The 57,671-nt window shown below is 74.0% G+C and carries 45 protein-coding genes and 1 riboswitch (1 of these 46 running past the window's edge); of the genes, 12 read left to right on the top strand and 33 right to left on the bottom strand.

All coding sequences use genetic code 11. The annotated features are described in order from the left end of the window. Positions 1–963, bottom strand: the 5' portion of a protein-coding gene (locus KLI87_RS36595) for a 3-isopropylmalate dehydrogenase (protein WP_214620693.1). 93 nt of this gene lie to the left of the window's left edge; the window shows 963 of its 1,056 coding nt (coding positions 1–963); it begins with the start codon at positions 961–963; its stop codon lies off the left edge, out of view. A 199-nt stretch (positions 964–1,162) separates the two neighbouring features. Further along, positions 1,163–1,336, top strand: a riboswitch (cobalamin riboswitch). Positions 1,337–1,366: 30 nt separating this feature from the next. On the opposite strand from KLI87_RS36595, the gene KLI87_RS36590 reads away from it, so the two are divergent. Continuing rightward, positions 1,367–1,606, top strand: a complete 240-nt coding sequence (locus tag KLI87_RS36590; RefSeq protein WP_156222736.1) for a CbtB domain-containing protein — start codon at positions 1,367–1,369, stop codon at positions 1,604–1,606. Positions 1,607–1,615: 9 nt separating this feature from the next. Beyond that, positions 1,616–2,356, top strand: coding sequence for a CbtA family protein (locus tag KLI87_RS36585; protein WP_214620692.1), 741 nt, complete (start codon positions 1,616–1,618; stop codon positions 2,354–2,356). A 21-nt stretch (positions 2,357–2,377) separates the two neighbouring features. Here the strand turns inward: KLI87_RS36585 and KLI87_RS36580 are convergent, their stop codons facing one another. From KLI87_RS36580 to KLI87_RS36550, 7 genes are all read right to left on the bottom strand, one after another. Next, positions 2,378–3,082 carry a (2Fe-2S)-binding protein gene (locus KLI87_RS36580; RefSeq protein ID WP_156222738.1) on the bottom strand — a complete coding sequence of 235 codons (705 nt, stop codon included), beginning with the start codon at positions 3,080–3,082 and terminating at the stop codon, positions 2,378–2,380. A gap of 827 nt (positions 3,083–3,909) precedes the next feature. Further along, a complete protein-coding gene (serA, locus tag KLI87_RS36575) occupies positions 3,910–5,496 on the bottom strand; it encodes a phosphoglycerate dehydrogenase (RefSeq protein ID WP_156222740.1) in 1,587 nt (528 codons plus the stop codon). A 323-nt stretch (positions 5,497–5,819) separates the two neighbouring features. After that, a complete protein-coding gene (locus KLI87_RS36570; RefSeq protein ID WP_308166475.1) occupies positions 5,820–6,497 on the bottom strand; it encodes a hypothetical protein in 678 nt (225 codons plus the stop codon). A gap of 389 nt (positions 6,498–6,886) precedes the next feature. Further along, complete coding sequence (locus KLI87_RS36565; RefSeq protein ID WP_156222742.1) at positions 6,887–8,470, bottom strand: DUF2079 domain-containing protein; 1,584 nt, start codon at positions 8,468–8,470, stop codon at positions 6,887–6,889. A 229-nt stretch (positions 8,471–8,699) separates the two neighbouring features. After that, positions 8,700–11,318: an ABC transporter permease gene (locus KLI87_RS36560; protein ID WP_214620691.1), complete on the bottom strand. Its 2,619-nt coding sequence runs from the start codon at positions 11,316–11,318 to the stop codon at positions 8,700–8,702. Continuing rightward, entirely contained in the window at positions 11,315–12,031 is a 717-nt protein-coding gene (locus tag KLI87_RS36555) for an ABC transporter ATP-binding protein (protein WP_214620690.1), read from the bottom strand. The genes KLI87_RS36560 and KLI87_RS36555 overlap by 4 nt, the downstream gene beginning before the upstream one ends. Then, positions 12,028–12,627 (bottom strand): PadR family transcriptional regulator, encoded by a 600-nt coding sequence (locus tag KLI87_RS36550; RefSeq protein ID WP_156222748.1) that lies wholly within the window; start codon positions 12,625–12,627, stop codon positions 12,028–12,030. The genes KLI87_RS36555 and KLI87_RS36550 overlap by 4 nt, the downstream gene beginning before the upstream one ends. Positions 12,628–12,765: 138 nt before the next feature. Between KLI87_RS36550 and KLI87_RS36545 the strand changes: the two genes are divergently transcribed. Beyond that, on the top strand, positions 12,766–13,563 hold the full coding sequence (locus tag KLI87_RS36545) for a hypothetical protein (RefSeq protein ID WP_214620689.1): 798 nt from the start codon (positions 12,766–12,768) through the stop codon (positions 13,561–13,563). 65 nt (positions 13,564–13,628) lie between these two features. On the opposite strand, the gene ilvC is transcribed toward KLI87_RS36545, so the two are convergent. The 4 genes from ilvC to KLI87_RS36525 form a co-directional block, all read right to left on the bottom strand. After that, positions 13,629–14,612 carry a ketol-acid reductoisomerase gene (ilvC, locus tag KLI87_RS36540; RefSeq protein ID WP_214620688.1) on the bottom strand — a complete coding sequence of 328 codons (984 nt, stop codon included), beginning with the start codon at positions 14,610–14,612 and terminating at the stop codon, positions 13,629–13,631. A gap of 79 nt (positions 14,613–14,691) precedes the next feature. Next, entirely contained in the window at positions 14,692–15,216 is a 525-nt protein-coding gene (ilvN, locus tag KLI87_RS36535) for an acetolactate synthase small subunit (protein ID WP_156222752.1), read from the bottom strand. A gap of 5 nt (positions 15,217–15,221) precedes the next feature. Beyond that, entirely contained in the window at positions 15,222–17,093 is a 1,872-nt protein-coding gene (locus tag KLI87_RS36530; protein ID WP_281378267.1) for an acetolactate synthase large subunit, read from the bottom strand. 171 nt (positions 17,094–17,264) lie between these two features. Then, complete coding sequence (locus tag KLI87_RS36525) at positions 17,265–20,129, bottom strand: bifunctional diguanylate cyclase/phosphodiesterase (protein ID WP_156222756.1); 2,865 nt, start codon at positions 20,127–20,129, stop codon at positions 17,265–17,267. 482 nt (positions 20,130–20,611) lie between these two features. Between KLI87_RS36525 and KLI87_RS36520 the strand changes: the two genes are divergently transcribed. Continuing rightward, a complete protein-coding gene (locus KLI87_RS36520; protein WP_214620687.1) occupies positions 20,612–21,721 on the top strand; it encodes a sorbosone dehydrogenase family protein in 1,110 nt (369 codons plus the stop codon). Positions 21,722–21,754: 33 nt separating this feature from the next. Here KLI87_RS36520 and gatB read toward each other — a convergent pair whose 3' ends face one another. The 9 genes from gatB to mnmA form a co-directional block, all read right to left on the bottom strand. After that, on the bottom strand, positions 21,755–23,239 hold the full coding sequence (gene gatB, locus KLI87_RS36515) for an Asp-tRNA(Asn)/Glu-tRNA(Gln) amidotransferase subunit GatB (protein ID WP_156222815.1): 1,485 nt from the start codon (positions 23,237–23,239) through the stop codon (positions 21,755–21,757). A 14-nt stretch (positions 23,240–23,253) separates the two neighbouring features. Further along, positions 23,254–23,583 carry a hypothetical protein gene (locus tag KLI87_RS36510; RefSeq protein WP_214620686.1) on the bottom strand — a complete coding sequence of 110 codons (330 nt, stop codon included), beginning with the start codon at positions 23,581–23,583 and terminating at the stop codon, positions 23,254–23,256. A gap of 129 nt (positions 23,584–23,712) precedes the next feature. Then, on the bottom strand, positions 23,713–25,197 hold the full coding sequence (gene gatA / locus KLI87_RS36505; protein WP_156222762.1) for an Asp-tRNA(Asn)/Glu-tRNA(Gln) amidotransferase subunit GatA: 1,485 nt from the start codon (positions 25,195–25,197) through the stop codon (positions 23,713–23,715). 2 nt (positions 25,198–25,199) lie between these two features. Then, entirely contained in the window at positions 25,200–25,499 is a 300-nt protein-coding gene (gene gatC / locus KLI87_RS36500; RefSeq protein ID WP_156222765.1) for an Asp-tRNA(Asn)/Glu-tRNA(Gln) amidotransferase subunit GatC, read from the bottom strand. An 82-nt stretch (positions 25,500–25,581) separates the two neighbouring features. Further along, positions 25,582–25,911, bottom strand: a complete 330-nt coding sequence (locus tag KLI87_RS36495) for a hypothetical protein (protein WP_214620685.1) — start codon at positions 25,909–25,911, stop codon at positions 25,582–25,584. Positions 25,912–25,956: 45 nt separating this feature from the next. After that, positions 25,957–28,080 carry a bifunctional diguanylate cyclase/phosphodiesterase gene (locus tag KLI87_RS36490; RefSeq protein ID WP_156222769.1) on the bottom strand — a complete coding sequence of 708 codons (2,124 nt, stop codon included), beginning with the start codon at positions 28,078–28,080 and terminating at the stop codon, positions 25,957–25,959. 252 nt (positions 28,081–28,332) lie between these two features. Then, complete coding sequence (ligA, locus tag KLI87_RS36485; RefSeq protein ID WP_156222771.1) at positions 28,333–30,501, bottom strand: NAD-dependent DNA ligase LigA; 2,169 nt, start codon at positions 30,499–30,501, stop codon at positions 28,333–28,335. 50 nt (positions 30,502–30,551) lie between these two features. Then, positions 30,552–31,562 carry a methionine synthase gene (locus KLI87_RS36480; protein WP_214620684.1) on the bottom strand — a complete coding sequence of 337 codons (1,011 nt, stop codon included), beginning with the start codon at positions 31,560–31,562 and terminating at the stop codon, positions 30,552–30,554. 24 nt (positions 31,563–31,586) lie between these two features. Next, positions 31,587–32,684 (bottom strand): tRNA 2-thiouridine(34) synthase MnmA, encoded by a 1,098-nt coding sequence (gene mnmA, locus KLI87_RS36475; RefSeq protein ID WP_214620683.1) that lies wholly within the window; start codon positions 32,682–32,684, stop codon positions 31,587–31,589. Between the two features lie 178 nt (positions 32,685–32,862). Here mnmA and KLI87_RS41765 point away from each other — a divergent pair, with 178 nt between their 5' ends. After that, positions 32,863–33,939 (top strand): DUF695 domain-containing protein, encoded by a 1,077-nt coding sequence (locus KLI87_RS41765; protein ID WP_308166471.1) that lies wholly within the window; start codon positions 32,863–32,865, stop codon positions 33,937–33,939. Between the two features lie 46 nt (positions 33,940–33,985). On the opposite strand, the gene KLI87_RS36465 is transcribed toward KLI87_RS41765, so the two are convergent. Next, positions 33,986–34,822, bottom strand: a complete 837-nt coding sequence (locus tag KLI87_RS36465) for a DUF1206 domain-containing protein (RefSeq protein WP_156222777.1) — start codon at positions 34,820–34,822, stop codon at positions 33,986–33,988. 59 nt (positions 34,823–34,881) lie between these two features. Beyond that, on the bottom strand, positions 34,882–36,057 hold the full coding sequence (locus KLI87_RS36460) for a cysteine desulfurase family protein (protein WP_214620806.1): 1,176 nt from the start codon (positions 36,055–36,057) through the stop codon (positions 34,882–34,884). A gap of 84 nt (positions 36,058–36,141) precedes the next feature. Here KLI87_RS36460 and KLI87_RS36455 point away from each other — a divergent pair, with 84 nt between their 5' ends. After that, complete coding sequence (locus KLI87_RS36455) at positions 36,142–36,681, top strand: TetR/AcrR family transcriptional regulator (protein WP_214620681.1); 540 nt, start codon at positions 36,142–36,144, stop codon at positions 36,679–36,681. 123 nt (positions 36,682–36,804) lie between these two features. Then, positions 36,805–38,010: an MFS transporter gene (locus KLI87_RS36450; protein ID WP_214620680.1), complete on the top strand. Its 1,206-nt coding sequence runs from the start codon at positions 36,805–36,807 to the stop codon at positions 38,008–38,010. A gap of 63 nt (positions 38,011–38,073) precedes the next feature. Here KLI87_RS36450 and KLI87_RS36445 read toward each other — a convergent pair whose 3' ends face one another. The 8 genes from KLI87_RS36445 to KLI87_RS36410 all read right to left on the bottom strand — a co-directional run bounded on the left by KLI87_RS36445 (position 38,074) and on the right by KLI87_RS36410 (position 47,212). Next, entirely contained in the window at positions 38,074–39,024 is a 951-nt protein-coding gene (locus KLI87_RS36445) for an electron transfer flavoprotein subunit alpha/FixB family protein (RefSeq protein ID WP_156222783.1), read from the bottom strand. Positions 39,025–39,045: 21 nt separating this feature from the next. Continuing rightward, a complete protein-coding gene (locus KLI87_RS36440) occupies positions 39,046–39,825 on the bottom strand; it encodes an electron transfer flavoprotein subunit beta/FixA family protein (RefSeq protein ID WP_156222785.1) in 780 nt (259 codons plus the stop codon). Between the two features lie 222 nt (positions 39,826–40,047). After that, positions 40,048–41,436 carry a hypothetical protein gene (locus KLI87_RS36435; RefSeq protein ID WP_214620679.1) on the bottom strand — a complete coding sequence of 463 codons (1,389 nt, stop codon included), beginning with the start codon at positions 41,434–41,436 and terminating at the stop codon, positions 40,048–40,050. 72 nt (positions 41,437–41,508) lie between these two features. Then, entirely contained in the window at positions 41,509–43,476 is a 1,968-nt protein-coding gene (locus KLI87_RS36430) for a serine/threonine-protein kinase (RefSeq protein ID WP_214620678.1), read from the bottom strand. Positions 43,477–43,530: 54 nt separating this feature from the next. Further along, positions 43,531–44,412, bottom strand: coding sequence for a serine/threonine-protein kinase (locus KLI87_RS36425; RefSeq protein WP_214620677.1), 882 nt, complete (start codon positions 44,410–44,412; stop codon positions 43,531–43,533). Positions 44,413–44,530: 118 nt separating this feature from the next. Continuing rightward, complete coding sequence (locus KLI87_RS36420) at positions 44,531–45,481, bottom strand: acyl-ACP desaturase (RefSeq protein ID WP_214620676.1); 951 nt, start codon at positions 45,479–45,481, stop codon at positions 44,531–44,533. A 207-nt stretch (positions 45,482–45,688) separates the two neighbouring features. Further along, positions 45,689–46,468, bottom strand: a complete 780-nt coding sequence (locus tag KLI87_RS36415; RefSeq protein ID WP_156222795.1) for an SDR family oxidoreductase — start codon at positions 46,466–46,468, stop codon at positions 45,689–45,691. 75 nt (positions 46,469–46,543) lie between these two features. Beyond that, positions 46,544–47,212: an NADPH-dependent F420 reductase gene (locus KLI87_RS36410; protein ID WP_214620675.1), complete on the bottom strand. Its 669-nt coding sequence runs from the start codon at positions 47,210–47,212 to the stop codon at positions 46,544–46,546. 97 nt (positions 47,213–47,309) lie between these two features. Here KLI87_RS36410 and KLI87_RS36405 point away from each other — a divergent pair, with 97 nt between their 5' ends. Beyond that, on the top strand, positions 47,310–47,672 hold the full coding sequence (locus KLI87_RS36405; RefSeq protein WP_214620674.1) for a helix-turn-helix domain-containing protein: 363 nt from the start codon (positions 47,310–47,312) through the stop codon (positions 47,670–47,672). A 16-nt stretch (positions 47,673–47,688) separates the two neighbouring features. Here KLI87_RS36405 and KLI87_RS36400 read toward each other — a convergent pair whose 3' ends face one another. Further along, the gene (locus KLI87_RS36400) at positions 47,689–48,471 is read right to left on the bottom strand and encodes an enoyl-CoA hydratase/isomerase family protein (RefSeq protein WP_214620673.1); all 783 of its coding nucleotides are present in this window, start codon (positions 48,469–48,471) and stop codon (positions 47,689–47,691) included. A gap of 138 nt (positions 48,472–48,609) precedes the next feature. On the opposite strand from KLI87_RS36400, the gene KLI87_RS36395 reads away from it, so the two are divergent. After that, positions 48,610–51,690, top strand: a complete 3,081-nt coding sequence (locus KLI87_RS36395) for a DEAD/DEAH box helicase (RefSeq protein WP_214620672.1) — start codon at positions 48,610–48,612, stop codon at positions 51,688–51,690. Next, positions 51,690–52,451 (top strand): SWIM zinc finger family protein, encoded by a 762-nt coding sequence (locus KLI87_RS36390; protein ID WP_156222803.1) that lies wholly within the window; start codon positions 51,690–51,692, stop codon positions 52,449–52,451. The genes KLI87_RS36395 and KLI87_RS36390 overlap by 1 nt, the downstream gene beginning before the upstream one ends. On the opposite strand, the gene glgP is transcribed toward KLI87_RS36390, so the two are convergent. After that, entirely contained in the window at positions 52,448–55,042 is a 2,595-nt protein-coding gene (gene glgP / locus KLI87_RS36385) for an alpha-glucan family phosphorylase (protein ID WP_214620671.1), read from the bottom strand. The genes KLI87_RS36390 and glgP overlap by 4 nt on opposite strands. Before the next feature lie 260 nt (positions 55,043–55,302). Here glgP and KLI87_RS36380 point away from each other — a divergent pair, with 260 nt between their 5' ends. Both KLI87_RS36380 and KLI87_RS36375 read left to right on the top strand, forming a co-directional pair. Next, positions 55,303–57,300 carry an alpha-1,4-glucan--maltose-1-phosphate maltosyltransferase gene (locus KLI87_RS36380; protein ID WP_214620670.1) on the top strand — a complete coding sequence of 666 codons (1,998 nt, stop codon included), beginning with the start codon at positions 55,303–55,305 and terminating at the stop codon, positions 57,298–57,300. Between the two features lie 57 nt (positions 57,301–57,357). Beyond that, a partial coding sequence (locus KLI87_RS36375) for an alpha-amylase family glycosyl hydrolase (protein WP_250904630.1) occupies positions 57,358–57,671 on the top strand: 314 nt, incomplete at its 3' end.

Genomic DNA, 57,671 nt, shown 5'->3' with positions numbered 1-57,671 from the left:
CCGCTCGACGCGGCGGGCGGCCTCGGCCGCGCCGACGTGGTCGAGCAGCATCGCGACGGACAGGATCGTCGCGGTCGGGTCGGCCTTGCCCTGCCCCGCGATGTCGGGCGCGCTGCCGTGCACCGGCTCGAACATCGACGGCGCGGTACCGGCCGGGTTGACGTTGCCGGACGCGGCGAGCCCGATGCCCCCGGCGATCGCGGCGCCGAGGTCGGTGATGATGTCGCCGAACAGGTTGTCGGTGACGATCACGTCGTAGCGCGCGGGCTGGCTGACGAAGAACATGGTGGCCGCGTCGACATGACAGTAGTCGGTGCTGACCTGCGGGTACTCCTCCGCCACGCGCGCCAGGACGCGCTGGTAGAGATCACCGGCGAACGTGAGGACGTTGTCCTTGTGGACGAGCGTGAGCTTGCGGCGCGGCCGGGACGCGGCGACCTCGAAGGCGTAGCGGATGACCCGCTCGACCCCGTGGGCGGTGTTGACGCTCTCCTGCGTCGCGACCTCGTGGGCGGTGCCCTTGCGCAGGACGCCGCCGACCCCGGTGTAGGGCCCCTCGGTGCCCTCGCGGACGACGACCATGTCGATGTCGTCCGGCGTGGCGCCCGCCAGCGGCGTCGCGACGCCCGGGAACAGCTTCACCGGGCGGAGGTTGACGTAGTGGTCGAGTTCGAACCGCGCCCGCAGCAGCAGGCCGCGCTCCAGCGTCCCGCTCGGCACGCTCGGGTCGCCGACGGCGCCGAGCAGGATGACCTCCTGGTCGCGCAGCTCCGCCAGCACCGAGTCGGGCAGCGTCTCGCCCGTCCGGTGCCAGCGCGCGGCGCCGAGGTCGTAGGAGGTCCGCTCGAACTTCAGGTCGCTGGAGGGGGCGACGGCGTCGAGGACCTTCAGCCCCTCGGCGACCACCTCGGGGCCGATCCCGTCACCGGGGATGACGGCCAGACGAATGCTGCGGGAAGCCATGGCGCGCACTCTACTGCAAACGTCTCATTGCTTGGGCTTCCATCTCAGATCTCGGGACGAACACGGTGCGACCAGGGCATGTCAGGCGCGGTGCGCGTCCGATGCCGATCGTTCGCGCCGACGCTTTCGGGGCCACACCGGTACAGCGTCCAGGCGACTTGACGCGTGGCGCCCCAAAAGGGGACGCTCTGTCCGACAAGTAAAGATTCGAGGCGACGGTGCGCAGGAACCTGGTGCGATTCCAGGACGGTCCCGCCACTGTGACCAGGGAGTCTCCCCCGCTTCACGACCACGGCCGCCCGCGCGGCTGGAAGGTCGGAGGGAGACGGCGATCTGGGAGTCAGGACACTGACCCGTCGTCCTCCCGCTACCGGGGCGAGTGAACCCCGTGAGGAGACCCGACATGGCCCAGCAAGCCGTCCCGTCCGCGAGCCCGGCCACGCCCGCGGCGCGGCCCGCGCCCCTTCCGCTGCGCGTCCCCGTCCGCGAGATCCTGCCCTGGGCGGTGCTCGCCGCCGTGCTGGGCGTCGTCCTGATCTACTTCGTCGGCGCGGAGCAGGGCGCCACCTCCCTGTTCGGCGGGACGTGGGTGCACGAGTTCACCCACGACGGCCGGCACCTGCTCGGCTTCCCCTGCCACTGAGCCGCGCGCATGATGAGATCTCTGCTGGTCCGCGGCATGCTCGTCGGAATCGCCGCGGCCGGTGCCGCGCTGCTCATCGCCTGGCTGTACGGCGAGCCGCAGGTCGGCCACGCCATCGCGTTCGAGGAGGCCAAGGCGCACGCCGCGCACGAGGGCCACGAACCGGAGGTCGTCAGCCGGGGCGTCCAGAAGACCGCCGGGCTGATCACGGCGATGGCCGTCTACGGGGTGGCGCTGGGCGGGCTGTTCTCGATCGCCTTCGCGTTCGCCTACGGACGGCTCGGCCGGCTCGGCGCGCGCGCCACGGCCGCGCTGGTCGCCCTCGCCGGGTTCGTGGCGGTCGAGCTCGTCCCGTTCCTGAAGTACCCGGCGACGCCCCCGGCGGTCGGCAACCCGGGCACCATCGGGAGCCGGACGGCGCTGTACTTCTGCATGGTCGCGCTCGGCATCCTCGCCACCACGGCGGCGGTGATCGTGTGCCGGCGGCTGGTGCCCCGGGTCGGCGTCTGGAACGCCGTCACCGCGTCCACCGCCGGGTTCGCCGTGGTGGTCGCGGTCGTCTACCGGGTCACGCCCCGGCCGGACGCGATCCCCGAGCACTTCCCGGCCACGGTCCTGTGGGACTTCCGGGTCGCCTCGCTCGGCGTCCAGCTCGTCCTGTGGGCGACGATCGGGCTGCTGTTCGGCTACCTGACCGAGCGGGCGTTCGCCCGCCATCCGTCCCGCGTCGCGGTCCCCGCGAACGCCTGAACCCCTGCCCGCCCCGTCGCGTCAGCGGCGGGGCAGCAGGGCGCAGTCCCCGCACATCTCCCCGCCGGGCGGCACCCGGTAGTAGAGGCAGCAGCTGCGCCGGACGAAGCCGCCCCCGACGAACCCGCCCGTGCCCGCCAGCGGCTCGCGGCCGAGCAGTTCCCGGACGAGCGCGGCGCGCCCCGGGTCGGGCGGGCCGACGTTGAGGCTCCCGGCGAGCGCGGACGCCGCGTTCCCCCACAGCAGGCCGTCGGCGAGGCCGGTGAACGTCAGCATCGTCTCGCGCAGGGGCCTGAGCTGCCCGTCCACGACCACTTCGACGAGGAGGCCGGCGGCCTGGGCGGTCCCGCCCGCCCGCCATCCCGCCGGGCGGGCGAGCCAGAGCGCGACGGGCGCACCGGGCGCCCACCGCCAGTGCAGCCCGGACAGGTCGGGGACGAGGCCGCGCGCCGCCGCCGCGGCCATCGGCGACCACAGCCGGGACGCGAGCCCCTGGAACAGGATCGACGCGGCCACGCGCCGCTCGGTGGTGCCGAGCCGCTCGGCGTACAGGTCGGTCAGCCCGATCAGCCGGTCGCGGTCCCGCTCGGGGAACGGCCGCCAGGTCGGGTCGGCGTCCTCGGCGGGGTCGGTGCCGATCTCGAAGTAGGGGCCGAGTCGCGCGACCGCGCGCAGCGCGTCCGCGACCTCGGCGGGATCGGCCTCGGCCGCGTCGTCGAGGGGCATCCGCCCACACTAACGCGACCAGGGACCGCCCCCGGATGGGGCGGTCCCTGGTCGGCGAGACGCCTATCGGGCCGGGTGGCCGCCGTTGTCGCGGCGGTCCAGGGCGGTCTGCAGGGCGCGGGCCGCCTCCTCCCGCTCGTCGTCGGCGGGGGCGGCGTTCATGGTGACGTCGTTCATCTCAGGTTCGCTCCGATTCGCTGGTCTGTCGTGCCGCGGTGGCCGCCGGTGAGACCCGTGGATCGCACGGTCCGGCGAGGATCGGACTCACGGCCAGGCGAAACCTCCGCAGCGGGTGCCGGCCTGCCGATGATCAGGCCCCGCTGCGGCAGCGAAGGATTACCACGAAGCGCCGCATGACTACCGCCACGGTACCCGCGATGACGCCCGCTGTCCCGACCTGTGGCAGAAAATCCCACATTCTGAGACGACCAGGCGACGGGGCAAGCCGTCGGAGGACCTCAGCCGTCACGCGAGCGCGTGACCTGAGCGGTGGGGCGACGCCGGAGGCGAGCCCACCGGGAAGATCGCGAAGCGATGCCGCGCTCGCCCAAGGGCGGTCAGCGTGCGAGCCGCCAGGCGAGCACGCCGGGCCGGGATCGCGACGAAACAGCCGCGCTCGCACGAGATCGCTCAGCGTACGGGCCCTCAGAGAGCACGCCGGGCCGGGATCGCGAGAAAACCGCGCTCGCATAAGACCGGTCAGGTGGGCGAACCGCTAGGCGAGCCCGCCTGGGCCGGGATTGAAGTCAACATGTCCGCGTCCGCACGATCGCGGCCCGAGGGGACGAGCCGCCAGGCAGGTCCCCTCGGGCCGTGATCTCACGAGTTCAGCTCAGCTCGACGCGGCGGCCCATGTCGGCGCCGACCTCGGCGGAGATGGCGTCGACGAGCTTGGGGGCGATGGCGGAGTCGACGGTGAGGGCGATCAGCGCGCGGCCGCCCTTGGCGTCGCGGCCGACCTGCATGCCGGCGATGTTGACCTGCTCGTCGCCGATCAGCTTGCCGACGGCGCCGACGATGCCGGGCCGGTCGACGTAGGAGAAGAACGCCATGTGCGCGGTCGGGACCAGCTCCATGTTGTAGCCGTTGATCTCGATGATCCGCTCGGCGTGCTTGGGGCCGGTGAGCGTGCCGGACACCGACACCACGGTGCCGTCGGACATCGTGCCGCGCACCTGCACGACGTTGCGCCAGTCGGGGCTGTCCTCGCTGGTGGTGAGGGTGACCTCGACGCCGCGGTCGCGGGCCAGCAGGGGCGCGTTGACGAAGGTCACGGCCTCCTCGGTCACGTCCACGAACACGCCCTTGAGCGCGGCCAGCTCCAGCACCTTGACGTCGTGCTCGGCGATCTCGCCGCGGACGACGACGTCGAGCCGGACGGGGACGCCGCCGGCGAGCGCGGTGAAGATCCGGCCGAGCTTCTCGGCGAGCGGCAGGCCGGGCTTGACGTCCTCGGCGACGGCGCCGCCCTGGACGTTCACCGCGTCCGGGACGAACTCGCCCGACAGGGCCAGCTTGACCGACCGCGCGACCTGCGTGCCCGCCTTCTCCTGCGCCTCGTGGGTGCTGGCGCCGAGGTGCGGGGTGACGACGACGGCGTCGTGGTGGAACAGCGGGCTCTCGGTGCACGGCTCGGTGCTGAACACGTCGATGCCAGCGCCGGCGACGCGGCCGTCCTTGAGCGCGAGGTCGAGCGCCTCCTCGTCGACGATCCCGCCGCGCGCGGCGTTGACGATCCGCACGTTCGGCTTGACCAGGTGCAGCTCGCGGTCGCCGATGAGGCCGAGGGTCTCGGGGGTCTTGGGCAGGTGGACGGTGATGAAGTCGCTCTCGGCGAGCAGCTCGTCGAGCGTGACGAGCCGGACGCCGAGCTGCGCCGCGCGGGCGGCCTGCACGTAGGGGTCGAACGCGATCACGTTCATGTCGAACGCGGCGAGGCGCTGGGCGACCAGGACGCCGATGCGGCCGAGGCCGAGGACGCCGACGGTCTTGCCCTGGAGCTCGACGCCGGTGTACTTGGAGCGCTTCCACTCGCCCTGCTTGAGCGCGGCGTGGCCCTGTGGCACGTTCCGCGCGGTGGCCAGCAGCAGCGCGAGCGCGTGCTCGGCGGCGGTGACGATGTTGGAGGTCGGGGCGTTGACGACCATGACGCCGGCCTTGGTGGCGGACTCCACGTCGACGTTGTCGAGGCCGACGCCGGCGCGGGCGACGACCCGGAGCCGCTTGGCGTTGCGGAAGACCTCGGCGGTGACCTTGGTCGCGCTGCGGACGATCAGCGCGTCGACGTCGGCGACGGCGGGCAGCAGGAGCGCCTTGTCGCTGCCGTCGACGTGACGGACCTCGAAATCGGACTCCAGCACGGCGATGCCGGCCGGGGAGAGCTCTTCTGCGACGAGGACGACGGGCTTGCTCAAAGGGAACAGTCCTTCGGAAGTCGGATGTGCGCCGGATGGGTGGGATTCTGCGCCCGGTGCGGATATGCGGAGTGCAGGTGAAGTCGCGAGTCACCTCGTCGTGCCCTCGCCCCCGCAGGCGAGTCTATCTCGCGCGGAACGCCGGGTCGGCGGCGGGCCGGGCGGCTCGCGGGTGACAGCGGCGTGACCGGGCGGTACCGGTTTGTCGCTGATGCCGCCTCCGCCGCAGGTCCCTGGCCTGGGCCGGTACGGCCGGCGCTCCGTCCCGGGCGCCGGTTCCCTAGGGTCTCTCTAGGGTTTCCCTAGGGACACCCCAGGGTGATCTAGGCCGCACTGGGTTTCGGCAAGGCGGTCAGCACGGCCGCGACGCGCTCGGCGTCGGCGACCCGGACGTGCGGGACGTCCACGAACACCCGCAGCGGCCCCGCCGGGAGCCCCAGCTCCTCGGCGACCTGGAGCTGCACGCCGCGCAGCGGGATGTAGGTCAGGTAGCCGGCGTAGACGTCCTGCGAGCGGAACATCCCGGTCATGATCAGCCGGTAGCCGCGGATGCGGAACGACAGCGCGGTCACGCAGGGCAGGCCCTCGGCGGGCTCGCCCGGCAGCGCCAGCGGGATCCACGCGCTCGTCGTCCACGGCCGGGCCCGCAGCAGGTCCACGACCCAGCCGAGCCGGTCCACGCCGTCCACGCCGCCCGCTCCGCCCAGCCCCGGGCCGCACAGCCCTGGTCCGCGCAGCCCCGGGCCGTCCCGCTCCTGGGCGCCCGGCCGGGTGCGCTCCCGCGCCCGGCGGGCGAGCCCCACCCGGTCGCCGTGCTCGCGCAGCAGCGGGTCCTCCCAGCTCAGTGAGGCGACCTCGAAGAGCACCGGCGGGCCCTCGATGATGGGCCCGGAGTCGTCCAGGCCGGCCACGCCGGCCGTCCACACGTGCCGCAGCGCGCCGATCCACGCCTGCCCGCACGTCTCGAAGCGCCGGACGTCGTGCTCCCGTCCCGGAGCCACGTCACGACTCCCCGCCGATTTCCGCCCGGCGCTCCGCTTCGCGGAACGGGGGGTCATTCGCCCTCGGCGATGCCGTGCCGGAAATGAACTCCGCGCCCCGGCCGGATCGCCGCCCTGCCGTCTTCCCGATCAGCCTGACACCGCTCATGCGCTCCGCCCCAACGCCGTTCCGGCAGCGGTCACACGGGTGTTCGCGCAGTTTCCCTGGCTCGGCCGCGGCCGTCGCGACTTTCCTCAAGTATCCAGCAAAGTGGCCGGAAAAGGTAGCACGTCTTGTCAAGTCGATGACCTTCACCGGCGTTTCGACCCATCCGCGCCAGGCGGGTCAGCGCACCGGGTCATCGCACCGGCCGCCCCGGCGGCCGGTGCTGATCGGTGGCCGGGTCCGGTCACCAGGGGTCGGCGACGTCGCGGTGCAGCACGATGTAGCCGTCCGCGCGGTAGACCTCCCGGTAGCCGCCCGCGAGCAGCGACTCGACCCTGCGGCGCTGCTCGGCCAGGGTGCGGAACGGGAACTCCAGCCGCTCCACGTCGGCGATCACCCAGGGCGCCCGGCGCGGCTGGCCGTCCCACAGCAGGACGCGGGCGCGCGGCGACAGCGCGGGCCCGATCGCGTTCGCCGACTCGACGAGCGCGCCGTCCGGAATCCGCGCCGCGGCCGAGGCGGCGGCGCGGGCCCGGTCGTTGCGCCGCCACAGCGCGGGGTCGGCCAGGTGGACGAAGGCGAAGAACGGCACGCACACGACCGCCGCGGTCAGCATCGCCGCCGCCGGGAGCGCGGCGGGCAGCCGCGCCCGCGCGCGGGGCCAGAGCCTGCGCCGCAGCCGGGCCGCGCCGTCCACCGACGCCATGACCAGCACCGCGATGATGAACGCGTTGTAGTGGTAGTGCGGCTCCCACCAGTTGCCGAAGCGGCTGGCGAGCATCCGCTCGGCCAGCAGCGGCAGCACGGTCAGCGTCAGCGGCGAGGCCAGCGGGAGCAGCAGCAGCGGCAGCACGAGCAGCGCCATCGTGCCGAGCTTGTGCGGGGGCGTGCCGAGGACCGCGAGCACGTCCCACGGGTTGGTGAGCGCGTGGACGGCGGCGTGCGGCAGGTCGGGGCCGAGCGACCCGTAGGCCCAGTAGTAGTCGTTGTCGCCGCCGAAGACCGCGATGATCAGCCGGGAGCTGACCCAGGTCGCGACCAGCCCGCCCACGATGTAGGCGAGCCCGGCGCGCCGGTCGCCGCGCGGCAGCCACCCGCCGTGCCCGGTGCCCTCCTCGCCCGCCTCCCGCCGGTGGCGCCGGGTGTCGGCGCCGGGCTCGGGGTCGTGCCGGGTGAGCAGGAAGAAGCCGAAGCCGACGAGCAGGAGCCCCATGTCCTCCTTGACCAGGAGCAGGCTGAGCGCGGCGGCGGCGGCCCAGCCGCGCCGCCCGGCGTCGTAGCGCTCCACCATGAGCGCCGACAGCACCGGCACGAACGCGACCTCGTGGAAGTCGAACGCGAGGGCCTCGGCGACCGGCCACGACAGCGCGTAGGCTGCGGCCGCGCAGTAGGCGGCGCCCGCGCCGAACCGGCGCTCGGTGTACCGCCAGATCGGGACGATCGCGAGCGCGAACAGCACGGCCTGGGCGACCAGCAGCGTCCCCGGCCCGTCGTGGATCCAGTACAGCGGCGCCAGCAGGGCGAGGACGGGCGAGAAGTGGTCGCCGAGGATCGCGAAGTGCGGCCCGAAGCCGTTGTGGACGCCCTTGACCATCGCGACCGGCAGCTCGAAGCGGCTGTAGGAGCGGATCGCCTGGTCGAAGATCACCAGGTCGTAGCTGCTCGCGCGGAAGGCGCGCAGCCGCATCAGCGAGTAGGACGCGTACACCGCGGCGCACGCCGCGACCAGCGCCCAGAGCGCGGCGCGCCGCCGCCGCTGCCGCGTCCCCCCCACGCGGCCGGTCGGGGCCTCGTCCACGTGCCCCTCCACCACAACCGCCTCAGCCACGCGCCGGACGCTACCAGCCGCCCGCCCCCCGCGCTGACTCGCGGCGGGTTGTCGCCCGCCGCGACCGGCCACGACGATCCCCACGAACACCTCCCGACGGCCCTTCGCACGCGGGGGCGGCGCCGCCCCCGGGAGGACCGATGCCCCGCCCCGGAGCCGGCAACCGCCATCGGGGTGTCGGCCCGCCGCGGGACGGGGCGCGCCCGCCGCGGGACGGGGCGCCGCGAGGTCAGCCCGCCAGGCGGTGGGACATCGGGAGGCGGCTGCGGGTGAGGAGCCCCGCCGCGGCCATGGCCACCAGGGGGACGACCACGCCGATGAGCAGGAGGACTCCCCAGGGGATCTCGACGATCGTCCCGTGCGGTGTGGGGTTGCCGTCGCCCTGCGGCACCTCGGTGAGGGGGCGCGCCACGGCGACGCCCGGGACGATGCCCGCCGCGAGCCCGAGCCAGCAGCCCAGCGCGGCGACGAACCCCGCCTGGCCCATCATCAGCAGCCGGCGCGTCCGCGGGCGCGCGCCGACCGCGGCGAGCGTGGCGAGGTCGGGCCGGGAGTCGGCGGCCGACAGGCCGGTGGCGATCAGCGAGCCGCCGAGCGCCAGCGCGCCGCCCGCCACCGCGAGCAGCACCATGAGCCCGGTGTTGGAGCGGTTGAAGCCGCGCTCGACGTAGACCCCGCCCTCCCCCTGGCGCTCGCCGAACCCGGCGACCACCTCCCGCAGCCGCCCCTCCTCCGCCTTGCTCACCCGGTGGTCGGCGCGGTCGACGCCGAACCCCTCCACCCGGGCAGGCACGCCGACCTTCGAGGCGAGCGACGGCGGCACCAGGGCGGGGACGTGCGGGTCGGCCGCCACGCCCACGGCGGGCAGCCGCACCTTCCGTAGCACATGCTGCCGGTCGTCCTTCCACACCGAGACGGTGGCGGTCGTCGTGCCGTCCGCGGGTGAACCGGAGCCGAACAGGACGACCTTGCCCTCGGCGAGCGCGCGGGCGACGGCGGGGTCGTCGCGCCCGAGCAGCAGCCGCGCCTCCCGCGCGCCGCCGACGACGCCGTCGAGATAGAACATGCGGGCGGCGCCTCCGGCGCCGTTCGAGCCGAAGCCCACCGACGGGCAGTCGGCGGTCTCCCCTCCCTGGCAGACCGAGTTCTCCCCCGGCAGGACCCGCACGTCGACGAGGGGCACGCCGGGAAGCTCCCGCGCCACGGCGCCGCGCACGGCGTCGGCCCGGTCGAGCGGGGGCCGGACGAGCGCCGAGCCCATCGGCATCTGCGCCAGGTACTCCACGCGCTCCTGGCGCAGGTCGCTGGCGTCGGCGATGGCGAGCGCGGTGATCCCGGCCACCGCCGCCATGATCGCGGCGACGACGGGCGCGGACCGGCCGCGGTTGCGCGCGCTGTCGCGGACGGCGAGGCGCAGCGGCACCGGCAGCCGGCCGGCGACCCGCCCGGCGGCGCCCACCAGCCACGGCCCCGCCATGACGAGGCCGACGATGATGCAGACCGCGCCGAGCGCGGGGCCGAACTCGTGGAGCGGGCCGGCACCGGCCAGGCACAGCACGACGCCGGCGCCGGCCACCGCGCCGCCCGCGATCGGCCAGCCCCGGCGGGCGGGGGCCCGGTCCCTGCGTCCGGCCAGCGCGGCGACGACGTCCAGCCGGGCGGCCTGCCTGGCGGGCACGTACGCGGCGAGCAGGCCGCTGCCCGCGCCGAGCGCCATCGTCAGCGCGACCAGCGTCCACGGCACCTCCAGCGGACCCATCACGGTGTGCTCCACGGCCTTGGCGACGGGCCGCGCGGCGACGGCGGCGGCGATCCCGAGCGCGGCGCCGGCGAGGGCGGCGGCGCCCCCGATCACCAGGCCGCTCGCGAGCACGACGGCGCGCAGGTGCCGCGCCCCGCCGCCGGCCACCGCGACCAGCGCGAGCATGCGCCGCTGCCGGCGGATCCCGACGGCGAACGCGGGCCCGGCCAGCAGCACGATCTCCAGGACGATCATCGCGACGACCATCGCGGTGATCGCCAGCCACGCGCTGTCCCCGGCGCCGTCCGAGTCGCCCGTGGCGGCGGACACCCGCGGCGGATGGCGCACCACCTCGCGGGAGAGCACCCCGATGCCGGTCTTGTTGAACTCGCCGACGTCGGCCCAGGTGACCGGGCGGCCGGCGCTGACCAGCCACTCCTGGTCGGCGCGCGGCGCGGCGCCGGGGAACGCCCCGGGGAGGGCGAGCGCGACCGGGCGGTCGAGGTCGCGCGGGTCCCGGACGTGGCCGACGACGCGCCTGGCGGCGCCGTCGCGGCCGACCCGCGCGGTGGCGCCGACCGGGAACTCCCGCCCGGCCAGCGAGGGCGACAGCGCGATCTCGTCGGCCGCGGCGGGCGCCCGGCCCTCGACGAGGTCGTACATCCCCCGGGTCATGGGGTCGCGGATGTCCAGCTCGGTGAGCTGGGCCTCGCGGTAGCCGCGCGGCGTCCGCAGCTCCAGCGCCCGCCCCTGGGCGTAGGGCTGGACGCGGGCGCCCGGCCCGTACACGGCCTTGACCCGCTCGGTGATCTCCTCGGTGGTCCAGGGGGTGTCCTTCGCCGGCGGGGCGTAGGAATAGCCCAGCGCGGGTTCCAGCGGGTCCTGCCTGAGCGCGCCGTGCCCGGTGCCGGTGAGCCGGGCGTCGGCCGCGCCGAGCTCGTAGGGCAGCGCCTCCCGCTGCGACCACTCCATGGTCGGGACCAGCACGGCGACCGCCACGATGACCGCGACGGGCAGCCCGATCATGCAGGTGACGAGGGCGGTGCGCCCCTTGGCGCGCAGCGCGTCCCGCCGCGCCATGCGCAGGACGGGCAGGTAGCCCCTCACCGGGCCTCCTGCAGCAGCGTCTCGGGGCCGGGGCGGCCGGGCGTGGCGTCCACGATCCGCCCGTCGCGCAGGAACACGACGCGGTCGGCCCAGGCGGCGTGCCGGGACTCGTGGGTGACCATCAGGCAGGCGGCGCCCGCGTCGCAGCGGGCCCGCAGCATGCGCATGACGTCCTCGCCGGTGTGGCTGTCGAGCGCGCCGGTCGGCTCGTCGGCGAGGACGAGCCGCCGGTCGCCGACCAGCGCGCGGGCGATCGCGACCCGCTGCTGCTGGCCGCCGGACATCTCGTCGGGGTACCGGTCGGCGAGGTCGGCCACGCCGACCTCCTGGAGCGCCCGCCCGGCCTCCTGGCGCGCCCGCCTGGCGCGGACGCCGTCCAGCTCGCGCGGCAGCATCACGTTCTCGGCGGCGGTGAGGCTCGGGATGAGGTTGAGGTCCTGGAAGACGTAGCCGACGCTGCGGCGCCGCAGCGCCGAGCGCGCGGCGGCGCGCATCGCGCCGAGGTCGGCGCCCTCGACCACGACCTGCCCGGAGGTGGGGGTGTCGAGCCCGCCCGCGAGCGTCAGCAGCGTCGACTTGCCCGACCCCGACGGCCCCATCACGGCGACGAACTCGCCTGCCCGGACCTCCAGGCTGACCTCGGCGAGGGCGTGCACGAGGCCGGCGCCGGCGCCGTGGTCGCGGGAGACCGACGTCATCGCCAGTACGCTCATCGCCGCGCCTCCTCGCTGCCGGAGGGCAGGTCCGCCACGTCGGCGGCGGTCCCGGGCGGGGCGGCCGGCGGCAGCGCCCGCGCGACGAAGCTCTCGCAGTGGTCGAGCCAGCGCACCTCCGCCTCGGCCTGGAAGATCATGGACTCCAGGACGAGCCGCCACGCGGTGTCGCCCTGGTCGGCGGGCGTGCGCGGCGCCTCGGCCTTCAGCCGGGTGAAGTCCTGGAGGGCGCGCAGGGACGCGGTGCGCTGGGTCTGCACGACCTGCCGGACGTCGACGCCGGGTGTGGTGACGGCCATCGCGAGCTTGATCGCCAGCTCGTCGCGGGGCCGGTCGCCGCGGGCGATCGGGGTGGCGAACCAGCGCAGCACGTCCCGCTCGCCCGCCGGGGTGATCCGGTAGACGAACCGCCCCTCGTCGTCGGCGCCGACCCGGGTGACCATCTCGTCCCGTTCGAGGCGGGACAGCGTCGAGTACACCTGCCCGATGTTGAGCGGCCAGGTGGCCCCGGTGGAGGTCTCGAACTCGGCGCGCAGCTGGTAGCCGTAGCGGGGGCCCTGGGCCAGCAGCGCGAGCAGGCCATGACGGATCGACATACCTACCAAGTATGCATACCGCGTATGTCGCTGGCAATACCGGGTATGCAGCCGCGGAGACACGCTCCCCGGATTTCACCGCCCGCGATCACGGCGAGCCTTACCGTAACCGGAGCGAGCGACCACCGGGAGAGAGCCGTGACCTCGGACAGCACGATCAGCGTCCTGCGCGACGTCCTGCGCGTCTACGACCACCGCTACCTGGACCTGGACCGGGTCCAGCGGGACCGGCTGGTGGAGGGCACCCGGCACGTCCTCGGCGAGGAGGGGCTGAGCGACGCCGCGCGCGCCGCGCTGCCCGCCTCCGTCCGGCTCCGCGCGTTCTGCATCCAGAACGGCCTGCGCGACGAGCTGGAGCGCCTCATCCGGGACGAGGCGGAGGGCAGCCCCGCGGGCGCCGTCGTGGTCGGCGGCCGGATCTACGCGCTCTACCCCTACCTGCGCGGCGTCTCCCGGCAGGACGCCGACATCACCGGCGAGGTCGGCGTCGACCACCGGCTGGACGCCGCGTCCTGGCAGGGCGGGAGGGTGCGGCTGCGCGGCGCGGCGGTCCTGCAACGCGTCGAGACGCACCGGACGGCCGTCGAGGTGGTGCTGCGCGAGCGGGCCTCCGGCAGGGAGCACGGCTTCGCCGCCGAGCACCGCGAGCCGGGCGCGGGCGGCTTCGAGTCGTTCGTCGACCCCGCCGTCCTCGCCCCGGGACGCTGGGACGCGCACGTGACCGTCACGGCCCTCGGCGTGACCCGGGAGGCGCGGTTCGGCTCGGTGCGCGCGCCCCGCCTCAAACCCGTCCCCCAGCGCAGGACGATCCATGGCCGTGAACCCAGGGAGGCCACGCTCTACTTCACCAAGGGCGGCCACCTGGCGCTGCTGGTCACCGCGGGCGCGCGCCGCGTCCCGCTGCACACCCGCGTCCTGCGCCGCCTCCTGCGCTGAACGCGGAACCGCCCCTGGACGGGCCGTGCCCGTCCAGGGGCGGTTCCGGAGAACTCAGCGAAGGCTCAGTCGTTCAGCCAGCTCATCATCGGACGCAGCTCGGCGCCGGTCTTCTCGATCGGGTGCTCGGCCAGCTCCTCGCGGTACTTGCGGAACTTGGTCTGGCCGCCCTCGAACTCCTCCACCAGCTCCTTGGCGTACTCGCCGGACTGGATCTCGCCGAGGATCTTCTTCATCGCGGCCTTGGTCTCCGGCGTGACCACCCGCGAGCCGCGGCTGTAGCCGCCGTACTCGGCGTTGTCGGACACCGACCAGTACATCTTCGACACGCCGCCCTCGTACATGAGGTCGACGATCAGCTTCATCTCGTGGAGCACCTCGAAGTAGGCGACCTCGGGCTGGTAGCCGGCCTCGGTGAGCACCTCGAACCCGGTCTTGATCAGCTCGGAGACGCCGCCGCACAGCACGGTCTGCTCGCCGAACAGGTCGGTCTCGGTCTCCTCGGTGAAGGTGGTCCTGATACCGCCCGCGCGCAGCCCGCCGATGGCCTTGGCGTAGGACAGCGCCAGCGGCCAGGCGTTGCCCGACGGGTCCTTCTCCACCGCGACGATCACCGGGACGCCGCGGCCCGCGACGAACTGGCGGCGGACGAGGTGGCCCGGCCCCTTCGGCGCGACCATCGCCACGTCCACGCCCTCCGGCGGCTGGACGAGGTCGTAGCGGATGCTGAAGCCGTGCCCGAAGAACAGCGCGTCGCCCTCGACCAGGGCGGGCCTGATGTCCTTCTCGAAGATCTCCCGGTGGTGGTGGTCCGGGGCCAGCAGCATGATCAGGTCGGCCTCCTCGGCCGCCTCCGCCGGCGTGACGACCCGCAGGCCCTCGGCCTCGGCCAGCTCCCGGCTCGCCGAGCCCTCGCGGAGCCCGACCCGGACGTCGACGCCGGAGTCGCGCAGCGAGAGCGCGTGCGCGTGCCCCTGGCTGCCGTAGCCGATGACCGCCACGTGCCTGCCCTGGATCACGCTCAGGTCGGCGGCGTCGTCGTAGAACATCTCAGCCACAGTGCTGCTGCCTTTCAGTGTTATGGATCATGTGGATCGCGCGAGGACGCGTGCGGGTCTCCCCGCGGGGTCACGCGCTGCGCTCGATGGCCCGCAGCGAGCGGTCGGTGATGGACCGGGCGCCGCGGCCGATGGCCACCATGCCCGACTGGACCATCTCCTTGATGCCGAACGGCTCCAGCACCCGGATGAAGGCGTCGAGCTTGTCGCGGTTGCCGGTGACCTCGATGGTGACGGCGTCCGGCGCGACGTCCACCACCTTGGCACGGAACAGCTGGACCGTCTCCAGGACCTGGGACCGCGTCTCGGCGTCGGCGCGCACCTTGACCAGCACCAGCTCGCGCTGGACCGAGGCCGAGCGGTCCAGCTCGACGATCTTCAGGACGTTGATCAGCTTGTTCAGCTGCTTGGTGACCTGCTCCAGCGGCAGGTCCTCCACGTTCACGACGATCGTCATGCGGGAGATGTCGGGATGCTCGGTGGTGCCGACCGCGAGCGACTCGATGTTGAAGCCGCGCCGGGAGAACAGCGCCGCGACCCGCGCGAGGATCCCGGGCTTGTTCTCCACCAGCACCGAGAGGGTGTGCAGGCTCATCGGGGTCAGTCTCCGTTCTCCCAGTCGGGGGCCATGTCACGAGCGATCTTGATGTCGTCGTTGGTGGTGCCGGCGGCCACCATCGGCCAGACCATCGCGTCCTGGTGGACGACGAAGTCGATGACGACGGGCGCGTCGTTGATCTCCATGGCCTTGGCGATGACGGCGTCGACGTCCTCGGCCCGGTCGCAGCGCAGCCCCACGCAGCCGTAGGCCTCGGCGAGCTTGACGAAGTCGGGGATGCGCTTCGCGCTGTGGAGGTTGGTGTTGGAGTAGCGCCCGTCGTAGAACAGCGTCTGCCACTGCCGGACCATGCCGAGGTTACCGTTGTTGATCACGGCGATCTTGACCGGGATCCCCTCGATCGCGCAGGTCGCGAGCTCCTGGTTGGTCATCTGGAAGCAGCCGTCGCCGTCGATCGCCCACACCTGCGTGTCGGGCGCGCCGACCTTGGCGCCCATCGCGGCCGGGACGGCGTAGCCCATCGTCCCGGCGCCGCCGGAGTTCAGGAACGCCCCCGGGCGCTCGTACTTGATGAACTGCGCGGCCCACATCTGGTGCTGGCCGACGCCGGCGACGTAGTAGGCGTCGGGCCCGGCCAGCTCGCCGATCCGCTCGATGACGTACTGCGGCGACAGCGACCCGTCCGCGGGCGTGTCGTAGCCCAGCGGGTAGGTGTCGCGCCAGGCGTTGAGCTGCCGCCACCAGTCCTCGTAGTCGCCCTTGCGCCCGGCGGCGTGCTCGTTCTGGACGGCGACGATCAGGTCGGCGATGACCTCCCGCGCGTCCCCGACGATCGGGACGTCCGCGTGCCGGTTCTTGGAGATCTCGGCCGGGTCGATGTCGGCGTGCACGATCTTCGCGTCGGGGGCGAAGCCGTCCAGCTTGCCGGTGACCCGGTCGTCGAAGCGGGCGCCGAGGGTGACCAGCAGGTCGGCGCGCTGGAGCGCGCCGACCGCGCCGACCGCGCCGTGCATGCCCGGCATGCCCATGTGCAGCGGGTGGCTGTCGGGCAGCGCGCCCTTGGCCATCAGCGTCGTGACGACGGGCGCGCCGGTCAGCTCGGCGAGCACCCGCAACTCGGCGGACGCGCCGGCCTTCAGCACGCCGCCGCCGACGTACAGGACGGGCCGCCGCGCCGAGCTGATCAGCCGTGCCGCCTCGCGGACCTGCTTGGAGTGCGGCCGGGTGACCGGGCGGTACCCGGGGAGCTGGAGCTGGACGGGCCAGGTGAACTCGACCATGGCCTGGAGCGCGTCCTTGGCGATGTCGACCAGCACCGGCCCGGGACGGCCCGTCCCGGCGATGTGGAACGCCTCGGCGACCGTGCGCGCGATCTCGTCGGCCCGGGTCACCAGGAAGTTGTGCTTGGTGATCGGCATAGTGATCCCGGCGATGTCGGCCTCCTGGAAGCCGTCGGTCCCGATGAGGGACGAGGCGACCTGGCCGGTGATCGCCACGATCGGCACCGAGTCCATGTAGGCGTCGGAGATCGCGGTGACGAGGTTCGTCGCGCCGGGCCCGCTGGTGGCCATGCACACCCCGACCCGTCCGGTGACCATCGCGTAGCCCTGCGCCGCATGGCCGGCGCCCTGCTCGTGCCGGACGAGGATGTGGCGCAGCTTGCCGGAGTCGTAGAGCGGGTCGTAGGCCGGGAGGATCGCGCCGCCCGGAATGCCGAACACCGTGTCGACGCCGACGTTCTCCAGGGCGCGGACCAGCGCCTGGGCTCCCGTCATCTGTTCGGTCGTCATGATCTGCGTTTCCTTGGGGAGAGGAGTGTGGGCTCGCCGGGCAACAAAAAACCCCCGCCGCCGTGAGGCGGTCGAGGGGAGGCGCGCAGGTCGGAAAGCTTGGTCAGCCTGCGCGCCGACCAAGTACTACGAGAATGATGGAAGTCCTCTGCACGGCACTCACTTTCGCCGACTTCGCGCCCCTGGTCAAATCCTTGAACAAAATGTCTCACTCCCTGAGACAAGACAACACCGCAGGGTGACCCGGGCCCGCCGCGTTCTCCCAGGTCAAACCTACTCCGCGGGCGGAGGGGGTCAGCCGGGCAGGGGCAGCGGCACCTCGCCCGGCCTGCCCTGCGTGGACAGGTTCGTCCGGACGAGCGACTCCACCCGCCCCGCCGCCATCGGCCGCGCCACGAGGAACCCCTGGCCGCTCGGGCAGTCCATCCCGCGCAGCAGTTCGAGCTGCTCGGGGCGCTCGATGCCCTCGGCCACCACGGTGATGCCGAGGTCGCGGCCCAGCCGGACGATCGTGCGGGTCAGCAGCGTCAGCGTCTCGTCCGAGCCGAGCCCCGCCACGAACGACGGGTCGATCTTGATGACGTCCACCGGGAGCTGCCCGAGGTAGGCGAGCGAGGCGTAGCCGGTGCCGAAGTCGTCGATCGCGAGCCGGACGCCGAGGTCGCGCAGCTCCGACAGGCGCTCCACGTTCTGGCCCGCGTCCTCGACGAGCACCTCCTCGCGCACCTCCAGCGTGAGCGCGTGCGGCGGCAGCCCGGTCTCGGCGAGCGCCGCCGCGACCGAGGCGACGAACCGGGGCGCGGCGATCTGCCGGGCGGTGAAGTTCACCGACAGGCCGACGTCCCAGGAGTCGCGCCGCCAGCGGGCGACCTCGCGGCACGCCTCCCGCAGCACCCAGTCGCCGAGCGGGACCATCAGGCCCGACTCCTCGGCCGGGCCGATGAACTCCTCGGGCGGCACCGACTCGCTCCCCCGCCACCAGCGCAGCAGCGCCTCCACCCCGGTCACCCGGGACGTCGCGAGGTCCACCACCGGCTGGAACTCCACCGCGAACTGCTCCTCGGCGAGCGCCCGCTGCAGGTCGCTGCCCAGCTCCAGCCGCCGGACGACGTCGGCGTGCATGTGCGGCGCGAACACCTCCACCCGTCCGCCGCCCGCCTCCTTCGCCCTGGCCATCGCGAGGTCGCCGTTGCGGATCAGGTCGGCGGCGGTGCGCCGGACCCGGCGCCCGGCCTCGCCGCCCGAGGCGGGCGCGGTGCCCGCCGGGTGCTCCTCGTCCCCCGCGAACGCGATGCCGACGCTCGCGGTCAGCACGATCTGCTTGCTGCCCACCTGGTACGGCTCGACCGACAGCACGCGCAGCAGCCGTCCGGCCAGCTCGACCGCCGCCCGCGTCTCCCCCTCGTCCGAGGGGAGCTGGACGAGGACCGCGAACTCGTCCCCGCCCCACCGCGCGACGGTGTCGTCGGCCTGGACGGTCGCGCGCAGCCGCCTGGCCGCCTGCGCGAGCACCTGGTCGCCGGCCGCGTGGCCCGCCGAGTCGTTCACGGCGGTGAAGCCGTCGAGGTCGACGAAGACCACCGCGACCCGGCCGCCGCCCCGGGTGCGCGAGATCAGCTCCCGCGTCCGCTCCTCCAGGTAGGAGCGGTTGGGCAGGCCGGTCAGCCCGTCGTGGAAGGTCAGGTGCGCGACCTGGCGTTGCAGCGCCGCCTGCTCGCTGAGGTCGCGGGTGGTGACCAGCAGCCGTCCGGGCGCCTCGCCGGTGCCCGCGTACCGGGAGATCGTCGACTCGGTCGGCAGCCATGTCCCGTCCGCCGCCCTGACCCGGCAGGACACCCGCAGCGACCCGGGCTCCTCGCCCGCGAACTCGGTGAACGCCTCCTGGACGCGGGGCAGGTCCTCCGGGTGGATGATCTCGTGCAGCGGGCGTCCGAGCAGCTCGTCGGCGGCGTAGCGGTAGGTGCGCAGCGCGCCCGCGCTGGCGTACTGGACGGTCGCGTCCAGGTCGCAGATGAGGACGGCGTCGTTGATGCTCTCCGACAGGGCGCGGAAGTGCTCCTCGCCGGTGTCGACCGCGCGGCGCAGCGCGTCGTTCTCGCGCAGCAGCCCGGCCAGCCGCGCGAGCACCACCAGCACCGCCGAGCCCGCGACGATCGCCACCACGGGCTCCAGGCCGTTCTCGCCGGTGAGCGAGTGCCCGGCGACGAACACGCCCGCCGCGGCGGCGATCACGGCGGGCGCGAGGCCCGGCCCGATCATCCGGCCGCACTCCTCGGCGGGCCGGGCGGCGCCGAAGGCATCCGCGCCGGGGGCGTCGGGGACGGCGTCCTCGGGGATGTCGTCGGTCTCGGCGGCGGGCACCTGGGCCGGGCCCGTCCAGGGCACCAGCATGAGCAGCAGCAGCCCGGCCAGCCGCAGGATGTCGGCCGGGTCGTCGGCGGGCAGCCCGCCGTCCAGCCGGACGACCGTGGTCACGATGTCGGCGACCGCGAACGCGACGAGCGCCCCGTACCCCATCCACGCCGGACGCCTGGCCGGGGCGCTCGGCCCGCGCGCCGCGCCGAGCGCGAACGGCAGCGCCCCGCACACCAGCACGGTGTCGACGAGCGGGTACAGCAGTTCGAGGAAGAACTCCGGCGGCGACTCCTGGGTCTGGTGGTAGAGCGAGGAGAACAGCGCCACCCAGCCGAGCAGGAACAGCCCGCACGCGCACACGAGGGTGTCGGCGGCGTACCGCAGCCAGGTGCGGGCGTCGCGGGGCAGCCGCACCGGCACCACCAGGCCCGTCACCAGCGCGGCGGCGGCCACCAGGTAGAACAGGTCGGGCACCGACAGCGACAGCGCGCTGCGGCTGAGGTTGCCCGCCGCCGCGCTCGTCACCGCGCCCGCGAACCAGCAGGTCGCGGCGATGCCGTACCAGCGCCAGGACGTCCGCCACACCGCGCCGTCGGGCCCGCCCGCCGCCCGGCCGCCGGAGCCGCGCACCGACGCCAGCAGCGAGACGGCGGCCGCGCCGGCCGCGCCCGCCTCCGCCCAGGCGATGAAGGCCGTGCCGCCCCAGCCCAGCAGCGAGCCGGTGGCGTAGAGCACGCCCACGACCGCGGCCAGGGCGACCGGCAGCGTCCGCGCGGGCCTGCGCCTGGCGATCTCGCCGCTCATCGCGCCGTGTCCCTTCCTGCCCCGATGGGAGCGTCCGGCCCTCGCGGACGCGGGCACCGCGCCGAGAGGGGACATGAGTCCGGATACCTCACCGGTCGCTCGGGTAACGCCCGGAAGGTCATGGATCGTGCCCCGCGCGGGGTCGGCGCGGAGCGGACGGCCCGCGCAACGCCTGCGCGGGCCGGAGATCAGCGACGTTGCTGCACTGCGGGTTCACCGTGTCGCTCAATGTACGTTCCGTAGGTCACGGAGCGATTGAGGCTGAGCGTCCTCCCGGCGACGAACGACCGGGTTATCGACCTTCTTGGTCCGTCCGAAACGCGATCATCACCTTCGTCCGCATCACGTTGAGTGACCATTTTCACTCCTGAAAAGCGTGTGATGTCCGCCTCCCCCGGAACGGCGCGCCGGGGCCGCGAACCGGGCCGCGTCCGAGGCGGTCGTAGTAGAAACGGGGGCGGAACCACCCGGGAGGCACTCTCATGCGACGGCACGCGATCACCCTGACGTCCGCGCTGGTCGCGGCCTGTACCGCCCTGCTGGCGGGCTGCTCGTCGTCCGACGGCGGCAAGCCCGAGGGCGGACCCGGCACGCCCGCCCCCGCGAGCACGGCCGCGCCCACGGCCACCGCCGGCACCGGCGCGGCCCGCGTGCTCGTCACGGGCCTGTCGGTCCCCTGGGGCGTCGCGTTCCTGCCCGGCGGCGACGCGCTCGTCACCGAGCGTGACTCCGCCCGCCTGCTGCGGGTCACCCCGGCCGGGAAGAGGACCGTGGTGGGAACGGTGCCGGACGTCCGGCCGTCCGGGGAGGGCGGTCTGCTCGGCGTCGCGGTCTCCCCCGGCTACGCGCGCGACCACCAGATCTTCCTCTACCACACCGCCGCCGACGACAACCGCGTGGTCAGAGCCACCTACGACGGCCGCCTCGACACCCCGCGCCCCATCGTCACCGGCATCCCCAAGGGCGACAACCACAACGGCGGCCGCCTCGCCTTCGGCCCCGACGGCATGCTCTACGCCACCACGGGCGAGAGCGGCGCGCCCGAGAAGTCCCAGGAGCGCGGCTCGCTCGGCGGCAAGATCCTCCGCGTCACCCCCGACGGCCGTCCCGCCCCGGGCAACCCTTTCGGCACGCCCGTATGGACCTACGGGCACCGCAATGTCCAGGGCATCGCCTGGGATGAGAAGCAGCGACTCTACGCCACGGAATTCGGTCAGGTCCGCTTCGACGAAATCAACCGCATTGTGAAAGGTGACAATTATGGGTGGCCCACCGTAGAAGGAATCGGACACCGCAGGGGATTCACCGACCCACTGGTCACCTGGCCGACCGACCAGGCGTCCCCGTCCGGCCTCGCCTACGCGAACGGCTCGCTGTGGGCCGCCGCCCTCCAGGGCACCCGCCTGTGGCAGGTCCCCCTCCGCGACGGCGTGCCCGGCCGCCCCGTCCCCCGCTACCAGGACGCCTACGGCCGCCTCCGCGCCGTCGTCCGCGCCCCGTCCGGCGACCTCTGGGTCACCACGAGCAACAAGGACGGCCGGGGCGACCCGAAGCCGGACGACGACCGCGTCATCGTCCTCCCCGCCCGCTGACCTCCTCGCGGCCGGCGGGCGGGGAGGTCAGGCTCAGGACGCGCCGAGCCTCTCCAGGATCAGTTCGCGGGCGCGGCCCGCGTCGGCCTGCCCGCGGGTGGCCTTCATGACCGCGCCGACCAGGGCGCCCGCGGCGGCGACCTTGCCCGCGCGGACCTTGTCGGCGACGGCGGCGTTGCCGGCGATCACCTCGTCCACGATCGAGGCCAGCTCGCCCTCGTCGCTGACGACCTTCAGCCCGCGCGCGGCGACGACCTCGTCGGGCGTGCCCTCACCGGCGAGGACGCCCTCGAAGACCTGGCGGGCCAGCTTGTCGTTCAGCTCCCCCGCCGTGATCATCGCCTGCACCCGGGCGACCTGCTCGGGGGTGATCGGCAGGTCGGCCAGCTCGGCGCCCTGCGCGGTCGCGCGGCGCGACAGCTCGTTCATCCACCACTTGCGGGCCGCGCCGGCGTCCGCCCCGGCCGCGATCGTCGCCTCGATGAGGTCGACGGCGCCCGCGTTGACGACGTCCCGCAGCTCCAGGTCCGACAGGCCCCACTCGCCCTGGATGCGGCGGCGGCGCGCGGCGGGGAGTTCGGGCAGCGACGCGCGCAGCTCCTCCACCCACTCCCGGGACGGCGCCATCGGCACGAGGTCCGGCTCGGGGAAGTAGCGGTAGTCCTGCGCCTCCTCCTTGCTGCGCCCGCTGGTGGTGCGGCCGGTGTCCTCGTGGAAGTGGCGGGTCTCCTGCACGATCCGGCCGCCCGCCGACAGCACGCCCGCCTGCCGCTCGATCTCCGACCGGACGGACCGCTCGACCGAGCGCAGCGAGTTGACGTTCTTGGTCTCGGTGCGCGTGCCCCACTCCGAGGCACCGCGCGGCATCAGCGAGACGTTCACGTCGCAGCGCATGGAGCCCTCCTCCATGCGCACGTCCGACACGCCGAGCGAGCGCACCAGCTCCCGCAGCTCGGTCGCGTAGGCGCGGGCCACCAGCGGCGCCTTCGCGCCGGTCGCCGGGATCGGCTTGGTGACGATCTCCACCAGCGGGATCCCGGCGCGGTTGTAGTCGACCAGCGAGAACTCCGCGCCGTGGATGCGGCCGGTCGCGCCGCCCACGTGCAGGGACTTGCCGGTGTCCTCCTCCATGTGGACGCGCTCGATCTCGATCCGGTACGTCTCGCCCTCGACCTCGACGTCCAGGTGCCCGTCCACGCAGAGGGGCTCGTCGTACTGGGAGATCTGGAAGTTCTTCGGCATGTCCGGGTAGAAGTAGTTCTTCCGGGCGAACCTGCACCACTCGACGATGTCGCAGTTCAGCGCCAGCCCGATCTTGATGATGCCCTCGATCGCGGCGTGGTTGGTCACCGGCAGCGCGCCCGGCAGCCCGAGGCACACCGGGCACACCTGCGTGTTCGGCTCGGCGCCGAACTCCGTCCGGCACCCGCAGAACATCTTGGACGCCGTGCCCAGCTCGATGTGCGTCTCGATGCCGAGGACCGGCTCGTACTTCCCGAGCGCCTCGTCGAAGTCCATCAGCGTGTTCACACTCACAGGTATCCCAGTCCCTTCAACGCCTCTTCGGTCTCGGCCACCCGGTCGGCGTACGCCGGAATCCGGGCCAGCGCGTCGAGGCTGACGTTCTGTCCTATGTAATCGAAGTGGTCGGCGCCGGACCGGCGGCCGCCGCGCGGCCGCTCCACGTCCCGCGGATGCCTCGGGAGCCGGGACGGGTCGCTCCCCCGCACGGGCACCAGCGGGATGACCGGGGTCGCGAGCCCCCTTCCCTCCAGCAGGGCCCGCACGGTCTTGGTCTCGGCGCGGTCGTCGCGGTCGTTGTGGACGCGGACCGGATGGCAGTCCTCGGCGAGGGCCGGCACCGCCTCTCGCCGCTGGAGTTGGGGCCGATGAGGGCGAGGAACGGCGGCACGTCCAGCTCGACGTCAAGGAAGGACTTGAAGCCGTCGATCTCGATCCGGGTGATCACCGCGTGCCGCCGTCCCCGCCGCCTACAGTTCCGGGGCCTGGGCCAGCAGGGGGCCCGACCAGCGGTCCTCCAGGGCGCGCTCGACGGCGGCGGCCACGCGGTAGGCGCGGTCGTCGCCGAGGACCGGGGCCATGATCTGCAGGCCGACCGGCAGGCCGTCGGCGAGCCCGCAGGGTACCGAGATCGCGGCGTTGCCGGTGAGGTTCGCGGGGATCGTGTACAGGTCCGCGAGGTACATCGCCATCGGGTCGTCGACGCGCTCGCCGATCGGGAACGCGGTGGTCGGGGTGGTCGGCGAGACCAGCACGTCCACCTGCTCGAAGGCGGTGTCGAAGTCGCGCTTGACCAGCGTGCGGACCTGCTGCGCCTTGCCGTAGTAGGCGTCGTAGTAGCCCGAGGACAGCGCGTAGGTGCCGAGCATGATCCGCCGCTTGACCTCGGGGCCGAAGCCCTCGGCGCGGGTCAGCGCCATGACCTCCTCGGCGCTGCGGGTGCCGTCGTCGCCGACGCGCAGGCCGTAGCGCATGGCGTCGAAGCGGGCCAGGTTGGACGACGCCTCCGACGGCGCGATCAGGTAGTACGCCGACAGCGCGTAGGAGAAGTGCGGGCAGGAGACCTCGACGACCTTCGCGCCGAGCGACTCCAGCAGCTCCACGGCCTCGTCGAAGCGGGCCGCGACGCCCGGCTCGGCGCCCTCGCCCGCGAACTGCTTGACGACGCCGACGCGCAGGCCGTTCACGTCGGCGCGGCGCGCGGCCTCGACGACGGGCGGCACCGGCGCGTCGACGGACGTGGAGTCCATCGCGTCGTGGCCGCTGAACACCTCGTGCAGGAGCGCGGCGTCCAGGACGTTGCGGGCGAACGGGCCCGGGGTGTCCAGCGAGGACGCGAACGCGATCACGCCGTAGCGGGACGAGCCGCCGTAGGTGGGCTTCATGCCGACGATGCCGGTGACCGCGGCGGGCTGCCGGATCGAGCCGCCGGTGTCGGTGCCGGTCGACAGCGGCGCCTGGTAGGCGGCGACCGCCGCCGAGCTGCCGCCGGACGAGCCGCCCGGGACGCGGCGCAGGTCCCACGGGTTGTGCGAGGGGCCGAAGGCGCTGTTCTCGGTGGAGGAGCCCATCGCGAACTCGTCCATGTTCGTCTTGCCGAGGATCACCAGGCCGCGGGCGCGCAGCCGCGCCGTGACCGTCGAGTCGTAGGGCGGGCGCCAGCCCTCCAGGATCTTCGACCCGGCGGTGGTGGGCATGTCGCGGGTGGTGAACACGTCCTTGTGCGCGATCGGCACCCCCGCCAGCGGGCCGAGGTCCTCCCCGGCCGCGCGGCGCCGGTCGACCTCGCGGGCCTGCGCGAGCGTGGTGTCGCGGTCGACGTGCAGGAACGCGCGCACCTCGCCGTCCACGGCCGCGATGCGGTCCAGGTGGGCCCGCGCGACCTCGACGGCGGACGTCTCGCCCGCGGCGATCAGCTCGCCGAGCTCCGCCGCGCCCTTTCTGACCAGGTCCATGATCAGGCCTCCTCGTCCAGGATCCGCGGGACGCGGAAGCGCTGCTCCTCGGCGGCGGGCGCGGCGGCCAGGGCCTGCTCGGGCGTGAGGGAGGGGCGGATCTCGTCGGCCCGGTAGACGTTGGTCAGCGGCAGCGCGTGCGAGGAGGGCGGGATGTCCTCCGCGGCGACCTCCTGCACGCGCGCGACCGCGGAGATGATCTGGTCGAGCTGGGCGGCGAGGTGGTCGAGTTCGTCGTCGCCGAGCGCCAGCCGGGAGAGCCGGGCGAGATGCGACACCTCGTCACGGGTGATGGCGGACATGTGGGAAACCGTTCCTGCGATGAAGTGGGTTCACCGGCCATCCTATGGGCCGCGTGCCCGCCGCCGCCCGCGGCGCGGCGCGTCACTCGGGCCGGGGGTGGTGCCCGTACCGCTGCGGGGGCGGCGCGTACTGCGGCGGGGCCTGCTGCGGATACGGGAGGCCCTGCGGCGGGACGGCGCCCTGCTGCTGCGGAAACGTCACCGTCTTCGGTTCCGCGGGCTTCATACTGGCCAGCGCCGCGGCGCCGAAGACCGCGCACGACAGGATGAGGAACCCCCCGAAGATCACTCCGGCGAGGTCGTAGGCCCTGAACTGGTCCTCGTCCGGCATGGACTCCAGCGTCCCGAACAATATGAACGCCATCCCCAGCAAGGAAACGGCGAAGACCACTCCGCGCGCGGCATTGTTCATGGACAGTGATCTTAGCGGGCGGTTTGCCGACTGTAAGGTGAATTGTCAGGCGGCGGGCTCGGGTGCGCGCTCCATCCGGCGCCGCAGCCAGTCGGTGGCGGTGGCGGCGTCCATGGGGCGGCCGAAGTGCCAGCCCTGCGCCGCGTCGCAGCCCATCTCGCGGAGCGTCCGGGCGGTCTGCGGGTCCTCGACGCCCTCGGCGACCGAGCGCAGCCCGAGGGTGCGGACGAGGTCGACGATGGAGCGGACGATCACCGCGTCGTCGGAGGAGCCGGTGAGCCGCCGCACGAACGAGGAGTCGATCTTGATCTCCTCGACCGGGAGCCGCTTGAGCCGGACGAGCGAGGAGTAGCCGGTGCCGAAGTCGTCCAGGCTGAGCGGGATGCCCAGCTCGGCGAGCGCCCGGACGGTCTCGGACGCGTACGCCGGCTCGTTCATGAGGATCCGCTCGGTGATCTCCAACTGGAGCGCGGCGGCGGGCAGGCCGCGCGAGAGCAGCCCCTCCTCGATCGTCTCGGTGAGGCCGGTGTCGAGCAGGTCGCGCCCGGAGGCGTTCACCGCGACCTGGACGGCGAGGTCCTCGCGCCACCACGCGGCGGTCTGCGCGAGCGCGGCCTCCACGACGTAGTGGGTGATCGAGCGCATCAGGTAGGTCTGCTCGGCGATCGACAGGAACGCCTCGGGCTCCAGCAGGCCCTTGTCGGGGTGGCGCCAGCGCAGCAGCGCCTCCATGCCGACGAGCTGGTCGTCCCGCAGGGAGATCTTGGGCTGGTAGAACAGCTCCAGCTCGGAGCGGTCGATGGCGCGGCGCAGGTCGCCGAGCACGCTGAGCCGGTCCGGGGAGTTGCGGTCCTTGCCGGGCGAGTAGACCTCGACGCCGGTGCGGCCCTCCTTGGCGTTGTACATCGCGACGTCGGCGCGCTGGAGGAGCAGCTCGAAGTCCTGGGCGTGGTCGGGGAACAGCGCGATGCCGACGCTGCCCTCCAGGTCGAACGACATGCCGTCCAGCCGGACGGGCTCGCCGAGCGCGGCGCGCAGCCGGGCGGCGACCTCGCGGGCGGCGGCCTCGTCGCGGACGGTGGGCAGCAGCACCGCGAACTCGTCGCCGCCGAGCCGCGCCACGAGGTCGCCCGGACGGACGCTGTGGGTGAGCCGGTGCGCGACGAGTTGGAGCAGCCGGTCGCCGGTGGCGTGCCCGAGGGTGTCGTTGACCTCCTTGAACCGGTCGAGGTCGAGCAGGAACAGCCCGGCCCGGCGGTGCTCGGGTTCGGCGGCGGCGGCCGCCGCGCCCCGGCGGGCGCGGGCACCGGCGCGCCCGAACCGCCCCGGCCGCTTGTCGGCGCCGCTCGCCTCGGCGAGGGCCTCCTCGGTGCGGACGGTCAGCAGCTTGCGGTTGGGCAGCCCGGTCAGGACGTCGTGCAGCGCCTGGTGCTCGCGCCGCACCGACACCGACGCGTTCAGGTACACCGCGATGAACGGCAGGACGATCAGCGGGACGAACACCGCGGACCTGTCCATCGCGACGACCATCAGCGGGGCGAGCCCGAGCAGCGCCAGGTGGACGAGGACCTGGTAGGCGAGGTCCCAGCGCAGCGCCTTGAGCAGCGGGACCCGCTCGTGCAGCGCGATCGCGGAGCCGACGAGGGTGTCGTTGGCGCAGAAGTAGACGGTTCCGGCGAGCGCGATGAGGGGCAGGTCGCCGCCGTCGGGCACCCACAGCCGCGTCGGGGTGGCCATGTCGCCCGCCAGCGCCAGGACGAGTTGGGCGGCGGCGAGGCTCAGCGTGTACTGCGCGGCGTTGAAGGCGATGCGGTGCGGGGTGCGGCCGCGGAAGATCCCGGCGGTGATGACGGCGACGACCTGGAGGGTCGCGGCGACCGGCAGCCCGGCGTACAGGAGCGCGGCGAACGCGAACGTGGTGGAGGTGGTGGCGCCGTTGTTCTCGGTGGACCCCGGCGTGATGATCGGCCGCAGCTCCCCGAACACGATGAAGCAGCCGAGGATCCAGAAGACGGGCTGGCGCGCGAGGGCGTCCAGGTCCGCGCCGGTCAGCCCGGCGAACGCCGTGCCGCACGCGGCGACGCCGAGCAGGATGACGACGACGAAGTAGATCCACAACGGGGAGCCGCGGCGTGGCGCCGTGTTCCGCGTGTTGTTCGGGTCCTTCATCACATCCTCGGGGGGTTCGGGGGGCCGTCCCCCGGGAGCGGACGCCCCGTACCTCGGGGACGCCCCCGGGCGATTCGTCCGAACATTCAGGTGGGTCGTGATGAGAGGGAGAGTACGGCCTTTGCTCAACTTCGCGAAACCGGTTGCGCACGTTCCGTTATGCCCGTCGCGTCGCGGTCCCCGGCGACTACGTAGCCGTGCCGTACCGCTGAGTGACGCGACGCTGGTGACGGGCCCCTCACTCACACCTCGTCATTCCTCGGTGGGCAAAGCGGCGCTTTTGGCCGCATCTGGCCCGTCGGCCAGCAGGACGGCGAACCCGTCGTCCCCCAGGATCGGCACGCCCAGCTTGACGGCTTTGTCGAACTTCGACCCCGGGTTCTCCCCCGCGACCACGAAGTCCGTTTTCTTCGACACCGATCCGGACACCTTGCCGCCGAGCCGCTGCACGGCCTCCTTCGCCGAGTCGCGGCTGTACCCCTCCAGCGAACCGGTGATCACGACGGTGACGTCCTTCAGCGGCCGCGGCCCGCCCGCGCCCTCGTCCTCCATCCGGACCCCGGCGGCCCGCCACTTCTCGACGATCTCGCGGTGCCAGTCGACCTCGAACCACGCCCTGATCGAGGCCGCGATCGTGGGGCCGATGTCCTCCACGGCCGCCAGCTCCTCCTCGGTCGCGTTCGCGATCGCGTCCATCGACCCGAGCTCGCGGGCGAGGTTGCGGGACGCGGCGGGCCCCACGTGCCGGATCGACAGCGCCACCAGCACCCGCCACAGCGGCTGCGTCTTGGCCTTCTCCAGCTCCTCGAACAGGATCGAGACCGTCTTCTTCGGCTCGCCCTCCTTGTTGGCGAAGAACGAGACGACCTTGGGCTCGCCGGTCTCCGGGTCGGTCTTGGGCGTGCCGGTCTTCTGGTCCATCACGAGGCTGCGGATCGGCAGGAGCTGCTCGACGCTGAGATGGAACAGGTCGCCCTCGTTCTTGACCGGCGGGTCGCTCGGCTCCAGCGGCTGGGTGAGCGCGACCGCCGCGACGTATCCGAGGGCCTCGATGTCGAGGGCGTTCCGGCTGGCCACGAAGAACAGCCGCTCGCGCAGCTGCCCGGGGCAGTACCGCGCGTTCGGGCACCGGATGTCGGCGTCGCCCTCCTTCTCGTACGCCAGCTCCGTGCCGCACTCGGGGCAGTGCGTCGGCATCTCGAACGCGCGCTCGGTGCCGTCGCGCAGCGCGGTGACCGGCGCGACGATCTCCGGGATGACGTCGCCCGCCTTGCGCAGCACGACGGTGTCGCCGATCAGCACGCCCTTGCGCGCGACCTCGCCCGCGTTGTGCAGGGTGGCCCGGTCGACCTTGGACTGGGCGACCACGATCGGCTCCATCACGCCGTAGGGGGTGACGCGCCCCGTCCGGCCGACGCCGACCTTGATGTCGAGGAGCTTGGTGTTGACCTCCTCCGGCGGGTACTTCCACGCGATCGCCCAGCGCGGCGCGCGGCTGGTCGACCCGAGCCGCCGCTGGAGCGCGAACTGGTCGACCTTCACGACCACGCCGTCGATCTCGTAGGCGGTGTCGTGCCGGTTCTCGCCGTAGCGCTCGATGTAGGCGCGGACGGCGTCGAGCCCGCCGACGACCTCGTACCGGTCGCTGACCGGCAGGCCCCAGCCGCGCATCAGCTCGTAGGCGCCGGACTGGCTCTCGGGCTGCTCGCCGCCCCGCCAGGCGCCGAACCCGTGCACGAGCATCCCGAGCGGGCGGCGCGCGGTGACGCGCGGGTCCTTCTGCCGCAGCGAGCCCGCCGCCGCGTTGCGGGGGTTGGCGAAGGGGTCCTTGCCGGCCTCGACCTGCGCGGCGTTGACCTGCTCGAACCCCTCGACCGGCAGGAAGACCTCGCCGCGCACCTCAAGGACGTCCGGCCAGCCCCCGCCCTCCAACCGGGTGGGGATGTCGGCGATCGTGCGGATGTTGTTCGTGACGTCCTCGCCGCGGCGCCCGTCGCCGCGGGTCACCCCGCGCACGAGCCGGCCCCGCTCGTAGGTCACCGCGATGGCCAGCCCGTCGATCTTCAGCTCGCACAGGTAGCCGGCGACCTCGCCGACCTCCTTGACCACCCGCTCGTCCCAGGACAGCAGCGCGTCGGCGTTCATCGCGTTGTCGAGGCTCTGCATCGGCTCCAGATGCGCGGCCTCCGCGAAGTCGGTCTCGATCGGCGCGCCGACCTTCTGCGTGGGAGAGTCCGGGGTGACCAGCTCCGGGTACCGCTCCTCCAACCCCCCCAGCTCGCGCATCATCCGGTCGTACTCGGCGTCGGTGAGCGTCGGCTGGTCGAGGACGTAGTAGCGGTAGTTGCCCTCGTCGATCCGCTCGCTCAACTCCAGATGACGCTGCCGTGCCTCGGCGGGCACCCCATCGCTCGTGGTCATGCGCCTATTGTGGCCGCCACCACCGACAATGCGACCCGCCGCGCCCCGGTCTAGTCGGCCTCGTGCAGCATCCGGGCGGCCTCGCGGCAGCGCCTGAGCGCCGCGCGGACGTGGCGCGGCGACGCCCCCGCCATCCCGCACGCGGGCGTGAGCACCACCTGGCGGGCCAGCCGGGCGGGCGGGAAGCCGAGCCGGTTCCACAGCGCCCGCACCGGCTCCGCCGTCGCCTTCAGCGGCGGCAGCGCGGCGTCGGTCGCGGGCACCGCGCCGAGGAACAGCCCGGTCCCCGCCTCGATCGCCTCGCCGACCGCGTCGTCGTCCCGCTTGGGCACGAGCGCGAGGTCGACCGCGACCGCCCTGGCGCCCGCGCCGCGCAGCAGCCCGAACGGGACGTTCCGCGCGCAGCAGTGGACGACCGGGTACGCGGCGTCGTCCGCGCAGGCGGTCTCGATCACGGTGCGCAGCGCGTCCTCGGCGACCGGCGCCTCGATCGCCCGCAGCCGGGAGAAGCCGCTGGCGGTCGGGACCGTCCCGGCGAGCGCGGCGGGCAGCCCCGGCTCGTCGATCTGCAGGAGGATCCGCGCGTCCGGCAGGCGGCGCCGGACGTCGGCCACGTGCGCGGCGGCGCCCTCGGCGAGCGACGCGGTCAGGTCGCGGACGGCGCCCGGGTCCTTCAGCGCGCGGTCGCCGTGCCGCAGCTCGATCGTGGCGGCCAGCGTCCACGGCCCGCACACCTGGATCTTGAACGGCCCGTCGTGCCCGGCCGCGACCTCCTCCAGCACGTCGAGGTCGCGGGCGAGGTGGTCGCGGGAGCGGAGCGTGTCGCGGCCCGGCCGGTCGGAGAACCGCCAGCCCGACGGCTCCAGGTGGACGGGCAGCTCGACGAGCAGCCCCGCCGTCCGTCCGGTGAGGTCGGCGCCGGGGCCGCGCGCGGGCAGCTCGGGCAGGTGCGGCAGCTCGGGCAGCTCGCCGAGCACGACCCGCAGCGCCTCGGCGGGGTCCTCGCCCGGGTAGGAGCCGATCCCGGTCGCCGTACCGATCTGCCAGGGATAGTCCGTCACAGGCCGAACCCTATCGGCGTGCGATCACACGGCGGCGCCGGCGGTCGCGGCGATCGTGGCGGAGGCCAGCACGCGGTCGCCCGCGTACAGGACGGCGGCCTGGCCGCTCGCCACGCCGCGCGCGGGGCGCTCCAGGCGGATGCGCAGGACGTCGCCGTCGAGCTCGGCGGTGCAGGCGTGCACCTCGCCGTGCGCGCGGAGCTGGACGTGGCAGGAGAAGGGGCCGTTCCCGCGAGGGACCGGGCCGCCGGGCGCCTCGGCCAGCCACACCGGGCGCTCGCCGGTGATCTCGTGCACGTCGAGCGCCTCGCGCGGCCCGACGGTCACGGTGTTGTCCACCGGGGAGATGTCGAGCACGTAGCGGGGGCGCCCGTCCGGCGCCGGGGTGCCGAGCCGCAGGCCCTTGCGCTGCCCGACCGTGTAGGCGTAGGCGCCGTCGTGGTCGCCGACCCGGTTGCCCGCGGTGTCGAGGATCGGCCCGGGGGACGCGCCGAGCCGCCCGGCGAGGAAGCCCCGGGTGTCGCCGTCGGCGATGAAGCAGATGTCGTGGCTGTCGGGCTTGTCGGCCACCTGGAGGCCGCGCCGCTCGGCCTCCAGCCGGATGTCGGCCTTGGTCGTGTCGCCGAGCGGGAACAGCGCGTGCGCGAGCTGCTCGGGCGTGCAGACGGCCAGCACGTAGGACTGGTCCTTGCCCTGGTCGACGCCGCGCCGCAGGACGCCGCCCGCGAGCCGGGCGTAGTGGCCGGTGCAGACGGCGTCGAACCCGAGCGCGAGCGCGCGGTCCAGCAGCGCCGCGAACTTGATCTTCTCGTTGCAGCGCAGGCACGGGTTCGGGGTGCGGCCGGCCGCGTACTCGCTGACGAAGTCCTCGACGACGTCCCGGTGGAAGCGCTCGGCGAGGTCCCACACGTAGAACGGGATGCCGATCACGTCGGCGGCGCGGCGCGCGTCGCGGGAGTCCTCCAGCGTGCAGCAGCCGCGCGCGCCCGTCCGGTAGGACTGCGGATTGCTGGACAGCGCCATGTGGACGCCCGTGACGTCGTGCCCCGCCTCGGCGGCGCGTGCGGCGGCCACGGCGGAGTCGACGCCGCCCGACATGGCGGCGAGTACGCGCAAAGTCATAGTGCTTCGAGCCTACGCGCCGCCGACCCGCCACCGCGACGCGGTATCGCGCGCCGTCCGCGTCGAGGATCGAGGCCGCTGCCCGCGGCGGGCGCGCGCGTGCGGCGGCTCGCGTAAGGTGACGGAGCGGGCTCCGGAGAGGGAGCCCGCTGACGCCACGACAAGGAAGAGACGACAGGTGGGAATCTTCCGCCGTCCGCGCGACACGCCCGCCGCCGTACCGCCCGCGATCGCCGAGTTCTGGGACTGGTGGGGCCAGGCGCGCCCGACGATCGAGGCGTCGCTGGCGGCCGGGCCCGAGCAGCCCGAGCCCGGTGTGCCCGGCGAGGGGCTCTCGGCCGACACGATCGAGGAGCTGTCGCGCCGCGTCCGCAAGATCCATTCCGAGTTGCAGTGGGAGATCGGCGGCTCGGACGACCGCGCGCCGTCGCTGACCGTGACCGGCGGGGGCGACCCCGAGCTGCGCGGCGTGGCCGAGCGCTGGTTCCGCGCCGCGCCGTCCGGCGCGGCGGCGGGCGGCTGGAGGTTCCACCCCGCGCGGCAGGCCGACCCCGAGATGCTTTCGCAGGACCTCGTCCTCGGCGACCACGAGTTCGACCTGGAGTACGTGCGGCTCGGCATGCGCGCCGACACCGACCGGGCCCGCGTCCACATCAGCGCCTACCACCCCGACTTCCTGTTCGTGTCGGAGGAGCAGCAGCTCCAGGTGGCGCTGCACGTCCTCGACTGGGCTCTCGGCGAGGACGACGTCGCCCGCTGGATCGGCGAGGTCTCGATCGCGATCGAGACCCCGATCGACTCGCTGCCGCCCTCGATGCTGCCCGCCGTCGTCGAGCAGGTGGCCGAGCCGTTCGGCGAGCCCGCCTGGCTGACCGGCGAGGGCCGGACGCCGCGCGGCCACCCCAAGCGGCTCGGCGCCCGGTTCCCGCTGCACCGGCAGGACTACCCGCTCTGCGACCTGCATGTGGCGATCACCGTCCCGTACGCCAACAGCAACCCCGACCGGCTCCCGGTGGAGCCGTCGGCGGGGGCGCTGCGCGCGTTCGAGAAGAAGCTGGCCAAGCTCGGCGACCGGGCGGTGCTGGCCGTGCGCGAGACCGGTGACGGCCTGCGCGTGTTCCACCTGTACGCCGACCCCGACTCCGGCGTGATCGGCGAGCTGGACCAGCTCGCCGCCGCCTGGACGGAGGGCAAGGCCAAGGTGGCCTCCACCAACGACCCCGGCTGGCGCGCCTTCGCCCCCTACCAGCCCTGACGCCCCCTACAAGCCCTAAGCGCGCCCTACCGGCTCCGAGCGCGCCCTAGCCGTGCCTGCGGACGGCCTCGACCTTGCGCCAGCGCGCCTCGCAGAAGCAGTAGAGGCCGAAGACCAGGACGCCCACGGCGACGGCGACCAGCCCCCAGACCCCGGCGGGGGTCTCGGCGAACTCGCGGAGCGTGCCGTCCAGGCCCTGGGCCTTGTCCGGCTCGAAGCTGAGCGCGGCGTAGCCGAGGAACACCCCGACCGCGCCGCCGACCAGCCCGCGCGCCAGGTTCCCGACCACCCCGACCGGCTGGACGACCCGCCGCGCCGCCGGGCCCATGCCGGTCAGCTCCTTCAGGAACGAGCGGCGGACGGCGCCCGCCACCACGACCGCGCCCCAGACGAGGAAGCCGATCCCGATCGCCAGGATCAGCCAGCGGCCGCCCGGCTCGGCCATCGCCCGCGCGGTGAACGTCTTGGACTGCTTGTCGCTGGACTGGCCCGAGTTCCCGGCCAGGAACGCGATCGTCGCCGCGAACCCGGCGAGGTAGATGACGGCGCGGGCGGCCGACGAGAGGCGCTTGGTCGGCTTGTCCCCGTCCGGGACCGGGCGCCCGTACAGCGCCTCGGCGGCCTGCCAGAGGGCGATCGCCACGAACCCGGCCGCCATCAGCCACAGGACGACGGGGCCGCCCGGCTTCTCCGCGACGGCCTGGAGCGCGCCCGTGCGGTCCGCCTCCTTGCCGCCGCCGTCGCCGAACGCGACCTGGAGCGCCAGCCAGCCGATCAGAAGGTAGAGGAGCCCTCGGGCCACGAGCCCGCCCCGGGTCATGTAGTGGAACCCCGGATGGCCCGCGGCCTTCCGTCCGACACGCTCTACTGTGGTCTCGCCCATCGCCGCCCTCCTCAGGAACGGCAGATCTGTCCCCGCCCACGGCAAGGTAAAACCAGCGTCTAGGTCAGACCGGCCCGGCGGGCGCGCTCGACGACGGGCCCGATGGCCTCGGCGAGGGCCTTGACGTCCGCCTCGGTGGAGGTGTGGCCGAGGGTGAAGCGGAGCGAGCCCCGCGCGCGCTCCGCGCCGGTGTCCATCGCCATGAGGACGTGGCTGGGCTGCGACACCCCGGCCGAGCACGCGGACCCGGTCGAGCACGCGATGCCCTGCGCGTCCAGGAGCATGAGCAGCGCGTCGCCCTCGCAGCCGGGGAAGGAGAAGTGGGCGTTGCCGGGGAGGCGGTCGCCCGGGTCGCCGTTCAGGACCGCGCCGGGGACGGCCGCGCGGACGGCCTCGACGAGCCGGTCGCGCAGTTCGGCGAGCCGCGCGGCCTCGGCGTCGCGGCGCCGGGCGGCGGTCTGGACGGCGGCGGCGAACCCGGCGATGGCCGGGGCGTCGAGCGTCCCGGACCGGACGTCGCGCTCCTGCCCGCCGCCGTGCAGCAGCGGCACCGGGTCGAGGAACAGCGGCTCGGCGGGCTTGGCCAGCAGCAGCGCGCCGACCCCGATCGGGCCGCCGATCTTGTGGCCGGTGATCGCCAGCGACTGGACGCCGCTCGCCGCGAACCCGACCGGCAGCGTCCCGGCCGCCTGGACGGCGTCGGTGTGGAACGGCACCCCGTGCTCGCGCGCGAGCGCCGCCAACTCGGCGACCGGCTGGACGGTGCCGACCTCGTTGTTCGCCCACATGACCGTGGCGAGCGCCACGTCCGCGCCGGTGCCGAGCGCCTCGCGCAGCGCCTCGGGGCGGACGCGCCCGAGCCCGTCCACGGGGATCCACTCGACCCGCGCGCCCTCGTGGTCGGCGAGCCAGCGCGCCGCGTCCAGCACGGCGTGGTGCTCGACGGCCCCGACCAGCACGCGGGTGCGGGCCGGGTCGGCGCCGCGGCGCGCCCAGAACACGCCCTTCACGGCGAGGTTGTCGGCCTCGGTGCCGCCCGAGGTGAACACGACCTCGCTCGGCCGCGCGTCGAACGCCTCGGCGATGATCTCGCGGGACTCCTCCACCACCCGGCGGGCACGGCGGCCGGCCGCGTGCAGCGAGGACGGGTTGCCGAGCTCGCACAGCTCCGCCGTCATCGCCTCGATGGCCTCCGGCAGCATCGGGGTCGTCGCCGCATGGTCGAGGTAGGTCACCACGACCCCAACAGTAGCCGCGCTCGGGGCCCGCTCCGGCCGCGGCTCGACAGCTGTACCGTCCAGCCGGTACAGTAGGGCGCCATGACGAGGGAAGCTCTGCTCGACGCCGCCGAATCCGTGCTCTTCGAGCACGGATCGCAGGCGTTGACGCTCGCCGCGGTCGCCGACCGCGCGGGCGTCAGCAAGGGCGGGCTGCTCTACCACTTCCCCACCAAGGACGCGCTCGTCGCGGCGATGGTCGCGCGGACCATCGAGGAGTTCGACGCCCTGATCGCCTCCTACGACGACGGCTCCCCCGGCTCCTACACCCGCGCCCACGTCGAGGTCACGTTCGAGATCCTCGGCGGCGAGGCGCGCACCCACCGGCGGTGGTCGGCGATCAGCGCGGCCGCCGCCGACCCCGGGCAGGCCGAGCCGATGAACGAGGCCATGCGCCGCTGGCACGGCCGCGATCCCGGCGAGGACCCCGACCCGTGCGCCGCGCAGGTCGTCCGGCTGGCGGTCGAGGGGCTGTGGGAAGTGGTGAGCCACGTTCCCGACCTCTATGACGAGGCCCAGCTCGCGGAGCTGAGGACGCACCTGCTGGCCATGCTGGAGCAGCCCGCGCCCGACCGCGCCTGACCGTTTCGGCGCCGTCCGGCCCGTCCGTTTTTGGAGCGCTCCACGGCATCCGCCGGAGCCCGTCACGACCTCTCCATCCCCCGGGGCCCTGCTGCCCCCCACGAGCCCAGAAAGAGGTGAACAATGCTGTTCCGCGCCCGTACGGGAACGTTCCTCACGTTCGCGCTGGCCGGCCTGCTGACCGGGGTGTGGGTCGCCCGCATGCCCGCGCTGGCGGACAAGTTCGGGACGAACGAGGGCGAGATCGGCATCGTCGTCCTCGTCTGGGGCGTCGGCGCCATCATCGCCATGCAGGCGCTGCGCGCGGTGATGGCGCGCGCCGGGAGCCGCGCCACACTGCGGCTGGCGCTGCCGCTGACCGCGCTGTCCTACGCCGGTGTCGCGCTGGCCCCGACCTACACGGTGCTGCTCGGCGCGGTCGCGCTGTTCGGCATGACGTTCGGGATCACCGACATCGCGATGAACGCGCAGGGCAGCGTCGTCGAGCGGGCCTACCGGCGGTCGATCATGAGCGGGATGCACGCGGGCTGGTCCGTCGGCGCGATGTGCGGCGGGCTGTTCGGCGTCGCCACCGCCGCCGCCGGGCTCGGCTTCACCACCACCGTCCTCGCCGCCGCCGCGCTGTCGCTGCCCGCCGGCCTCGCGCTCGGCCGCACCTACCTGCCCGACCCCGTGTCCCCCGCCGCGTCCGGGACGGGCCGCGCCCGGCGCCGGATGCCCGCCGCCGTCTACCTGATCGGGATCCTCGGGTTCATCGCGTTCATGACCGAGGGCTCGATCGCCGACTGGAGCGGCCTGCTGCTGCACGACGAACTCGGCGCGACGCAGGCCGTGGCCGCGTTCGGCTACCCGATGTTCGAGCTGGCGATGCTGCTCGGGCGCCTGGTCGGCGACCGCGTCCGGATGCGGCTCGGCACCCGGCGGCTGCTGGTCGGCGCCGGCCTCGGCACCGCGCTCGGCATGACCGTGGTCGTGCTCGCGCCCGCGCCGCAGGTCGCCATCGCCGGGTTCTTCCTCACCGGCCTGGTGGTCTGCACGGTCGTCCCGACCACGATCTCGCTGGCGGGCACCGCCGACCCCGAGCGTCCGGGCGCGGCGGTCGCGCAGGTCGGCGCGATGGGCTACGGCGGGCTGCTGCTCGGCCCGGTCGTCGTCGGGTTCCTGTCGGACGCGACGTCGCTGCGGGTCGGCGTCGGCGTGGTGGTCGTCCTCGCGCTGCTCATCTCCGCGGGGGCCCGGTTCGTCCCGCTGCGGATGAACGTGGACGTCGCCTCGCACTCCTCCGAGGCGGCGGTGGCGGGCGCCGAGACCGAGCCCCTGGCCGCCTGAACGAGGCCCTGGAACGCGGACGCCCCGTCCGGAGCAGGATCCGGACGGGGCGCCGCGACACGCTCACTTGCGCTTCTGGATCTCCTCGGTGAGCTGCGGCGCGACCTGGAACAGGTCGCCCACGACGCCGAAGTCGACGAGGTCGAAGATCGGCGCCTCGGCGTCCTTGTTGATCGCGACGATCGTCTTCGAGGTCTGCATGCCGGCCCGGTGCTGGATGGCGCCGGAGATGCCGACCGCGACGTAGAGCTGCGGCGACACGGTCTTGCCGGTCTGGCCGACCTGGAAGGAGTGCGGGTACCAGCCCGCGTCGGTCGCGGCGCGCGAGGCGCCGACGGCGCCGCCGAGCGAGTCCGCGAGCCCCTCGATGATCGCGAAGTTCTCCGCGCCGCCGACGCCGCGCCCGCCGGAGACGACGATCGCGGCCTCGGTCAGGTCGGGGCGCTCGCCCTTCTCCTGGACGACCCGCTCGACGATCCGCGCGCCCTTGTCGGCGTCCGACAGCGTCACCGCGACCCGCTCCTCGACGGGGGTGGCGGGGGACGCCTCGGGCGCGACGGAGTTCGGCCGGACGGCGATGATCGGCGTGCCCGTCCGCACCCGGGCGTGCGCGATGATCGCGCCGCCGAAGATGGAGTGCTCGGCGACCAGGCCGTCGGCGACGTCCACGACGTCGGTGAGGACGCCCGAGCCCGTCTTGACGGCGAGCCGCCCGGCGATCTCCTTGCCCTCGGCGGTCGCCGACACCAGCACGGCGGCGGGCGACCCCTCGCCCACCAGCCGCGCCAGCAGCGCGGCCTTCGGGGCGACGACGTAGGAGGTCAGCTCCTCGTCGTCGGCGACGTACACCTTGCCGGCGCCGTACTCGCCGAGCTTGTCCTTCGCGCCCTCGTAGCCCGGGCCCACCCATACGGCGGCGGCCTCGCCCAGCCGGTTGGCCAGCGTCAGCAGTTCGAGGGCGACCTTCTTGACCTCACCGTCGACATGGTCGACGAGGACGAGGATCTCAGCCATCGGAATGTGTCCCTTCCCCGGTCAGACGAACTTCTTCGACGCGAGGAAGTCGGCGATCGCGGTGCCGCCGCTGCCCTCGTCGGTGACGATCTGACCCTTCTCGCGCGGCGGCGCCTCGGCGAAGTCCACCACCTCGGTGGCGGCGTTGGCCAGGCCGACCCGCCCCGCGTCGATACCGGCGTCGCCGGCGCCGAGCGTCTCCACCGGCTTCTTCTTGGCCGCCATGATCCCCTTGAACGAGGGGTAGCGCGGCTCGTTGATCTTCTCGACGACGCTGACCACGGCGGGCAGGGTCGCCTCGACCCGGTCGTGGCCGTAGTCGGTCTGCCGCTGGATCGTGATGGCGGTCCCGTCGATCTCGACCTTGTTGGCCAGCGAGAGCTGCGGGACGCCGAGCCGCTCGGCGAGCATCGCCGCGAGCACGCCGGTGCGCGCGTCGGTGGACTCCGAGCCGAGGATCACGAGGTCGAAGCCGGTGTGGCCGAGCGCCTGGCCGATCACGTAGGAGGTCTGGAGCGCGTCGGACCCGGCGAACGCGTCGTCCACCAGGTGGACGGCCTTGTCGGCGCCCATCGCGAGCGACCTGCGGATGGAGTCGGTGGCCTTGTCGGGACCCAGGGTGAGGACGGTGACCTCGCCGCCGTGGGCCTCCTTGACGCGCAGCGCCTCCTCGATGGCGTACTCGTCGAGCTCGTTGATGACACCGTCCGCGGCGGCGCGGTCGAGCGTGCTGTCATCGGACTTCAGCTTGCGGGGGCTCTCGGTATCGGGAACCTGCTTCACCAGGACGACGATGTTCATGGCCGGTGACCGACCTCCCTGCACTCGGTTGGCCGCTGGGGTGAGCGGACAGAGGGGCGCCGCCCCTGGCGGGTCGACGCGGGAAACGCCTTTCTCGCTGCAACAGCCTGCCAAAGGCCCGAACGGGTTTCGGATCCGGGTCCCCGGTTCGGCCGTGCCCGCCAAATGTTACCCGCGAGTAGCCGAGCGGCAAAATCCCGGGGTGGGAGCGCCCGGCGGACCTCACGTCCCGTTGAGGGCGTTCTGGAGCCGGTCGAGCGTGGCCTCCAGCGAACTCTGCAACCCGTACATCGGCGCGAAGCTCGGGGTCAGCGACATCGCGCCGACCACCGCGAACAGCGCCAGCGCGCCGAGCAGCACGCCCGCGGCCGCGATGCCGCCCGGCCGCCGCGCGGCGGCGAGCGCCATCCGTTCGAGCTGGCGGCGCGGGCCGGTGACGCCCGGAGCGCTCCACAGCACGGCGGCCCCGGCGCCCGCGCCGAACGCGCACGCCGCGAGCGGGTCGATCTCGCCGCCGACCGCCGCGGCCGCCACCAGCCCGAGCGGCACCGCGACCGTGAACGCCGCCGCGTAGGGGACGGTCAGCAGCGTCCGGCCGAGCGCCCACGCCCAGCCCCGCACGGTCGAGGCGGCGCCCGCCCGCAGCAGCGTGACGGCCGCGAGCGAGGCCAGCAGCCCGACGATCGGCATCATGACCGCGACGCCCACGCCGACCACCACGACCATCGCGGCCAGCAGCCGGGCCCAGCCCTGCGCGACGGCCAGCTCGTGCGCCCGCGCCGCGCTCCCCCGGGCACCGGACGCCGCCGGAGGCTCCGGGGCCGGCGCCGCGGGCGGGGACGGGGGTGCCGTGTGCGCGGTGTGCGCCGTGTGCGCCGTCGCCGGGGGCCTCGCGGGGGACGGCGGGAGGTCCAGCCTCGCCACCGCCTCGGCCAGGTCGGCCGCCGACGGACGGGCGGAGGCGTCCGGGCGCGCCGCCGCCGCGACCAGCGGCCGCAGCCCCTCGGGCAGCGCCGCGATCAGCCCGGCGGGCAGCTCGGGGGCCGGGCCGACGGGCAGCTCGCCGGAGGAGGACACGGCGGTCTCGTCCGGGCGCCCGGTGGCGGCGAAGAGCAGGGTCACGGCCCAGGCGCGCACGTCGGCGGGGACGTCGCCCGGCGTTCCGGCGCGTCCGGTGAGGGCGAAGTCGACGACGACCGGGGCGTCGTCCACGACCAGCACCGTCCCGGGGCCGAGGTCGCCGTGGGTGAGGCCCGCCTGGTGGAGGGCGGCGAGCGCCTTGGCCAGGCCGAGCGCCATGCGGCCGAGCGCGGCGCCGCCCATCGGGCCGTGCGCGGCGACGTGCTCGGCGAGCGGCCTGCCCGGGACGAACCGCGAGACGACGTAGGGGCGCGTGCCGCCGGGCTCGCCGCCGAGGACGTCGACGACGTAGGGGCTGAGGACCGAGCGCATCCGCGCGATGTCGGGGACGGCGCCGGGGGGCAGCAGCCGGATCGCCACGTCGCGCCCGTCGGGGCCCGCCGCGCGGTGGGCGGTGCCCGCGCCGCCGCCCAGCCGGGACAGCAACCGGTACGGCCCGATGTGCTCCTGGTGGCTCGTCTCACCGCTCATATGGGTGGCCACCCTATCGATCGGCGGCGCCCCGCCGCGCCGGATCGGCCGCGCCCGCCCGCGCGGGCGCGGTCACATGCCGGGGACGCGGTCGACGAGGTCGTGGACGTCGGAGCGCACGCCCTCCAGATCCGTGCTCATGCCGTTCAGCGGTGTGGTGTCGGGCGGCCGGCTCAGCGACAGCACGGCCAGCACGGCGGCGAAGACGCCGAGGACGAGCGCCCCGGCCAGGGCCGCCTCGGTGCGCGGCAGGACCGCGCCCCAGACCCGGGCGAGCTGCCGCCGCGGCGCTCCGCTGCCCGGCGCGAGGCACAGCAGGCCGATCACCGCCATCGCGGAGTAGGCGACGGCCCGCGAGGCCGACATGTCGGACTTGGTGAAGATCAGCGCGCCCAGCAGGATCAGCCCGGCGCCGACGCTGAGCCCCGCGAGCAGCACGGTGACCAGCACGGCGCCCGGCAGGTGCAGCGGGGTTCTGAACGCCGCCGCGACCGCGTCGCCCGAGCGGGGGCCCCGGCGGGTCCGCTTGTCCTCCATGCCCTTGGCGGCCTTGTCGGCCATCCGCAGCACGGCGACGCCCACGAGCGTGACGCCGACCGCGAGCAGCGGGGCGATGTTGGCGAACGCCAGCAGCGCCGCCAGGACGACGAGGCTGAGCAGCCGGTACAGGCCGTAGGGCTTGCGGGCCTCCTTGTCGCGCTCGTCGCGGGTGCGCTCGGCCTGCCGCCGCACCTCGTCGACGCGCGGATCCTCGTACGGGCTGCCGTGCCCCGCGGGCGGGCCGCCCGGCTCGGGCCCGCGATGCAGGGAGCCCGGCGGGGGCGGGCCGTAGGGCGGCGGGTAACCGGCCTGCGACTGGGTGTTGTAGGGGGCGTAGCCGCCCTGCGAGTAGCTCGGCGAGTCGTAGGGGCCGGGCGCGGGCGGCGGGACGGGCGGCGGCGCCGCGGGCGGGAGCTGCCCGACGAAGTCCTTGGGCTGCGCGTGCGCCGGCGCGGGCGCCGGGGTCGGCGGGGGCGTCGGCGTCCGCGCGGGGGCCGGAGCCGGCATCGGCGTCGGCGGCGGCGTGTCGGTGCGCGTGGCCGGTTCCTGCGAGGTGAGCGGCGCGGGCGCGGGCATGGAGAACTGCCGCGCGTGGTCGGGCTCCCCGAGCGGCGGGTCGGGCCGGTCCAGCGGCTGGGACGCGCTGTCGGGACGGGTGTGGTGCTGGTCGATCCGCGTCTGGTCGGTGAGCGTCGCCTCGAAGTGGATGCGCCGGGTGAGCTGGACGAGGTTGACCGCCGTCGGGCGCTCGGCCGGGTGGCGGGCCATCGCCGAGCGCAGCACCGGCAGCATCGCGGCCGGCACGCCGTCCAGGTCGGGCGTGCCCTGCATGATCTTGTAGAAGATCGACTCGAAGGTGCCCGAGCCGAACGGGGGCCGCCCGGTCGCCGCGTAGGCGACGGTCCCGGCCCAGGCGTGCACGTCGGACGGCGGGCCCGCGTCCTCGCCCTCGATGATCTCCGGGGAGAGGTAGCCGGGGGTGCCGATCACCATGCCGGTCGCTGTCAGCCGGGTCGCGTCCGCGCCCTGCGCGATGCCGAAGTCGATCACGACGGGCTCGCCGTCGACCAGCATGACGTTGCCGGGCTTCATGTCGCGGTGGACGATCCCGGCGCCGTGGATCGCCGACAGCGCGGAGGCGAGCCCCACGCCGAGCCGCTGGAGCGCCTGCCCGTGGATCGGGCCGGACTCCTCGACGATCTCCTCCAGCGTGCGCCCCGGGACGTACTGGGTCACGATGTAGGGCTGGTCGGCGGTGACGTCGGCGTCGAGGATCTCGGCGACGTGCCTGCTGTGCACGCGCCGCATCGAGTCGACCTCGCGCGCGAGCCGGCGGCGCGCCGTGGCGTCCCCGGCGACGGCCGGCCGCAGCACCTTGATGGCCACCTTGCGCCCCTCGGCGTCGGCGCCGAGGTAGACGACGCCCATGCCCCCCTCACCCAGGGTCTGGAGCACGCTGTAGCGGCCGATACGGTCCCCGGACGTGACAACCCCCTTCATCGTTTACGAAACCCTACCCTCCGCCAACCGGGCGAACAGGACCCCAGGAGCATGTCAGGCCGCCCGCCCTCGGCCACCCTGGCGCCCGCCTCCGCCTCCGGCCTGCCCCCCGCCGTGCGCACCCCTGTGCGCACCGCCTGCCGCGTCGCCGGGACGCGGCGCGAGCGCGCCCGCGAACCACCGCGCGGCGGGACGGCGGGACGGGTCGCGCCGCAGCGCGAGCCGCAGCAGGCCCGCGACGGGCTCGGGCACGCCGTCCAGGTCGACCTGGCCGCGCAGGATCCGGAAGCAGACGCCGTGCAGCGAACCGCGCCCGAACGGCGGCCGGCCGGTCGCGGCGTAGGCCACGGTGGACGCCCAGGAGAACACGTCGGACGCGGTGGTGGCGCGCTCGCCCTCGATCAGCTCGGGCGCGAGGTAGGCGGGCGTCCCGACCACCATGCCGCGCCGGGTGATCTGCTCCATGCCCGACTCGTGCGCGATGCCGAAGTCGATCAGCGTCGGCCGGTCGCCCAGGACGATCACGTTGCCGGGCGCGACATCGCGGTGCAGGACGCCCGCGTCGTGCACGTCGGCGAGCGCGAGCGCGAGCCGCCGCGCGAACCGGGCGAGCCGGTCCCCCTCCAGCGGCCCGTAGTCGGAGACCAGGTCGCCGAGCGGGCAGCCGGGCACGTACTGCATGACCACGTAGGGCCGGTCGGCGGTGACCCGGCCGTCCAGCAGCCGGGCCACGTGGTCGCTGTGCACCCGCGCCTGCGCGGACATCTCGCGCGCCAGCCGCGCGATCGCCTCCGGCTCGGCGGCGAGGCCGGGGAGCAGCTCCTTGACCGCGACCTCGCGGCCGGTCGCGTCCATCGCCAGGTAGACGACGCAGGTGCTCCCCCGGCCGATCTCGTCCAGCAACCGATACCCGGCCAGCCGCCGATGCGTTCCCATGACCCTTTTGACGCCGGAAATCGGGCTCGCGTTCCCCGTGGCCGAGCCCCGTTTGACGTCACCCAGCGCGTTCCCGTTCCCCCGGAACGGTCACGAAAGGATCGCGAACGCCCCCGGATCAGCCCTCGCGGGCGGCCTTCCGGGCGCGGCGCTCCTCGCGGCGGGTCTCGAACTTGGTCGCGGACGCGTCGAGGTGGGCCAGGAACTCGCCCAGCTCCTCGCGCGCCTTCTCCCCGCCGCCGTCCAGGCCGGTGAGCTCGAACACGCCCAGCTTGCGCAGGACCGGCGTCAGGACGTCGTCGTGGTGCAGCCGCAGGTCGTAGATGCCCGCGTTGGCGATCACGACGGACTTGCGCATGAACCCCTCGATGCCCGCGCCGGGCATCTCGAACGCCTTGACGACGTCGGTGATCGCCCGCATCGTCTCGTTCGGCGCCAGCTCCAGCGCGGCGCCGAGCAGGTTCCGGTAGAAGATCATGTGGAGGTTCTCGTCGGCCGCGACGCGCGCCATCATCTGCTCGCAGACCGGGTCGCCCGAGGCCCGGCCGGTGTTGCGGTGCGAGACGCGGGTCGCGAGCTCCTGGAACGCCACGTACGCGGCGCCGTGCAGGAACGAGTCGCCGTGCGTCGGCTCGTAGCCGGTCTCCATGTGGAGCATCCTGGCGCGCTCCAAGGCGATCGGGTCGACGGCGCGGGTCACGGTGAGGTAGTCGCGGATGACGATGCCGTGCCGGTTCTCCTCGGCCGTCCACCGGTTGACCCAGGTGCCCCAGGCGCCGTCGCGCCCGAAGACGGTGGCGATCGCGTTGTGGTAGCCGGGGAGGTTGTCCTCGGTGAGCAGGTTGACGATCAGCGACTCGCGCGCCTCCAGGCTCAGCTTGGACTGCTCCAGCGACCACGCCTCGCCGTCCAGCGGGCCGTCGAAGTCGCGTCCCTGGCCCCAGGGCACGTACTGGTGGGGGAACCATTCCTTGGCCATCGACATGTGCCGGTCGAGCTCCTTCTCGACCACCTGTTCCAGGTCGAGCAGCAGGCCGGTCTGGAACTTGTCTTCGGGGGTGACGGACATACCGTTCCTTCACTGGACGACGGGACTACCGGGCGCGCCGCCGTGCCCGCGGCGCGCTGATCAGCTCGCCGAGCAGGCCCGACACGCAACCTACTCAAGCGTAGGTTCGATCGTCGCCAGCGGGGCGGGACCCCGTCAAGGCGGCGGCCTCACAAGCGGGACCGTGCTTGTTTTGTAGATCGGGGCGAAGACCTCGGCGCCCGGCCGTCACCCTCCGCCCGCGACCTGCTGCCACACGCGTCCGGCCGCCGCCCTGAGGAGCGGTCTCGGGACGAGCCGCAGCGCGGGCAGCGCCGCCTTGTACTGGGCTCCCGGGACGGACAGCGCGCGTCCGGCCTCGACCGCGTCCAGCCCCGCCCTGGCCACGGCGTCGCGGCGCAGCCACAGCGGATGGGGCGGCGCGCCGTCGTCGGTGTGGGTGAAGCCGGGGCACAGCGCGGTCACGTGCACGCCCTCGGCCGCGACCTCCGCGTGCAGGCTCTCGGAGAAGGCGATCACGAACGCCTTCGTCGCGCCGTAGCTGGCGCCGCCCGGGGACGGCGCGAGCCCCGCCATGGACGCGACGTTGAGCACACCGCCCCGGCCCCGGCCGACCATGCCGGGCAGCGCCGCGTGGGTGAGCCGCACGAGCGCGGTCACGTTCAGCTCGATCCCGGCGAGGTGGTCCTCCAGCGGCAGGCCGGCGAACGCGCCGGGCGCGCCGCGTCCCGCGTTGTTCACCAGCAGCTCCACCGGGTCGGCGCGGAGCCGCCGCTCGACCTCCGCGCACCGCGCGCCGTCGGTGAGGTCGGCGGCGACCACCTCCACCGCGACCCGGTACCGCTCGACCAGCTCGCGCGCCAGCTCCTCCAGCGGTCCGGGGCGGCGCGCCACGAGCACGAGGTCGGCGCCCCGGGCCGCGAGGAGCCGGGCGAAGCTCGCGCCGATCCCGCCGGACGCGCCGGTCACCAGCGCGGATCGGTACGCCTGTCTCGTGGCCGCTCGCATGGCGGCCGATGCTAGCCGCGGCGCCCCGCCCGCCACGGCCGCTCGACCAAATCGTGAAGGAGGTTCGCGAGGCGCCTACGCGTCCGCGGGCTCCGAGGTGCGCCGCGGGTCCCCGCCCGCGTACTCCACCGGCGTGATCATCGTGGCCGGGTCCTCGCCGGCCGCCCAGAGGCCGACCAGGAACGCGGCCGTCGCCTCCAGCAGCGCGGCGCGCTCCAGGCCCCCGCCGTCCAGCGGGACGCAGCCGAGGTCGGCCACGAGCGTGCGCGCGGCGGCCAGCGCGGCCGGGTCGTCGCCGCACAGCGGGACGCCGAGCGGGCGCCCCCCGAAGGACGGCGGCTCCATCCGCCACACGCTCTCGTGGGCCAGGTTGAACGCCTTGACCACGCGCGCCCCGCTCGCGTCGGCGATCCGGCGCGCCACCGAGGGGCCCTCGCCCGTCTTCAGCCGCTCGAACGGCGGCTCCATCGGGTTGACGCAGTCGATCAGCACCCGTCCCGTGAGCGGCCCGGCCTCGCGCAGCACGTCCTGGACGCCCTCGTACCAGACGGCGAGCAGCACCACCTCGCCGAACGCCGCCGCCTCCGCGATCCCGCCGCCGGCGGCCCCGGCGCCGATCCGCTCCGCCAGCGCGACCGCCTTCGCGGGCGTCCGCGCGCCGATCCGCACCTCGTGGCCCGCGCGCGCCCACCGTGTGGCGAGCGCGTCCGCCATGTTGCCCGCGCCGAGTACTCCGATACGCATGACGACCTCCCGTTCGATTACCGTCGGACGGGACGCTAGGCGGTCCGTTCCGCACCGCCCGGTGCGTATCGGGGAGGGCAGGATGTCGGCGATACCCATGCGAACCACAGATCTCCCGACGAGCGCGTTCGGCGCCGACTGCCAGACCCGGCTCGCCCTCGACGTGCTGTCGGGCACCTGGACGGGCGTCGTGCTCTGGACGCTGCGCGACGGCCCGCTGCGCCCCGGCGAGTTGCAGGCGCGGATCGGCGGCATCCGCCACAAGGTCCTCACCGGGACGCTGCGGCGCCTCGAACAGAACGGCCTGGTCACCCGACGCCGCTACGCCGAGGCGCCGCCGCGCGTCGAGTACGAGCTGACCGGCCCGGGGCGGGGGCTGCTGGAGGCGCTGTCGGCCCTCGGCCGCTGGACCGAACGGCACGCCGACGAGGTACTGGCCGCGCAGGAGCGCGGCCGGTAGCGGGAGGGCGCGGCGGTCAGCGGCCCGTGAAGGTCGCCTTGCCCGGCCCCTCCTCCATGAAGCTCTTCATGCCGTTCGCCTGGTCCTCGGTCGCGAACAGCGAGGCGAAGTGCTGCCGCTCGATCTCCAGGCCGGTGTCGAGGTCGACCTCCAGGCCCGCGTCGATGGCCCGCTTGGCGGCGGCGAGCGCGACCGCGGGGCCGCCCACGAACGTCGCCGCCCACTCCCGCGCCGCCGGGTAGACCTCGGCGTCGGGGACGACCCGGTCGACGAGCCCGATCGCGAGCGCCTCCTCGGCCGCGACGTGCCGTCCGGAGAACACCAGGTCCTTGGCCTTGGCCGGGCCGACCAGCCGGGCCAGCCGCTGCGTGCCGCCCGCGCCGGGGATCACGCCGAGCTGGATCTCGGGCTGCCCGACCTTCGCGCCCTCGCCCGCGACCCGGAAGTCGGCGGTCAGCGCCAGCTCCAGGCCGCCGCCGAGCGCGTACCCGGTGATCGCGGCGATGACGGGCTTCGGGATCGCGGCGAGCGCCTTCGCGAAGTCCTGGAGGAGGTGCGAGAGGCCCGCCGACATCTCCGGGAACGACATCGGCGCCATCTCCTTGATGTCCGCGCCCGCCGCGAACACCCGCTCCCCGCCGTACAGGACGACGGCCGCGACGGCGTCGTCCGCCGTGACCTGGCGGGCCGCGTCGATCAGTTCGCGCTGCACCGCCGAGTTCAGGGCGTTCATCTTCGGGCGGTCCAGCCTGATCGTCGCGATCCCGTCCTCGACCTCGACCCGTACGAACTCGCCCACGGCGACCCTCCTCGAACTCGGCGGCGAACGCACCGAGCCTAACCAGCGGGCGTCCGCGTGATCCACGGGGGCGCCGGAGGAGGGGCGGGCCACGGTGACGCGCGGAAACGTCCGAGGCTGCTGGTAGCTTCGGGGACCATGCTCGTCGCCCACGCCACCTGGCACGGCGGTGCGCTCTGTCTGTGGGCCGAACGCACCAGGCGGCTCCGGGAGGAGCCGGGGGGCGTCCCCCCGCAGGCAGCACCTGCGCGTGATCCCGTCCCCGGTGTCCATCCGTTCGCGTCCCGCGACTTCTCCGGCACCTCCTACGAGCCGCTCGTGCGCGGCGCGGCCCGCGTCGAGCTGACGATGTCGCTCCCGACCCGCGTCGACCGGGAACACGGCGATCACCCGCTGCCGTCCGCCGAACTCGGGCCCGAGCCCATCGACGGCGAGCCGGAGCTGCGGCCCTGGAGGGTCCCGGCGCTCGTGCTTGAGCCGTTCCCCGCGATGGCGCTGCTCCAGGCCGCCGAGCACAGCGGCGACGTCGTCCCCGGCGGCGACCTGCGGTTCCTGTGCCTGCTCGCGGACGAGGCCGTCCACCTGACCGGGCGCGGCCAGGTCCTGCCCGCGCTGCTGCGCGAGGACGGCGACCTCGTCGCCCGCTGGCGTCCCGTCATCGACGACCCGCCGCGCTTCCGGGAGCTGGCCGCCGCGATGCCCGCCGCGTGCCGCGCGGCCGACGGCGGGCGGCCCGCCGCCGAGGTGCTGCGCGAGGCGCTGCACGGCCTGGTCGACACCGCCGTGCGCGGCGTGGTGCCGCACCCGCTGCTGCCGCCGCGCCGGGGCAGGGCGCCCGAGCGGATCCCGCTCGCCGAACGCTGGGTGGAGGCGCTGACCGGCCCGGCGCCGGACGTGGCGCGCGAGCCCGGCGACGACTCCGCCGAACTGATCGCCGAGCTGGACGCGTGGGCCGCCGCCGCGCGCCGCCCGTCGGGCCCGCTGCGCGTGTGCTTCCGGCTCGCCGAGCCGGGCGCGGAGGAGTTCGAGCCCGAGCCGGGCGAGAAGGGCGCGAAGGGCGCCGAGGAACAGGACGCCTGGCGGGTCGAGTTCGCGCTCCAGGGCATCGACGACCCGAGCCTGTACGTGCCCGCCGCGACGGTGTGGGCGGGCGAGGCAACGTCGGTCACAGGCGCGGAGGAGACGCTGCTCGACGGCCTCGGCCGCGCGCTGCGGCTGTTCCCCGACCTCGCGCCCGCGCTCGACGACCCCGAGCCCGGCGGGCTCCTCCTCGACACGGCGGGCGCGTTCCGGTTCCTGCGGCGCGCGGCGCCGATGCTGGCCGCCGCCGGGTTCGGCGTCCTGCTCCCGCAGTGGGCGGGCAGGGCCAGGCTCGGCATGCGGTTCACCACCCGCCCGGACGACCCGGAGGCCTCGTCCGGCGCCGCCGCGCCCTCGGGCTTCGACCTGAAGGGCATGGTCAAGTTCCGCTGGGACCTCGCCATCGGCGACGAACGCGTCGACGAGGCGGAGCTGGAGGAGCTGGCCCGGTTGAAGACGCCGCTCGTCCGGCTGCGCGGCCGGTGGGTCGAGCTGGACGAGGAGCAGCTGGAGGCCGCGCTCGACTTCCTGCGCCGCCCGCGCCGGGGCCGGATGCCCGCCGCCGAGGCGGTCCGCGCGGTCCTGCACGCGGGCGAGGCCGCGCTGCCCCTGGTCGAGGTCGACGCGGGCGGCACGCTCGGCGACCTGCTGTCGGGCGAGGCCGACCGGCGGCTCGCGCCGCTCGCGACGCCCGAGGAGCTGGACGCGGAGCTGCGCCCCTACCAGGAGCGCGGGCTGGCGTGGCTGGCGTTCATGGACGGCCTCGGCCTCGGCGCGCTGCTCGCCGACGACATGGGGCTCGGCAAGACGCTCGCGGTGCTGTCGCTGCTCGTCCACGAGCGGGAGGGCGGCGCGCGCCCCGACCCCACGCTGGCGATCCTGCCGATGTCGCTGGTGGGGAACTGGCAGCGGGAGGCGGCGCGGTTCACGCCGAAGCTGCGCGTGTACGTCCACCACGGCGCGGGCCGCCCGCGCGGCGCGGAGCTGGCGCGGGCCGTGGCGGGCGCCGACCTCGTCCTCACCACCTACGGCACGGCGGCGCGCGACGCCGATGACCTCGCCGCCCTCACCTGGGGACGGGTCGTCTGCGACGAGGCGCAGGCGCTGAAGAACAGCGGGACGCGGCAGGCGCGGGCGGTGCGGAGCATCCCGGCGCGCAGCCGGATCGCGCTGACCGGCACGCCGGTCGAGAACCACCTGACCGAGCTGTGGTCGATCATGGAGTTCGCGAACCCGGGGCTGCTCGGCCCGCGCGCCGCGTTCCGGGAGCGGTTCGCGATCCCGATCGAGCGGGAGGGCGACGAGCAGGCCGCGCTGGCGCTGAAGCGGGCGACGCAGCCGTTCGTGCTGCGGCGCCTGAAGACCGACCGGTCGATCATCTCCGACCTGCCCGACAAGCAGGAGATCAAGGTCTACTGCAACCTGACCACCGAGCAGGCGTCGCTGTACCAGGCCACGGTCGACGACATGCTCGCGCGGATCGCCGAGGCCGAGCCGCGCAAGCGGCGCGGGCTCGTGCTGGCGACGATGGCGAGGCTCAAGCAGGTCTGCAACCATCCGGCGCAGCTCCTCAAGGACGGCTCGCGGCTGCCCGGCCGCTCGGGGAAGCTGGAGCGGCTGGAGGAGATCTGCGCCGAGGTCGTCGCGCGGGGCGAGAAGGCTCTCGTGTTCACGCAGTACGCCGAGTTCGGCTCGATGCTCCAGCCGTATCTGGCGGCGCGGCTGGAGCGTCCCGTCCTGTGGCTGCACGGCGGCACGTCCAAGCAGGCGCGCGACGACCTCGTCCGGCACTTCCAGGGCGACCCGGAGCCCGCGGTGTTCCTGCTGTCGCTGAAGGCCGCGGGGACGGGCCTGACGCTCACGGCCGCGAACCACGTCGTCCACGTCGACCGGTGGTGGAACCCGGCCGTCGAGGACCAGGCGACCGACCGGGCGTTCCGCATCGGGCAGACCCGCGACGTCCAGGTCCGCAAGTTCATCTGCGTCGGGACGATGGAGGAGCGGGTCGATGAGATGATCGAGCGCAAGAAGGCCCTCGCCGACACGATCGTCGGCACCGGCGAGGAGTGGCTGACCGAGCTGTCGGTGGCGGAGCTGCGCGACGTGCTGCGGCTCTCCCCCGAGGCGGTGAGCGACTGATGGGCGAGGTGCCGATCGGCCTGCGCTGGTGGTCGCGGCGGTTCACGACGCTGCTGGACACCGGCGCCGACCCGGAGCGGCTGCGGGCCGGACGCGAGCTGGCGCGCACCGGCGAGGTCGCCGGGCTGCGGGTCGGGCCCTACGAGGTGACGGCGAAGGTGCGCGGGCCCGACGGCGAGCCCTACGACGTGGCGGTCGGCACCGAGGGCATCGACACGCTGGGATGGCGCGCGGCGGAGGCGAGGCTCGCCTCCCACGCGGTGTTCCGGGCGCGGCTGCTCGCGGGCGAGCTGCCGCCGGAGATCGAGTGGCAGTTCGCCGAGCTGGGGCTGGCGCTGTTCCCCGAGACGGCCGCCGACCTGCACCTGATGTGCGGCTGCCCCGGCTGGGGCGACCCGTGCGAGCACGCGGCGGCCGTGCTGTACCTGCTGGCCGAGGCGTTCGACGACGACCCGTTCCTCGTGCTGGAGTGGAACGGCCGCCCCCGCGAGCAGCTGCTGGCGGCGCTGCGGCGGGAGTCGGCGGTGGAGCCCGACCCGTTCGAGATGGAAGCGGAGCCGCTGTCGGCCACCGGGTTCTGGACGCCGCCGTCCGGGCTGGCGCGGCTGCGGGAGCGCCGCCGCGCCGTGCCCGTGCCGCCCGGGTTCGTGCTCCAGGTCGCGACGCCGCCGCCGGTGCGGATCCGCCGCCGCGACCTGCCGGACGTGCTGGCCCCCGCCTACGAGGCCCTCGCCGCCGAGACCCCGGACCGCGACGACTAGCGCAGGTCGCCGTTCGTCATCCCCTCCGGCGCGGGCGGCAGCGCGACCAGGCCCAGCTCGGCGCGCACCGGCAGCGCCGGATGGCTCGGGACGACCCGGACCCCGTACCCGAACGCGCCGCTGCGCGCCAGCGGCACCTCCCCGGCGTAGCGGACCCTGCCGTCCCCGGCGGGCCCGGCCGCCTCCAGCTCCAGGTAGGACGGCTCGACCAGCGCGTCGGTGTCATCGACCCTGCCGTAGGCGACCTCCACCGCGACGTCGCCGGGGTCGAGGGCGCCGAGGTCCACGACGACCCGCACCGCCAACCGCGCCCCCACCTGCGGGGACTCCTCACCGCTCCCCTCGACGTGCTCGACGGCGACGCGCGGCCACGCCTCCCGGACCCGCCGCTTCCACGCCGCCAGCCCGCGCGCCCCGGCGAAGCCGTCGGCGGCCATCGCGCGGGCGGACGCGGCGGCGGGCCCGTAGTAGCCCTCCACGTAGTCGCGGACCATGCGGGACGCGAGCACCTTCGGCCCGAGCGTCGCGATCGTGTGCCGGACCATCTCCAGCCAGCGGCGCGGCAGGCCCGCCGCGTCCCGGTCGTAGAAGGCGACGGCGACCTGGTCCTCGATCAGCCCGTGCAGCGCCGCGGCCTCCAGCTCGTCGCGGCGCTCGGGGCTCGCGAGGCCGTCGGCGGACGGGATCGCCCAGCCGTTCCGCCCGTCGTACCACTCCTCCCACCAGCCGTCGAGGATCGACAGGTTCAGACCGCCGTTCAGCGCCGCCTTCATGCCGGACGTCCCGCACGCCTCCAGGGGCCGCAGCGGGTTGTTCATCCACACGTCGCAGCCCTGCACGAGCAGCCGTCCGAGCGCCATGTCGTAGTCGGGCAGGAACACGATGCGGTGCCGGACCTCCTCGTCCCCGGCGAACCGCACGATGTCCTGGATGAGCCGCTTGCCGCCCTCGTCCGCCGGGTGCGCCTTCCCGGCGATGACGATCTGCACGGGCCGGTCGGGGTCGAGCAGCAGCGCGCGCAGCCGCCGCTCGTCGCGCATCATCAGCGTGAGCCGCTTGTAGGACGGGACGCGCCGCGCGAACCCGATCGTCAGCACGTCCGGGTCGAGCGCGTCCTCGGTCCAGGACAGCTCGGCCTCGCTCGCGCCGCGCCGCCGCCACGCCTCGCGGAGCCGGCGCCGCGCGTCCACGACGAGCCGCTCGCGCAGCAGCCGCCGCACCCGCCAGATCTCGCCGCCCTCGACCTCCAGCACGCCCTCCCAGCCGCGCGAGGACTCCACCACCGAGGGCACCTCGCGGGCCGCGAGGTCGAAGACCTCCCGGGCCACCCACGTCCCGGCGTGCACGCCGTTGGTGACCGACCCGATCGGGACCTCGGCGGTGTCGAACCCGCCCCACAGGCCGCCGAACATCTCGCGGCTGACCCGGCCGTGCAGCGCGCTGACCCCGTTCACCCGCTGCGCGAGCCGCATCCCCATCACCGCCATGTTGAACACGGTGCGGTCGCCGCCGGGGTAGTCCTCGGCGCCGAGCGCGAGGACGTGCTCGACGGGGACGTCCGGATCCTCGTTCGCGCCGCCGAAGTAGCGGGCGACCAGCTCGCGGGGGAACCGGTCGATGCCCGCCGGGACGGGCGTGTGCGTGGTGAACACCGTCCCGGCGCGGGCCGCCTCCAGCGCCTCGCCGAACCCCAGCCCGTGCCCGGTGACCAGCTCGCGGATGCGCTCCAGGCCGAGGAACCCGGCGTGGCCCTCGTTGGTGTGGAACACCTCGGGCTCGGCGTGCCCGGTGATCCGGCAGTACGCGCGGATCGCCCGCACCCCGCCGATGCCGAGCAGCATCTCCTGGAGCAGCCGGTGGTCGCCGCCGCCCCCGTAGAGCCGGTCGGTGACCTCGCGGGCCTCGGGGTCGTTGTCCTCGACGTCGGAGTCGAGCAGGAGCTGCGGGACGCGGCCGACCCGCGCGAGCCACACCTGCGCGCGCAGTTCGCGGTCCTTCGGCAGGCCGACGCGGACCCGCACCGGCGTCCCGTCGGGCTCGCGCAGCAGCGTCAGCGGCAGCCCGTTCGGGTCGAGCGGCGGGTAGCGCTCCAGCTGCCACCCGTCCGGCGCCAGCGACTGCGAGAAGTAGCCGTGCCGGTAGAGCAGCCCCACCGCGATGATCGGGACGCCGAGGTCGCTGGCGGCCTTGAGGTGGTCGCCCGCCAGGATGCCGAGCCCGCCGGAGTACTGCGGCAGCGCGGCGGCGATCCCGTACTCGGGCGAGAAGTAGGCGACGCAGGCGGGCGCCGCGCCGCGCGCCTGGTACCAGCGCGGGGCGGTCAGGTACTCGCGGAGATCCTCGGCCGTGTCGTGGAGGCGGCGCAGGAACCGGCGGTCGGCGGCCAGCCGCGCGAGCCGCTCCGGCGCGACCTCGCCGAGCAGCCGCACCGGGTCGCGGCCCACGGCCTCCCACAGCGCCGGATCGACGTCGCGGAACAGGTCGAGCGTCTCGTGGTGCCACGACCAGCGCAGGTTGAGGACGAGCTCCTCAAGCGGCCTGAGCGGCTCGGGAAGGACGGTGCGTACCGTGAAACGTCGGATTGCCTTCACGCGACTCCACGCTAGGCGAGGCACCCCGGTGGACGCGAGGCGGGGACCCGAGCCTCACCCGGTGGCCCGTTCCACTGCCGGCCGTTTGCCCGCGCTCGACCGTCCGCCGACCCTGGCGCCCGATCGGCGGGTCGTTCGCCCAAGCCGGTGGAAAGTACGAGCCGGTGGAAAGTACGAGGCGGCGGAGAGTGCGAGGCGGTGAGACCTGGGTTCACGCGCTCCGGACGTTTCACGCGTCCCGGTCGGGTAGGGGATGGCACATGCGCGGCGAGTCCGGAAACTCCCAGAAAACCGGCATTCCGAGGCTCGGTCGAGTACCGATCCTCGACGTCTTCCCCGTGGTGGGGGGCGGTGGTTGGCCCGCCAAGGCGGTGGCGGGCGAGACGATCGATGTGAGCGCCACGGTGTTCCGCGAGGGGCACGAGATGCTGGGCGCGGCCGTGGTCCTGCGGACCCCGGACGGCGAGAAGCTGCCCGGCGTCCGGATGAGCGATACCGGCGAGGGCCTGGACCGCTGGACGGCGCGGGTGACGCCGACCGAGCCCGGGACGTGGGCGTTCCGGGTCGAGGCGTGGGGCGACCCGGTCGCCCACTGGCTGCACGACGCGGAGATCAAGGTGCCGCGCGGCCAGGACGTCGACCTGGTGCTGGCCGAGGGGGCGCTGCTGTTCGCCCGGGCGGCCGACGGCGTCCCGAGCAAGGACCGTGCCACACTCGACCGGCTCGCCCGCCATCTCGCCGACAGGACCGCCCCGGTGGCGGAGCGGATGGAGGCCGCCCGCGACCCCGACGTCGCGGAGGCGCTGGAGCACTACCCGCTGCGCGACCTGCTGACCGTCACCGAGTGGTTCCCGCTGGTCGTGCACCGGCAGCGCGCCCTGTTCGGCTCCTGGTACGAGTTCTTCCCGCGGTCGGAGGGCGCGTCCTTCGACCCGATGGGGCGGCGCGGCCCGATGTCCGGAACGCTCCGGACGGCGATGAAGCGGCTGCCCGCGATCGCCGAGATGGGGTTCGACGTGGTCTACCTGCCGCCGGTCCACCCGGTCGGCACCACGAACCGCAAGGGCCCCAACAACACGCTGGACGCCGGACCCTACGACCCGGGAACGCCCTGGGCGATCGGCTCCCCCGACGGCGGCCACGACGCCGTCCACCCCGACCTCGGGACGCTCGACGACTTCGACGCGTTCGTCGAGTACGCGAACGGCCAGGGCCTTGAGGTGGCGTTGGACCTGGCGTTGCAGTGCTCGCCGGACCACCCCTGGGTGACCGAGCATCCCGAATGGTTCACCACGCGCGCCGACGGCACCATCGCCTACGCCGAGAACCCGCCGAAGAAGTACCAGGACGTCTATCCGCTGAACTTCGACAACGATCCCGAGGGACTGGCCGCCGAGGTGCGGCGGATCGTGCACCACTGGATCGACCACGGCGTCCGCATCTTCCGCGTGGACAACCCCCACACCAAACCGGTCCCGTTCTGGGAACTGCTGCTGGCCGACGTGCACGCCACCCACCCCGACGTGCTGTTCCTGGCCGAGGCGTTCACCCGGCCCGCCATGATGCACACCCTGGCCAAAATCGGGTTCCACCAGTCCTACACCTACTTCACCTGGAAGAACTCCGCCGACGAACTCCGCGAATACATGAGCGAACTCGCCGGCCCCGCCGCCGCCTACATGCGCCCCAACCTGTTCACCAACACCCCCGACATCCTCCACGAATACCTCCAGCACGGCGGCCGCCCGGCCTTCGTCATCCGCGCGGTCCTGGCCGCGCTGCTCTCACCGACCTGGGGTATCTACTCCGGCTACGAGCTCTGCGAGAACATCCCCGTCCGCCCCGGCAGCGAGGAATACCGCGACTCGGAGAAATACCAGTACCGCCCCCGCGACTGGGACACCGCCGACACCCTGGCGCCCCTCATCACCCGGCTCAACACCCTCCGCAACACCCACCCCGCGCTCCAGCAGCTCCGCAATCTGCGTTTCCACACGATCGACCAGCCCGAGTTCCTCGCGTTCTCCAAACGGCACGCGGGCGACGTGGTCCTGGTCATCGTCAACCTCAACCCCCACCAGGCACGGGAGGCGACCGTCCATCTGGATCTGCCCGCACTCGGACTCCCCGACGACCCCGACCATTCCTTCACCGTCACCGACCAACTGGACGGCGCCGCCTACACCTGGCGGCGATCCAACTACGTCCGGCTGGATCCACACGTACAGCCCGCCCACATCCTCACCTTCGGAGAGTGACGAGAGTTGAGCGGATCCCACGAGCCACACCCTCCCTCCGAGATCCCGCAGGAGGCCCTGCCCACCCTCTCCGAACCGGTCGCGGACGCATTCCGCACCGAGACCCCGCGTGATCCGCATTGGTTCAAGACGGCGGTGTTCTATGAGGTGTCGGTCCGGGGCTACGCCGATTCCAACGGCGACGGCTACGGCGACCTGCGCGGCCTGATCAACAAACTCGACCACCTGCAATGGCTGGGCATCGACTGCCTATGGCTGCTGCCCATCTACCAATCACCCCTGCGCGACGGCGGCTACGACATCGCCGACTACACCACCATCCTCCCCGACTTCGGCGACCTCGGCGACTTCGTCGACCTCATCGACCAAGC

Origin of the sequence: Actinomadura sp. NEAU-AAG7, assembly GCF_018603865.1 — a bacterium.
Classification (GTDB): Bacteria; Actinomycetota; Actinomycetes; order Streptosporangiales; family Streptosporangiaceae; genus Spirillospora; species Spirillospora litoris.
Note: the sequence above shows the minus strand (reverse complement) of the source record. Positions and strands in the feature narration are given on the sequence as shown.

Excerpts from the sequence above, each read along its gene's own strand:
- KLI87_RS36465 (WP_156222777.1), bottom strand. The coding sequence starts at position 34,822 with ATGGGCGAGACCACAGTAGAGCGTGTCGGACGGAAGGCCGCGGGCCAT.
- KLI87_RS36395 (WP_214620672.1), top strand. The coding sequence starts at position 48,610 with ATGCTCGTCGCCCACGCCACCTGGCACGGCGGTGCGCTCTGTCTGTGG.
- KLI87_RS36450 (WP_214620680.1), top strand. The coding sequence starts at position 36,805 with ATGCTGTTCCGCGCCCGTACGGGAACGTTCCTCACGTTCGCGCTGGCC.
- KLI87_RS36420 (WP_214620676.1), bottom strand. The coding sequence starts at position 45,481 with ATGTCCGTCACCCCCGAAGACAAGTTCCAGACCGGCCTGCTGCTCGAC.
- gatC (WP_156222765.1), bottom strand. The coding sequence starts at position 25,499 with ATGTCCGCCATCACCCGTGACGAGGTGTCGCATCTCGCCCGGCTCTCC.
- KLI87_RS36410 (WP_214620675.1), bottom strand. The coding sequence starts at position 47,212 with ATGCGTATCGGAGTACTCGGCGCGGGCAACATGGCGGACGCGCTCGCC.
- KLI87_RS36555 (WP_214620690.1), bottom strand. The coding sequence starts at position 12,031 with ATGAGCGTACTGGCGATGACGTCGGTCTCCCGCGACCACGGCGCCGGC.
- KLI87_RS36425 (WP_214620677.1), bottom strand. The coding sequence starts at position 44,412 with ATGGGAACGCATCGGCGGCTGGCCGGGTATCGGTTGCTGGACGAGATC.
- ilvC (WP_214620688.1), bottom strand. The coding sequence starts at position 14,612 with ATGTTCTACGACGACGCCGCCGACCTGAGCGTGATCCAGGGCAGGCAC.
- gatB (WP_156222815.1), bottom strand. The coding sequence starts at position 23,239 with ATGGACTTCGACGAGGCGCTCGGGAAGTACGAGCCGGTCCTCGGCATC.
- KLI87_RS36550 (WP_156222748.1), bottom strand. The coding sequence starts at position 12,627 with ATGTCGATCCGTCATGGCCTGCTCGCGCTGCTGGCCCAGGGCCCCCGC.
- KLI87_RS36440 (WP_156222785.1), bottom strand. The coding sequence starts at position 39,825 with ATGAACATCGTCGTCCTGGTGAAGCAGGTTCCCGATACCGAGAGCCCC.
- KLI87_RS36580 (WP_156222738.1), bottom strand. The coding sequence starts at position 3,082 with ATGCCCCTCGACGACGCGGCCGAGGCCGATCCCGCCGAGGTCGCGGAC.
- KLI87_RS36590 (WP_156222736.1), top strand. The coding sequence starts at position 1,367 with ATGGCCCAGCAAGCCGTCCCGTCCGCGAGCCCGGCCACGCCCGCGGCG.
- KLI87_RS36405 (WP_214620674.1), top strand. The coding sequence starts at position 47,310 with ATGCGAACCACAGATCTCCCGACGAGCGCGTTCGGCGCCGACTGCCAG.
- KLI87_RS36495 (WP_214620685.1), bottom strand. The coding sequence starts at position 25,911 with ATGAACAATGCCGCGCGCGGAGTGGTCTTCGCCGTTTCCTTGCTGGGG.
- KLI87_RS36455 (WP_214620681.1), top strand. The coding sequence starts at position 36,142 with ATGACGAGGGAAGCTCTGCTCGACGCCGCCGAATCCGTGCTCTTCGAG.
- KLI87_RS36490 (WP_156222769.1), bottom strand. The coding sequence starts at position 28,080 with ATGAAGGACCCGAACAACACGCGGAACACGGCGCCACGCCGCGGCTCC.
- ligA (WP_156222771.1), bottom strand. The coding sequence starts at position 30,501 with ATGACCACGAGCGATGGGGTGCCCGCCGAGGCACGGCAGCGTCATCTG.
- KLI87_RS36520 (WP_214620687.1), top strand. The coding sequence starts at position 20,612 with ATGCGACGGCACGCGATCACCCTGACGTCCGCGCTGGTCGCGGCCTGT.
- ilvN (WP_156222752.1), bottom strand. The coding sequence starts at position 15,216 with ATGAGCCTGCACACCCTCTCGGTGCTGGTGGAGAACAAGCCCGGGATC.
- mnmA (WP_214620683.1), bottom strand. The coding sequence starts at position 32,684 with ATGACTTTGCGCGTACTCGCCGCCATGTCGGGCGGCGTCGACTCCGCC.
- KLI87_RS36415 (WP_156222795.1), bottom strand. The coding sequence starts at position 46,468 with ATGCGAGCGGCCACGAGACAGGCGTACCGATCCGCGCTGGTGACCGGC.
- KLI87_RS36445 (WP_156222783.1), bottom strand. The coding sequence starts at position 39,024 with ATGGCTGAGATCCTCGTCCTCGTCGACCATGTCGACGGTGAGGTCAAG.
- KLI87_RS36380 (WP_214620670.1), top strand. The coding sequence starts at position 55,303 with ATGCGCGGCGAGTCCGGAAACTCCCAGAAAACCGGCATTCCGAGGCTC.
- KLI87_RS36435 (WP_214620679.1), bottom strand. The coding sequence starts at position 41,436 with ATGAGCGGTGAGACGAGCCACCAGGAGCACATCGGGCCGTACCGGTTG.
- KLI87_RS36390 (WP_156222803.1), top strand. The coding sequence starts at position 51,690 with ATGGGCGAGGTGCCGATCGGCCTGCGCTGGTGGTCGCGGCGGTTCACG.
- KLI87_RS36430 (WP_214620678.1), bottom strand. The coding sequence starts at position 43,476 with ATGAAGGGGGTTGTCACGTCCGGGGACCGTATCGGCCGCTACAGCGTG.
- gatA (WP_156222762.1), bottom strand. The coding sequence starts at position 25,197 with ATGGACCTGGTCAGAAAGGGCGCGGCGGAGCTCGGCGAGCTGATCGCC.
- KLI87_RS36525 (WP_156222756.1), bottom strand. The coding sequence starts at position 20,129 with ATGAGCGGCGAGATCGCCAGGCGCAGGCCCGCGCGGACGCTGCCGGTC.
- KLI87_RS36585 (WP_214620692.1), top strand. The coding sequence starts at position 1,616 with ATGATGAGATCTCTGCTGGTCCGCGGCATGCTCGTCGGAATCGCCGCG.